This window comes from Bradyrhizobium sp. SZCCHNR1098 (genome assembly GCF_032489375.1).
GTDB lineage: Bacteria > Pseudomonadota > Alphaproteobacteria > Rhizobiales > Xanthobacteraceae > Bradyrhizobium.
Genome location: NZ_JAUEXY010000018.1, coordinates 1 through 57,671, shown reverse-complemented (window position 1 = coordinate 57,671; position 57,671 = coordinate 1). Strand labels below are relative to the sequence as shown.

At 66.1% G+C, this 57,671-nt stretch carries 46 protein-coding genes and 1 pseudogene (1 of these 47 running past the window's edge); 19 read left to right on the top strand and 28 right to left on the bottom strand.

Annotated elements, in window-relative coordinates; all coding sequences use genetic code 11:
• On the bottom strand, positions 1-1,093 hold the 5' portion of the coding sequence (locus QX135_RS29680) for a HAMP domain-containing methyl-accepting chemotaxis protein (protein WP_316162468.1). 944 nt of this gene lie to the left of the window's left edge; only the first 1,093 of its 2,037 coding nucleotides appear in the window; it begins with the start codon at positions 1,091-1,093; the stop codon falls past the left edge of the window.
• Positions 1,094-1,392: 299 nt separating this feature from the next.
• Between QX135_RS29680 and QX135_RS29675 the strand changes: the two genes are divergently transcribed.
• The 4 genes from QX135_RS29675 (at position 1,393) to QX135_RS29660 (ending at position 6,579) form a co-directional block, all read left to right on the top strand.
• On the top strand, positions 1,393-1,878 hold the full coding sequence (locus tag QX135_RS29675) for a (2Fe-2S)-binding protein (RefSeq protein WP_315811979.1): 486 nt from the start codon (positions 1,393-1,395) through the stop codon (positions 1,876-1,878).
• Between the two features lie 99 nt (positions 1,879-1,977).
• On the top strand, positions 1,978-4,317 hold the full coding sequence (locus QX135_RS29670; protein WP_316178969.1) for a xanthine dehydrogenase family protein molybdopterin-binding subunit: 2,340 nt from the start codon (positions 1,978-1,980) through the stop codon (positions 4,315-4,317).
• Between the two features lie 68 nt (positions 4,318-4,385).
• On the top strand, positions 4,386-5,186 hold the full coding sequence (locus QX135_RS29665) for a xanthine dehydrogenase family protein subunit M (RefSeq protein WP_315773906.1): 801 nt from the start codon (positions 4,386-4,388) through the stop codon (positions 5,184-5,186).
• A 280-nt stretch (positions 5,187-5,466) separates the two neighbouring features.
• A complete protein-coding gene (locus QX135_RS29660; RefSeq protein WP_316179067.1) occupies positions 5,467-6,579 on the top strand; it encodes a CaiB/BaiF CoA-transferase family protein in 1,113 nt (370 codons plus the stop codon).
• Between the two features lie 365 nt (positions 6,580-6,944).
• On the opposite strand, the gene hppD is transcribed toward QX135_RS29660, so the two are convergent.
• Positions 6,945-8,063, bottom strand: coding sequence for a 4-hydroxyphenylpyruvate dioxygenase (hppD, locus tag QX135_RS29655; protein ID WP_316178967.1), 1,119 nt, complete (start codon positions 8,061-8,063; stop codon positions 6,945-6,947).
• A 121-nt stretch (positions 8,064-8,184) separates the two neighbouring features.
• On the opposite strand from hppD, the gene QX135_RS29650 reads away from it, so the two are divergent.
• A complete protein-coding gene (locus QX135_RS29650) occupies positions 8,185-8,664 on the top strand; it encodes an Lrp/AsnC family transcriptional regulator (RefSeq protein WP_315777206.1) in 480 nt (159 codons plus the stop codon).
• Positions 8,665-8,754: 90 nt separating this feature from the next.
• The gene (locus QX135_RS29645) at positions 8,755-9,066 is read left to right on the top strand and encodes a DUF1272 domain-containing protein (RefSeq protein ID WP_315740755.1); all 312 of its coding nucleotides are present in this window, start codon (positions 8,755-8,757) and stop codon (positions 9,064-9,066) included.
• Positions 9,067-9,244: 178 nt separating this feature from the next.
• Here QX135_RS29645 and fahA read toward each other — a convergent pair whose 3' ends face one another.
• The 5 genes from fahA to QX135_RS29620 all read right to left on the bottom strand — a co-directional run bounded on the left by fahA (position 9,245) and on the right by QX135_RS29620 (position 14,847).
• The gene (gene fahA, locus QX135_RS29640; RefSeq protein ID WP_316178965.1) at positions 9,245-10,519 is read right to left on the bottom strand and encodes a fumarylacetoacetase; all 1,275 of its coding nucleotides are present in this window, start codon (positions 10,517-10,519) and stop codon (positions 9,245-9,247) included.
• 117 nt (positions 10,520-10,636) lie between these two features.
• On the bottom strand, positions 10,637-11,983 hold the full coding sequence (hmgA, locus tag QX135_RS29635; protein ID WP_315811974.1) for a homogentisate 1,2-dioxygenase: 1,347 nt from the start codon (positions 11,981-11,983) through the stop codon (positions 10,637-10,639).
• Entirely contained in the window at positions 11,983-12,939 is a 957-nt protein-coding gene (locus tag QX135_RS29630) for an MBL fold metallo-hydrolase (protein ID WP_315811973.1), read from the bottom strand. Before QX135_RS29630 ends, hmgA begins: the two co-directional genes overlap by 1 nt.
• A gap of 27 nt (positions 12,940-12,966) precedes the next feature.
• A complete protein-coding gene (locus tag QX135_RS29625) occupies positions 12,967-13,200 on the bottom strand; it encodes a DUF2783 domain-containing protein (RefSeq protein ID WP_315811972.1) in 234 nt (77 codons plus the stop codon).
• Positions 13,201-13,212: 12 nt separating this feature from the next.
• Positions 13,213-14,847, bottom strand: coding sequence for an FAD-dependent oxidoreductase (locus tag QX135_RS29620; protein ID WP_316162480.1), 1,635 nt, complete (start codon positions 14,845-14,847; stop codon positions 13,213-13,215).
• A 150-nt stretch (positions 14,848-14,997) separates the two neighbouring features.
• Here QX135_RS29620 and QX135_RS29615 point away from each other — a divergent pair, with 150 nt between their 5' ends.
• Positions 14,998-15,555 (top strand): MarR family winged helix-turn-helix transcriptional regulator, encoded by a 558-nt coding sequence (locus tag QX135_RS29615; protein ID WP_316178962.1) that lies wholly within the window; start codon positions 14,998-15,000, stop codon positions 15,553-15,555.
• 134 nt (positions 15,556-15,689) lie between these two features.
• On the opposite strand, the gene QX135_RS29610 is transcribed toward QX135_RS29615, so the two are convergent.
• Both QX135_RS29610 and QX135_RS29605 read right to left on the bottom strand, forming a co-directional pair.
• A complete protein-coding gene (locus tag QX135_RS29610; protein WP_316178960.1) occupies positions 15,690-18,143 on the bottom strand; it encodes an adenylate/guanylate cyclase domain-containing protein in 2,454 nt (817 codons plus the stop codon).
• Positions 18,144-18,403: 260 nt separating this feature from the next.
• Entirely contained in the window at positions 18,404-20,482 is a 2,079-nt protein-coding gene (locus QX135_RS29605) for an AsmA family protein (RefSeq protein ID WP_316178958.1), read from the bottom strand.
• A gap of 212 nt (positions 20,483-20,694) precedes the next feature.
• Between QX135_RS29605 and QX135_RS29600 the strand changes: the two genes are divergently transcribed.
• Both QX135_RS29600 and QX135_RS29595 read left to right on the top strand, forming a co-directional pair.
• Positions 20,695-21,369 (top strand): Crp/Fnr family transcriptional regulator, encoded by a 675-nt coding sequence (locus QX135_RS29600; protein WP_315740764.1) that lies wholly within the window; start codon positions 20,695-20,697, stop codon positions 21,367-21,369.
• A 266-nt stretch (positions 21,370-21,635) separates the two neighbouring features.
• Positions 21,636-23,270: a glycosyltransferase family 39 protein gene (locus QX135_RS29595; protein ID WP_315740765.1), complete on the top strand. Its 1,635-nt coding sequence runs from the start codon at positions 21,636-21,638 to the stop codon at positions 23,268-23,270.
• Between the two features lie 24 nt (positions 23,271-23,294).
• On the opposite strand, the gene QX135_RS29590 is transcribed toward QX135_RS29595, so the two are convergent.
• The 4 genes from QX135_RS29590 to QX135_RS29575 form a co-directional block, all read right to left on the bottom strand.
• A complete protein-coding gene (locus QX135_RS29590) occupies positions 23,295-26,447 on the bottom strand; it encodes an efflux RND transporter permease subunit (RefSeq protein WP_315781457.1) in 3,153 nt (1,050 codons plus the stop codon).
• A complete protein-coding gene (locus QX135_RS29585) occupies positions 26,447-27,373 on the bottom strand; it encodes an efflux RND transporter periplasmic adaptor subunit (protein WP_315740767.1) in 927 nt (308 codons plus the stop codon). Before QX135_RS29585 ends, QX135_RS29590 begins: the two co-directional genes overlap by 1 nt.
• Before the next feature lie 160 nt (positions 27,374-27,533).
• Positions 27,534-28,211 carry an OmpA family protein gene (locus tag QX135_RS29580; protein ID WP_316234430.1) on the bottom strand — a complete coding sequence of 226 codons (678 nt, stop codon included), beginning with the start codon at positions 28,209-28,211 and terminating at the stop codon, positions 27,534-27,536.
• Between the two features lie 134 nt (positions 28,212-28,345).
• Positions 28,346-29,872, bottom strand: a complete 1,527-nt coding sequence (locus tag QX135_RS29575) for a caspase family protein (protein WP_410053232.1) — start codon at positions 29,870-29,872, stop codon at positions 28,346-28,348.
• A gap of 336 nt (positions 29,873-30,208) precedes the next feature.
• On the opposite strand from QX135_RS29575, the gene QX135_RS29570 reads away from it, so the two are divergent.
• Both QX135_RS29570 and QX135_RS29565 read left to right on the top strand, forming a co-directional pair.
• Positions 30,209-31,015 carry an N-acyl homoserine lactonase family protein gene (locus QX135_RS29570; protein WP_316234428.1) on the top strand — a complete coding sequence of 269 codons (807 nt, stop codon included), beginning with the start codon at positions 30,209-30,211 and terminating at the stop codon, positions 31,013-31,015.
• A gap of 615 nt (positions 31,016-31,630) precedes the next feature.
• Positions 31,631-32,050: a hypothetical protein gene (locus tag QX135_RS29565; RefSeq protein WP_315740770.1), complete on the top strand. Its 420-nt coding sequence runs from the start codon at positions 31,631-31,633 to the stop codon at positions 32,048-32,050.
• A 30-nt stretch (positions 32,051-32,080) separates the two neighbouring features.
• On the opposite strand, the gene QX135_RS29560 is transcribed toward QX135_RS29565, so the two are convergent.
• The 3 genes from QX135_RS29560 to QX135_RS29550 all read right to left on the bottom strand — a co-directional run bounded on the left by QX135_RS29560 (position 32,081) and on the right by QX135_RS29550 (position 34,235).
• Complete coding sequence (locus QX135_RS29560) at positions 32,081-32,533, bottom strand: hypothetical protein (RefSeq protein ID WP_316234427.1); 453 nt, start codon at positions 32,531-32,533, stop codon at positions 32,081-32,083.
• A 33-nt stretch (positions 32,534-32,566) separates the two neighbouring features.
• The gene (locus QX135_RS29555) at positions 32,567-32,791 is read right to left on the bottom strand and encodes a hypothetical protein (protein ID WP_316234426.1); all 225 of its coding nucleotides are present in this window, start codon (positions 32,789-32,791) and stop codon (positions 32,567-32,569) included.
• 448 nt (positions 32,792-33,239) lie between these two features.
• Positions 33,240-34,235 (bottom strand): L,D-transpeptidase family protein, encoded by a 996-nt coding sequence (locus QX135_RS29550; protein ID WP_315777221.1) that lies wholly within the window; start codon positions 34,233-34,235, stop codon positions 33,240-33,242.
• Between the two features lie 201 nt (positions 34,236-34,436).
• Here QX135_RS29550 and QX135_RS29545 point away from each other — a divergent pair, with 201 nt between their 5' ends.
• Positions 34,437-35,318 carry an efflux RND transporter periplasmic adaptor subunit gene (locus tag QX135_RS29545; RefSeq protein WP_315740774.1) on the top strand — a complete coding sequence of 294 codons (882 nt, stop codon included), beginning with the start codon at positions 34,437-34,439 and terminating at the stop codon, positions 35,316-35,318.
• A 338-nt stretch (positions 35,319-35,656) separates the two neighbouring features.
• On the opposite strand, the gene QX135_RS29540 is transcribed toward QX135_RS29545, so the two are convergent.
• A complete protein-coding gene (locus QX135_RS29540; protein WP_315740775.1) occupies positions 35,657-36,517 on the bottom strand; it encodes a caspase family protein in 861 nt (286 codons plus the stop codon).
• Between the two features lie 429 nt (positions 36,518-36,946).
• Here QX135_RS29540 and QX135_RS29535 point away from each other — a divergent pair, with 429 nt between their 5' ends.
• The 4 genes from QX135_RS29535 (at position 36,947) to QX135_RS29520 (ending at position 43,229) form a co-directional block, all read left to right on the top strand.
• Positions 36,947-38,671, top strand: coding sequence for a hypothetical protein (locus QX135_RS29535; RefSeq protein ID WP_316234425.1), 1,725 nt, complete (start codon positions 36,947-36,949; stop codon positions 38,669-38,671).
• 384 nt (positions 38,672-39,055) lie between these two features.
• A complete protein-coding gene (locus QX135_RS29530) occupies positions 39,056-39,778 on the top strand; it encodes a thermonuclease family protein (protein ID WP_316234424.1) in 723 nt (240 codons plus the stop codon).
• A 155-nt stretch (positions 39,779-39,933) separates the two neighbouring features.
• Positions 39,934-41,121, top strand: a complete 1,188-nt coding sequence (locus QX135_RS29525; RefSeq protein ID WP_315781483.1) for a pyridoxal-phosphate-dependent aminotransferase family protein — start codon at positions 39,934-39,936, stop codon at positions 41,119-41,121.
• A gap of 8 nt (positions 41,122-41,129) precedes the next feature.
• The gene (locus QX135_RS29520; protein ID WP_315781486.1) at positions 41,130-43,229 is read left to right on the top strand and encodes a S9 family peptidase; all 2,100 of its coding nucleotides are present in this window, start codon (positions 41,130-41,132) and stop codon (positions 43,227-43,229) included.
• 196 nt (positions 43,230-43,425) lie between these two features.
• Here QX135_RS29520 and QX135_RS29515 read toward each other — a convergent pair whose 3' ends face one another.
• The 5 genes from QX135_RS29515 to QX135_RS29495 all read right to left on the bottom strand — a co-directional run bounded on the left by QX135_RS29515 (position 43,426) and on the right by QX135_RS29495 (position 48,713).
• A complete protein-coding gene (locus QX135_RS29515) occupies positions 43,426-44,145 on the bottom strand; it encodes a ribonuclease activity regulator RraA (RefSeq protein WP_316178949.1) in 720 nt (239 codons plus the stop codon).
• 167 nt (positions 44,146-44,312) lie between these two features.
• Positions 44,313-46,049: an L-arabinonate dehydratase gene (gene araD, locus QX135_RS29510; RefSeq protein ID WP_316178947.1), complete on the bottom strand. Its 1,737-nt coding sequence runs from the start codon at positions 46,047-46,049 to the stop codon at positions 44,313-44,315.
• Positions 46,046-46,906: an ABC transporter permease gene (locus QX135_RS29505; RefSeq protein WP_316178945.1), complete on the bottom strand. Its 861-nt coding sequence runs from the start codon at positions 46,904-46,906 to the stop codon at positions 46,046-46,048. Before QX135_RS29505 ends, araD begins: the two co-directional genes overlap by 4 nt.
• An 11-nt stretch (positions 46,907-46,917) precedes the next feature.
• The gene (locus QX135_RS29500) at positions 46,918-47,682 is read right to left on the bottom strand and encodes an ABC transporter ATP-binding protein (protein WP_015663656.1); all 765 of its coding nucleotides are present in this window, start codon (positions 47,680-47,682) and stop codon (positions 46,918-46,920) included.
• Positions 47,682-48,713: an ABC transporter substrate-binding protein gene (locus QX135_RS29495; RefSeq protein ID WP_316178944.1), complete on the bottom strand. Its 1,032-nt coding sequence runs from the start codon at positions 48,711-48,713 to the stop codon at positions 47,682-47,684. The genes QX135_RS29500 and QX135_RS29495 overlap by 1 nt, the downstream gene beginning before the upstream one ends.
• 123 nt (positions 48,714-48,836) lie before the next feature.
• Here QX135_RS29495 and QX135_RS29490 point away from each other — a divergent pair, with 123 nt between their 5' ends.
• The 3 genes from QX135_RS29490 to QX135_RS29480 all read left to right on the top strand — a co-directional run bounded on the left by QX135_RS29490 (position 48,837) and on the right by QX135_RS29480 (position 53,976).
• Entirely contained in the window at positions 48,837-49,547 is a 711-nt protein-coding gene (locus tag QX135_RS29490) for a GntR family transcriptional regulator (protein WP_315773920.1), read from the top strand.
• Positions 49,548-49,949: 402 nt separating this feature from the next.
• The gene (locus tag QX135_RS29485; protein WP_315777231.1) at positions 49,950-50,384 is read left to right on the top strand and encodes a response regulator; all 435 of its coding nucleotides are present in this window, start codon (positions 49,950-49,952) and stop codon (positions 50,382-50,384) included.
• Positions 50,365-53,976: a PAS domain S-box protein gene (locus QX135_RS29480; RefSeq protein WP_316178942.1), complete on the top strand. Its 3,612-nt coding sequence runs from the start codon at positions 50,365-50,367 to the stop codon at positions 53,974-53,976. The genes QX135_RS29485 and QX135_RS29480 overlap by 20 nt, the downstream gene beginning before the upstream one ends.
• A 112-nt stretch (positions 53,977-54,088) precedes the next feature.
• On the opposite strand, the gene QX135_RS29475 is transcribed toward QX135_RS29480, so the two are convergent.
• From QX135_RS29475 to QX135_RS29450, 6 genes and pseudogenes are all read right to left on the bottom strand, one after another.
• Positions 54,089-54,724 (bottom strand): response regulator transcription factor, encoded by a 636-nt coding sequence (locus tag QX135_RS29475; protein WP_315717165.1) that lies wholly within the window; start codon positions 54,722-54,724, stop codon positions 54,089-54,091.
• Between the two features lie 459 nt (positions 54,725-55,183).
• Positions 55,184-55,693, bottom strand: a complete 510-nt coding sequence (locus QX135_RS29470; RefSeq protein ID WP_316178940.1) for a response regulator — start codon at positions 55,691-55,693, stop codon at positions 55,184-55,186.
• Between the two features lie 197 nt (positions 55,694-55,890).
• Positions 55,891-56,214, bottom strand: a complete 324-nt coding sequence (locus tag QX135_RS29465) for a PilZ domain-containing protein (protein ID WP_315757215.1) — start codon at positions 56,212-56,214, stop codon at positions 55,891-55,893.
• Positions 56,215-56,248: 34 nt separating this feature from the next.
• Complete coding sequence (locus QX135_RS29460; RefSeq protein ID WP_316162517.1) at positions 56,249-57,118, bottom strand: protein-glutamate O-methyltransferase CheR; 870 nt, start codon at positions 57,116-57,118, stop codon at positions 56,249-56,251.
• Positions 57,119-57,147: 29 nt separating this feature from the next.
• Positions 57,148-57,537, bottom strand: a complete 390-nt coding sequence (locus tag QX135_RS29455; RefSeq protein WP_315716971.1) for a response regulator — start codon at positions 57,535-57,537, stop codon at positions 57,148-57,150.
• Positions 57,538-57,567: 30 nt separating this feature from the next.
• Positions 57,568-57,671: pseudogene (locus QX135_RS29450) on the bottom strand (chemotaxis protein CheW); the annotation flags it as partial.

Below are 57,671 nucleotides of genomic sequence, written 5' to 3'. Positions count from 1 at the left end.
CCATCTCGCCGATCTCATCGGCACGCCCGAGGCCGGGCAGCCGGACGTCGAAATTGCCCGAGGCGAGCTCGCGCATCGCCTTGCACATCGTGATCATCGGCTTGGAGATGCCGTTGCCGAGCATCAGCGCCAGCACGGCGCCGAGCGTCAGCCCACCGATCGCCAGCATTGCGATCAGCCGCTCGATGTCCGCGATGGTGGTGTTGGTGGCGGCCTCGATGCGCTGCTGGTCGGAGGCGACCTCGGATTTCAGCCCGTTCGACAGCGCGATGATCTCGGTGCCGACGACGCTCATCTCCTGTTCGAGCTTGCCGAGCGCTTTCATGTTCTCCGACAGCTTGATGAAGGCGGCGCGGTACTGCTTGATCAGGTCGCCGAGCTCGGCGACGCGCTGGGTGATCTTCTCGTCATTGGCATAGATCGTCACCAGCGAGGTTTCCAGGAAGCGCGTGCGCGCGATGGCGCCGTCTGCCGTCTTGGCATCGGGCTTGGCGATGTAGGTCCCGACCAGCGCGGACACGGTCAGGTACTGGCCGGTGAGGTCCTTGGCCGTGGTCTGCACCGACGGCAGGCCGGCCAGCGCGGCGGTGTCTGCCAGATCATCGAACTTGAAGCGGATCTTGTTGCCGATGAGGCCGATCTGGTCGGTCGCCAGCTTCGCGTTCTCGCGGGTCAGAGCAACGATGCTCGAGAATGTCTTGGCGAAGGCCTGAAACTGCGCCTGCAGCTTGCCGACCTGCGCCCGCCGCTCGGCGCCGGTCGCCGCCATGGATTTGTCGATCGCGGCCTGGAGTGCCTGCTGGGCAGCGGTGGCCGCCGCCTCGTCGTCGGCTTTACCGGTCAGAGCATAATAACGGGCGAGCGCCTGGTACGAGACCAGCTCGCGATCGATGGTGCGGGTGGTGTCGGCTTCGGCGACGCTGCCGCGATAGGCTGCCACCGCTGCGGCGACCCGCTCGAATCCCAGATAGGAGAAGCCGATGCTGGCAGCAGAGATCGCCAGCACAACGGCGAAGCCAAGGACGATCTTGCCGCGAAAACGCAGGGTCAGAAAATTGGCACGCCGCGACTGCGGCGCAAGCTGCGCAGACATTCCCACCCCCGACACGCCATTCTTTATATTGGCCAGAAACCAAACCGCCCGGCGGCAACGCACCAGAGCGTGATCAAAACTACGTCACAATGGCTAAGGGGCGGTAAATGGACGGCATCGGCCTACGGCCTGCGCTTCACCTGCGCCGGTGCCGGCCTCGCGTGGCGCGCCACATGCGACCGGATCGCCGATGCCGCGCGCAAGACGTCGCAATGACATCGGAGACGAAAATTCGAGTTGCAAAGTCCTGAGGGCGCTGTTTCTAATCAGAATAAGAATAATTCATCGGGAGGTTACTCGTGTCGACAGTCAAACTGACGGTGAACGGCAAGGCGGTCTCGGTCGAGGCCGAGGATCGCACCCTGCTCGTTCACCTCCTGCGGGATCATCTGAACCTCACCGGCACCCATGTCGGCTGTGACACCAGCCAATGCGGCGCCTGCGTCGTCCATATCGACGGCCGTGCCGTGAAATCCTGCACCGTGCTGGCCGGCCAGGCCGCCGGCGCCAACGTCACCACCATCGAAGGCATCGCCAAGGGCGACGAGCTGCACCCGATGCAGGCGGCCTTCCGCGACAATCACGGCCTGCAATGCGGCTATTGCACGCCGGGGATGATCATGTCGGCCATCGATATTGTGCACCGCCACGGAGGCGAGCTCGACGAGGGCACGGTGCGTGAGGAGCTGGAAGGCAACATCTGCCGCTGCACCGGCTATCACAACATCGTCAAGGCCGTGCTCGACGCTTCCGGACGGATGAAGGTCGCGCAAGCTGCCGAATGAGGCCGGCGAGAGCCGCCGTTTACCGCAATACCGAGACCACGACCGCTGCGCGCGATGGCCGCGGCGGGACAACAGAACTCCGGTAGGGGAGAGATTCGCATGGGTATGGAAGGCATTGGCGCCAGCGTCGTCCGCAAGGAGGACAAGCGTTTCATCACCGGCAAGGGCCGTTACGTCGACGACGTCAAGCTGTTGGGCATGACCTTTGCCCATTTCATCCGCAGCCCGCACGCGCATGCCAAGGTCAAGAGCATCGACTCCTCGGCCGCCGAGGCGATGCCTGGCGTGGTCGCGGTGCTCACCGGCCGCCAGATCGTCGACGACAAGGTCGGCAACCTGATCTGCGGCTGGGCCATCACCTCCAAGGACGGCTCGCCGATGAAGATGGGCGCATGGCCGGCGATGGCGCCGGAGACCGTGCGCTTCGTCGGCCAAGCCGTGGCCGTGGTGATCGCCGAAAGCAAGAACCTCGCACGTGACGCCGCCGAGGCAGTCGTGGTGGAGTACGAGGAGCTGCAGGCCGTCGCCGACATGCCCTCCGCGCTGAAGCCCGGCGCGCCGCAGCTTCACCCGGAAGCCCCCGGCAACGTCGTCTACGACTGGTCGATCGGCGACGAGGCCGCGGTCAACGCCGCCTTCGCCAAGGCCGCCAACGTCGTCACCCTGGAATTGACCAACAACCGGCTGGCACCGAACGCGATGGAGCCGCGCGCGGCGATCGCCGAGTACGATGCGGCCGAGGAGCATTTCACGCTCTATACGACGTCGCAGAACCCGCACGTCGCTCGCCTGGTGCTGTCGGCGTTCTACAACATCGCACCAGAACACAAGCTCCGCGTCATCGCGCCCGACGTCGGCGGCGGCTTCGGCTCCAAGATCTTCATCTATCCGGAAGAGATGGTGGCGCTGTGGGCCTCCAAGAAGGTCGGCCGTCCGGTGAAATGGACCGGCGACCGCACCGAGGCGTTCCTGACCGACGCGCACGGCCGCGACCACATCTCCAAGGCCGAGATGGCGTTCGATGCCGACAACAAGATCCTTGGCCTGCGGGTCAAGACCCACGCCAATTTCGGCGCCTACATGTCGCTGTTCTCGTCGTCGGTGCCGACCTATCTGTACGCGACCCTGCTGTCGGGCCAGTACAACATTCCGGCGATCTATGCCGAGGTGATGGGCGTCTACACCAACACCACGCCGGTCGACGCCTATCGTGGCGCCGGACGCCCGGAGGCGAGCTATCTGCTGGAGCGGCTGATCGAGACGGCGGCGCGCCAGTTGAAGGTCGATTCGGCCGATCTCCGGCGGAAGAACTTCATCACCCAGTTCCCGCACCAGACCCCGGTGATCATGGCCTACGACACCGGTGACTTCAACGCCTCGCTCGACGCGGCGATGAAGGCGATCGACTATGCCGATTTCCCGGCCCGCAAGGCGGCGGCAAAGGCGGCCGGCAAGCTGCGCGGCCTCGGCCTGTCCTGCTACATCGAAGCCTGCGGCATCGCGCCGTCGAAGGCGGTCGGCAGCTTAGGGGCCGGCGTCGGCCTGTGGGAGTCCGCGGAGATCCGCGTCAACCCGGTCGGCACCATCGAGGTCCTCACGGGATCGCACAGCCACGGCCAGGGCCACGAGACCACCTTCTGCCAGCTGATCGCCGAACGCCTGGGCGTGCCGATCAGCCAGGTCTCGATCGTTCATGGCGACACCGACAAGGTGCAGTTCGGCATGGGCACCTACGGCTCGCGCTCGGCCGCCGTCGGTCTCACGGCGATCCTGAAGGCGATGGAGAAGGTCGAGGCCAAGGCCAAGAAGATCGCAGCCCACGCACTCGAAGCGTCGGAAGGCGACATCGTCATCGAGAACGGCGAGTTCAAGGTGACCGGCACCGACAAGTCGATCGCGCTGCCGATGGTCGCGCTCGCCGCCTACACCGCGCACAACCTGCCGGACGGCATGGAGCCCGGATTGAAGGAGACTGCTTTCTACGATCCGACCAACTTCACCTTCCCGGCCGGCACCTATATCTGCGAGCTCGAGGTCGATGAGGCCACCGGCAAGACGTCGTTCGTCAACTTCGTCGCGGCGGACGATTTCGGCCGGCTGATCAACCCGATGATCGTCGAGGGCCAGGTCCATGGCGGTCTCGTCCAGGGCATTGGCCAGGCGCTGCTCGAGCACGCGATCTATGACAGCAACGGCCAGCCGGTCACCGCGTCCTTCATGGACTACGCGATGCCGCGCGCCGACGACGTGCCGTCGTTCAAGCTGAGCCACACCACGACCCTGTGCCCGGGCAATCCGCTCGGCGTGAAGGGCTGCGGCGAGGCCGGCGCGATCGGCGCATCTGCTGCCGTGATCAACGCGATCACGGATGCGATCGGCAACAACAAACTGGAAATGCCGGCGACGCCCGACCGCGTCTGGCACGCGATCCACGGTTGATCGTCATTCCGGGGCGCGCGCAGGCGCGGCCCCGGAATGATCTCGATGAAAAATTCAGGGAGATTCCCATGTACGAGACGACCTACCATCGCGCCTCCTCGGTCGACGAAGCGGCGGCGCTGTTCGCCAAGGGCAGCGAGGCCAAGTTCCTGGCCGGCGGCCACACCCTGCTTCCGGTCATGAAGCAGCGCCTCGCCAGCCCGTCCGATGTCATCGATATCGGCAAGATCAAGGACCTGATCGGCGTGCAGCTGTCGGGCGACACGCTCGTGATCAAGGCGGCGACGACCTATTACGACATCATGACCAATGCCGACGTGAAGAAGGCGATCCCCGCGATCTCCTACCTCACCTCGGTGCTCGGCGATCCCGCCGTGCGTCACCGCGGCACCATCGGCGGCTCGATCGCCAACAACGATCCGGCCGCGGATTTCCCGGCGGCACTGATCTCGCTCGGCGCGACCGTGAAGACCAACAAGCGCACGATCTCGGCGGATGATTTCTTCAAGGGCCTGTTCACCACGGCGCTCGAGGACGGCGAGATCATCACCGAGGTGTCGTTCCCGGTGCCGGAGAAGGCGGGCTATGCCAAGATGCGCCATCCGGCGTCGCGCTTCGCGCTGACCGGCGTGTTCGTGACCAAGACGAAGGGCGGCGACGTCCGCGTCGCCGCCACCGGCGCCTCGCAGAGCGGCGTGATGCGCGTGCCCGCGATCGAGGCGGCGCTGAAGTCAAACTGGTCGGCCTCGGCGATCGACGGCGTCAGCATCCCGGCGAGCGGCCTGCTCAGCGACATCCACGGCTCGGCTGATTACCGCGCCAATCTGGTGAAGGTGATGGCGCAGCGCGCGGTGCAAGCCGCGGGCTGACCTCACAACGCGGATCATTCCGCGCAACGGCACAACAAATTCCACACGGCGCGCAGCGATGCGCGCCGTTTTGCTTTGCGGCATACGGCGCGCTTGCGTTGGCCGGATACACGCGGGACAATCGCGGATCAGGAAACGCATCGCGCGTGATGATGTCTGGTTGATGCGGACAGCAGCCAAGCACACCCTCCTCCCCTGGAGAGGGAGGGTGAAGGTCGCGGCGACCATCTTTGTCCGATCGACCTCATCACGCGCCGAAGCACCGCAGGGACAAGACAACGTGCTCGACAAGACCGCCCCACAGACCGAGACCCGCGCCACCGGACCGCTCGCGGGCTTTCGCATCGTCGAGTTCGCCGGCATCGGACCGGGACCGTTCGCCTGCATGCTGCTGGCCGACATGGGCGCGGAGGTGGTGACGCTCGATCGCGTCGGCGCGCGCAAGACCATGAAGTCGGTCGCCGGTCGCGGCCGCAAGGTCATCGAGCTCGACCTCAAGGACAAGGCCGTCATTGCCGAGGTGCTCGACCTGCTCGCCGGCGCCGATGCGCTGATCGAAGGCTTTCGTCCCGGCGTGATGGAACGCCTTGGCCTCGGCCCCGACGTCGTGCTCGCGTGCAATCCCAAGCTGGTCTATGGCCGCATGACCGGCTGGGGCCAGCAGGGACCGTTGGCGCAAGCCGCCGGCCACGACATCAACTACATCTCGATCACCGGCGCGCTGGCCGCGATCGGACCGAGGGAGCGGCCGGTGCCGCCGCTCAACCTGGTCGGCGACTTCGGCGGCGGTGCGCTCTATCTCGTCGTCGGCGTGCTCGCCGCTCTGCTCGAAGCGTCGAAGTCCGGCAAGGGCCAGGTGGTGGACACCGCGATGTGCGACGGCGCGGCCTCGCTGCTCGCGATGTTCTTCGACCTCACCGCAATGGGCCGCTGGACGGAGGGACGCGAGCGCAACTTCCTCGACGGCGGCGCGCACTTCTACGGCGTCTACGAATGCGCCTGTGGAAACTTCATCTCCATCGGCTCGATCGAGCCGCAGTTCTACGCGCTGCTGCGGCAGCATGCCGACCTCTCCGATCCCGCCTTCGACGCGCAGATGGACCCGCGCGCCTGGCCGGCGCTGAAGGAGAAGCTGGTCGCGGTGTTCAAGAGCAAGACGCGCGAGGAATGGTGCGCGATCATGGAGGGCACCGATATCTGCTTCGCGCCGGTGCTCACCATGTCCGAGGCGCCAAAGCACGCCCACATGGCCGCCCGCGGCGTCTTCGTCGAGCGCCACGGCATCACCCAGCCCGCCCCCGCCCCACGCTTCTCGCGCACGCCGTCGACGATACGGGAGCCGGAGGTGGTGGAGATTGGGGCTGTCGTGAGTGCGTGGAAGGCTGGCGGGTAAGCGATTGCGGCGCGGTCGCGCCGATCAACGCTGCGCGACAATCCCGATGCCAGTGAGTTGACGACGCCCGCGCCTCACCCTCGGTGTCGTCCCCGCGAACGCGGGGACCCATAACCACCGGCCGCAGTTTGGCGAAAATCGTCTGCGACTATGCCCTATCGATAGATCACGCGGTATGGGTCCCGGGTCGGCGCCCGACGCCGCTGGCGCGTCGTCGGGCTTGCCCGGGACGACAGTTGAGGGTTTGGAGACATCCTGCCTCCAATCACGCCGTCATTGCGAGCGAAGCGAAGCAATCCGGGACGCCGACGGAAGTCTGAATTGCCTCGTCGCTGCGCTCCTCGCAATGACGCCCTCTGCTTCGTTTACTCCGCCGCCTCCACCTTCAGCACGCCGCGGCGGATCTGATCCTCTTCGATCGATTCGAACAGCGCCTTGAAGTTGCCTTCGCCAAAACCGTCGTCGCCCTTGCGCTGGATGAACTCGAAGAAGATCGGGCCGATCGCATTGGCCGAGAAGATCTGCAGCAGCACCTTGGTGTGGCCGCCATCGACCACGCCCTCGCCGTCGATCAGGATGCCGTTGCGCTTGAGGCGGGTGACGTCCTCGCCATGCTCGGGCAGGCGCGCTTCGATGCGCTCGAAATAGGTGTCGGGCGGCGACGGCATGAACGGCAGGCCTGATGCGCGCAGGCCCTCGACGGTGGCGTAGATGTCGCGGGCGCCGCAGGCGACGTGCTGGATGCCTTCGCCGCGATAGATCTTGAGATACTCCTCGATCTGCCCGGACTCGCCGGCATCCTCGTTGATCGGAATCCGAATCTTGCCGTCGGGGCTGGTCAGCGCGCGCGAGAACAATCCGGAGGCGCGGCCTTCGATGTCGAAGAAGCGGATCTGGCGGAAGTTGAACAGCTTCTCGTAGAAGCCGGTCCACACATCCATGCGGCCGCGGTGCACGTTGTGGGTCAGGTGATCGATGTAGTAGAGGCCGGAGCCGATGGGGCGCGGGTCGCGCTCGCCGATCCACCCGAATTCGAGATCGTAGGCCGAGCCCTTGGCACCGTAGCGATCGACGAGATAGAGCAGGCTGCCGCCGATGCCCTTGAGTGCGGGCACGTCCAGCGTCTTCTGGGCCGGCGGCAGGTCGGCCGGCTCGGCGCCGAGCGCGATCGCCCGCGCATAGGCCTTCTTCGCGTCGACCACCCTAAACGCCATCGACGGCGCACACGGCCCGTGCGCGGCGACGAACTCGTGGCCGTGGCTGCCCGGCTCCTCGTTGACGAGGTAGTTGATGTCACCCTGGCGGTACAGCGTGATCGCCTTGGTCTTGTGGCGCGCGACCGCGGCGAAGCCCATCAGCTTGAACAGCGCGTGCAGCTCGCTTGCTTCGGGGTGCGCATATTCGACGAACTCGAAGCCGTCCGTGCCCATCGGGTTGTCGGCGGAGATGGTGGCAGGAGGCGCATCGTGCGGAAATGGACCCATGGGGGAAGCTCCTTCAGCTTGATGGGCGGATCATCTCCCGAATTCCGCGCACGGGGCATGCAAACCATTGTCATTTTCGCCCGAGTATGCACGATCCATGCACATTCAGAGGAAATGACGCATGATTTCGGTCGATAGCTTCGATCTCCGTATCCTGGCCGCGCTGCAGGACGACGGCCGGCTCACCAACCAGGAGCTGGCCGACCTCGCCGGGCTCTCGGCCTCGCAATGCTCGCGACGGCGGATGCGGCTGGAGGAGGACGGCGTCATCGCGGGCTATCGCGCGCAGCTATCCGGCACGTCCCTGGGCTTCGAGCTGATCGCCTTCATCCAGATCACCCTGGCGACGCATTCGCCCGACAACGCGCAGAAATTCCGTGCGCTGGTGAACCGCGTCGACGACATCCAGGAGGCCTACGCGCTGACCGGCGACTCCGATTATCTGCTCAAGGTCGTGCTGCGCGACCTCAAGAGCCTGTCCGACATCGTCAACAATGTGCTGATGCCACACCAGAGCGTGGCGCATGTGCGGTCGTCGATCGTGCTCGACCGGCTGAAGGAGAGCGCGAAGCTGCCGCTGGCGTCGCTGTCTGCTGGCTGACGACGTGGCGCAAATCGAGGGAATTGCGCCATTCACCGTCATCGCTCGCTCTGCGACACTCGCCGGGTTTCAATTACCCGCGAGACGACCATGGCCCTGCAGCTTCGCCCCAACTGCGAGTACTGCGACAAGGACCTGCCACCGCAGGCGCAGGACGCGCGCATCTGCTCCTACGAATGCACCTTCTGCGCCGACTGTGTCGAGACGAAGCTGTTCAACGTCTGCCCGAACTGCGCCGGCGGCTTCGCGCCACGGCCGATCCGGCCCGCGCGAGAATGGCGGCCGGGCGTCTGCACGGTGAAGCAGGTGCCATCGGACAAGCGCGTGCATCTGAAATATGCGGCCGAGGACGTCGCGGCCTTCGTGGCTGGTATCAAGAGCGTGGCGCCGGAAGAGCGCTGATCTCTATCCCTGTCATTCCGGGGCGCGCGCAGCGCGAGCCCGGAATCCATACTCACGATCGAGATTTTGGATGGAAGGCTTAGCCACGGGCGGCTCGCGTCACCACATCCGCCTGTGGTTATGGATTCCGGGCTCGGCCCTGCGGGCCGCCCCGGAATGACGGCGGTGGGTGGAGTGGCTACTCGGCCGCGACGATCGTGCCTTCGACCTCGCCGAAGCCGACCCGATAGCCGTTGCCCTGGCACCAGCCGCGCATGACGAGGGAATCGCCATCTTCCAGGAACGTGCGCTTGATTCCACCAGGGAGCTCGACCGGCTCGGTGCCGTTCCAGCTGATCTCCAGCAGGCTGCCGCGCTGGTGCTTTTCCGGACCGGAGATGGTGCCGCTCCCCAGGAGATCGCCGACACTCATGGCACAGCCGGACGAGGCATGGTGCATCAGCTGCTGCACGCTCGACCAGTACATGTACTTGAAATTGGTCTGCGCGATGGTCTGCGCGGCGTTGCTGCCGGAGGCACGCAAGGCCACGTTGAGGGAGAGATCGTAGTTCTGCGCCTCCTTCTGCTGCAGGTAGGGCAGCGGCGTTGGATCCTGCGTTGGCCCCGACACGCGGAACGGCTCCAGCGCCTCCCGCGTCACCACCCACGGGCTGATCGAGGTCGCGAACGCCTTGGCCTGGAACGGGCCGAGGGGCACATATTCCCATTGCTGGATGTCGCGCGCGCTCCAGTCGTTGAGCAGCACGAAGCCGAAGATCATCGCCTCCGCCTGCGCCTCGGTCAGCATCTCGCCGAGTGGCGACGATTGGCCGATGACGACGCCCATCTCCAGCTCGAAATCGAGCCGCTTGCAAGGGCCGAAGCTCGGGGCATCGGCACTCGGCGGCTTCAACTGCCCACGCGGCCGGCGCACCTTGGTACCGGAGACGACCACGGTCGACGCGCGCCCGTTATAGCCGATCGGCATGTGCAGCCAGTTCGGCTGCAGCGCATTGTCCTTGCCGCGGAACATGACGCCGACATTGGTGGCATGCTCCTTCGACGAATAGAAATCGGTGTAGCCGGCGACGTGGAACGGCAGATGCAGCGTGACGTCCTGGCGCGGCAGCAGCGCGCGGCCGCGCAGCGGCTTGTCGTCGCGCAGCCGCGGATTGTCGTCGCGCAGCAGCGCGCTGATCGCGGCACGCGTCTTCGACCACACGGCGGGGCCGAGCGCCATGAAGGCATTCAGCGAGGATTGCGCGAACACCTCATAGGCCGGCGCCAGATCGAGCAGGCCTTCGTCCTCGAGCACGGCGAGGTCGAGCACGAACTCGCCAATGGCGACACCGACGCGCGGCTTTGGCGAATCGGCGGCGGAGAACACACCGTAGGGCAGGTTCTGGATCGGGAAGTCGGAGGCTGGATCGACCGGGATGAAGGAGCGGAGCGAGGGATCGTTGGGATGAGTCAAAATGCTTCTCCGGACTACGTCGTCATGCCCGGGCTTGACCCGGGCATCCATCTCTCACCGCACAGAGAATGTCGTGGATGGCCGGGTCAAGCCCGGGCATGACGGCATTCTCACAGTTCAAGGCCTGTTCGGATCGAAACGCTTCTCCAGTCCGTTCCAGCAATCGGCGTAGTCGCTCTGCATGGTGCCGGACTCCGCGGCGTGCTTGGTGATCCGCTGCGGGAAGCGCGTCTCGAACATGAAGGCCATCGTGCCCGTGAGCTTGACCGGCTTCAACTCGCCATTGCTGGCGTGATCGAACGCCTCGCGATCCGGACCGTGCGGCAGCATGCAATTGTGCAGGCTCATGCCACCAGGCACGAAGCCCTGCGGCTTGGCGTCGTAGACGCCGTAGATCAGACCCATGAACTCCGACATGATGTTCATGTGATACCACGGCGGACGGAAAGTGTTGTCGGCCACCATCCAGCGCTCGGGGAAGATCACGAAATCGATGTTGGCCGTGCCGGCGGTTTCCGACGGCGAGGTCAGCACGGTAAAGATCGACGGATCGGGATGATCGAAGCCGATGGCGCCGACCGGCGAGAAGGTGCGCAGGTCATATTTATACGGCGCGTAGTTGCCGTGCCAGGCAACGACGTCGATCGGCGAGTGCCTGAGCTCGGTCTTGAACAGCGCGCCGCCCCATTTCACGTAGAGTTCGGTCGGCGTATCCTTGTCCTCATACGAGGCCACCGGGGTCAGGAAGTCGCGCGCATTGGCAAGACAATTCGCGCCGATCGGGCCGCGCTCCGGCAAGGTGAAGGCGCCGCCATAATTCTCGCAGAGATAGCCACGTGCCGGTCCCGCCGGAATCTCCACCCGGAACTTGACGCCGCGCGGGATCACGACGATCTCGCCAGGCTCGGCGTCGATGCGGCCGAACTCGGTGACGAACAGCAAACGGCCCTGCTGCAGCACGAACATCAGCTCGCCGTCGGCATCGTAGAAGTGCTGGTCGACCATCGACTTGGTGATGACGTAGACATGCGCCGCCATGCCGGCCTGGGTCGTGGCATCGCCGGCCGTGGTCATGGTCTGCACACCCTGCAGAAACGTCACATCGCCTGCCGGAAGCGGCGTCGGATCCCAGCGCAGCTGCTGCACCGTGATCTCCTGCTCGTGACACGGCGCGGTGCGCCACAACCCGGCATCGACCTTGGCGAATCGGCCGGAGTGCTTCACCGAGGGCCGGATGCGGTACAGCCAGGAGCGCTCGTTGGAGCCGCGCGGCGCGGTGAACGGCGAGCCAGACAGCTGCTCGGCATAGAGCCCGTAGGCGCAGCGCTGCGGCGAGTTGCGGCCGATCGGAAGCGCGCCCGGCAGCGCCTCGGTCTCGAACGAATTGCCGAAGCCGGACATGTAGCCCGGCGTGACCTGTCCCGATGCGCGGTGCAACCGGTCAGGCGATGTGTTGATGTTCATCATCCTTCTCCTTGCAGGCGGGCCCACATCTCGCGGTCGCGCTCGGCGGTCCAGATCACGGGATCGTCGATGCCGCTGGCTTCGTCATAGGCGCGCGACACGTTGAACGGCAGGCAGTGCTCGTAGATGGCGAAGCTCGAGAATTTCGGATCCATCACTTCGCGCGTGGCGGCCATGGACTCCTTGAGGCTGCGCCCCCTGGCGACCGACATCTCGGCCGCGCCATACAGCGACGAGACGAAGTCGCGCGTCATCGCGATCGCCTCGCGCACCGTGGTCTCGCCCTTCAGCGCGTCGCCGCGGCCGGGCGCGATCGCCTTGGGATTGAAGTCGCGGATCTCGTTCAGGGTCGACGGCCATTCGCGCAAATAGGCGTCGCCGCAATAACAGGCCGAGTGATATTCGATGAGATCGCCGGAGAACATCACCTCGGCGTCCGGCACCCAGGCGACGATGTCACCGGACGTATGGCCCGCACCGAGCTGGATCAGTTGCACCTCGCGCTTGCCGAGATGGATCGTCATCTCGCCTTCGAAGGTGAGCGTCGGCCAGGTCAGGCCAGGAATGCTCTCGGCATCCTGGAACAGGCGCGGGAAGCGGCCGTATTCGGAGTCCCAGTCCTGCTGTCCCCGCTCCACGATCAGCCGGCGTGTCTCCTGCGACGCAACAATGCCCTGCGCGTGATAGGCCGAGGCGCCGAGCACGCGCACCGCGTGGTAGTGCGACAGCACGACATATTTGATCGGCTTGTCGGTCACGGTCCTGACCCGCTCGATCACCTTGTTCGCCATCGCCGGCGTCGCCTGGGCATCGAACACGATGCAGCCGTCGTCGCCGACGATGACCGCCGAATTCGGATCGCCCTCTGCAGTGAATGCATAGAGATCCGGGCCGATCTCGGAGAAAGTGATTTTCTTCTCGGCGAGATCGGTGGTGGATGCGAAACCCTTCGCCATCAGTTCATTCCCTGTCTGCGCAGCAGGCTATTGCTGCTGCTGCTGTTGTTGTTGCTGTTGACCGGTATCAGCCATGCTGCGTTTCGCCAGCGTGACCGCCTCGCGCAGCACACCGATGTCACCGATGTGATTGGCGAGGATCAGGACCAATGCCGCATCGAGGTCGGCGCTTTCGAGGTCCGAGAGGCCCCGATGGGCTTCGACGATGGCGCGAAAGGCATCGTCGGGCTTGGCGAAATTGGAAGCGGTCGAGAGTGTCATCGTTGCGGCTCCTCAGCTCAGGCCGGAGGCGCGTGCGACCGCCGCCGCGATCGCGGCCCGGCGCGGGTGCCGGAAGCGCGCCGCGACATAGCCGTCCGGACGCAGCAGATAGGATGTGCCGGGTTCGGCCCCGTAACGCTTGCCCGCGAAACCCTCGCCATCGGCAAGTCCATTCGGACCGCCGATGCTGACGACACCGACATCGTCGGGCACATCGATCGCCTCGCCATTGGCAAAGGACAGCAGGGTGAAACGCCGGCCCTGAGCATTGAATGCATCGGTGAGATGAAGGTGCCGTCCGTCTGCCGTCTCGAGCGGCGCATCCGGCATCGATGTTCCCGGACAAGGGCCACTGTGCCAAGCCTCGTCGTCTTCGGTCGACAGTGGCGTCTGGTAGACCGAGGGAACCGACAGCCGGCCGCCATTGACCATGCGCTTGCCGAATTCGGTGTCCCTGGCGAGCGCGAGCACCACCTTGCGCAGCCGCGCCTCCTGGTGCGAATTCGGCGCCATGAAATCCGTCGCCCGCGTGGACTCGCGAATGTTTTCGTCAGCCGCTGCGCTTCGCTCCAGATGATAGGTTTCGAGCAGCGCCGCGGGCGAGGTACCGCGCAGCACGCGATCGAGCTTCCAGGCCAGGTTCTCGGCATCCTCCAGCCCCGAATTGGCACCGCGCGCGCCGAACGGCGAGACCTGATGGGCGGAATCGCCGGCGAAAACGACGCGACCATGAATGAAGCGTTCCATGCGCCGGCACTGGAATTTGTAGAGCGAGATCCATTCGAATTCGAACTGATCATGGCCGAGCATGCGCGCGATCCGTGGCCGCACATTCTCCGGCTGCTTCTCGACGTTGGGATCGGCATACCGACTGAGCTGCAGGTCGATGCGCCAGACATTGTCCGGCTGCCGGTGCAACAGCGCCGAGCGCCCGGCATGGAACGGCGGATCGAACCAGAACCAGCGCTCGGTGGGGAATTCAGCCGTCATCCTGACGTCGGCGATCAGGAACTGATCCTCGAACACCTTGCCGGAAAAACCCGCGCCGACCATCTGGCGCAGCGAGGAGCGCGCGCCATCGCAGGCGATCACGTATTGCGCCGAGAGCCGATAGGCGCCATCCGGCGTCTCGATCGTCAGCACGACATGATCGTTGCGCTGCTCCAGCGCCGTCACCTTGTTGCGCCAGCGCAGCGAGATCTCCGGCAGCGCGTTGACGCGATCGACCAGATAGGCCTCGGCGTAGAACTGCTGCAGGTTGATGAAGGCCGGCCGCTTGTGCCCGGGCTCCGGCAGCAGATTGAACTGATAGAGCTCGGACGGACCGTGGAAGATGCGGCCGACGTTCCACACCACGCCCTTGTCGACCATCCGGTCGCCCACGCCGAGGCGATCCCAATATTCCAGCGAGCGCTTGGAGAAGCAGATCGCGCGCGAGCCCTCGCCGATCCGGTCGGCATCATCGAGCACCACGACGGCATGGCCGCGCTGCGCAAGATCGATCGCGAACGACAGCCCGACGGGACCCGCACCCACGACGACGACCGGATGCGCGGCCGGCGTGGCCTGATCCTGGTCTTCGTGCCGATGATAGCCGAACTGAACCTTCGCCTGGCTCGCGCCCTGCCCCGGATTGGCCTGCACCATGGCTTGCTCGCCTTGTGGTTTTCTTGGACTTTCGAAGCGACCGACATTTCCTCGGGCGAGGCATCTGGCCGTCTTGCCAGATAGTCTCACCTGCAACTATTCTAAAGCCGACGGCTTCGGCCGCGTCAACTCAAAAATCGGAGCGCGATCTTGGCGAAGCCATCCACCGCGGCGTCCAGGCGGCAGGCGAAGCCGGTCGAGGATGACCGAAATGCGGCAGTGCCGCTGGAAGACGAGCGGCTCGACCTGTTCAAGTTCGCACCATTCCGGCTCAACCGTCTGGCCGCCGAGGTCAGCGCGGCGCTCGCCATCGAATATCGGGAGCGCTATGGGCTCGACATTCCGGAATGGCGCGTGCTGGCGACGCTCGGCTTCCGCCGCGAGGCCTGCAGCGCGCAATATGTCGCAGCGTGCACCCGCACGCACAAATCGACCATCAGCCGGGCCGTGACGTCGTTGCTGGAGCGGCGGCTGATCGAGCGCGTCGAGAACGCCGAGGATCGCCGCGAGTTCCGTCTGCGCCTGACACGTAAGGGCAAGACGCTTTACGAGGAGCTGATCCCGCGTTTGCAGCAGCGCGAGCGCGAAATCATGGCATGCCTGTCGGCCGACGAGCGCAAGACGTTCGACCGCCTGATCGGCAAGATCGAGGAGAGCCTGGACCTGATCCAGACCAGCGAGGAGGCCGATGCGAAGCAGGCCTATTGAGCCGCGCTTCGTCGGGTGGGCAAAGCGCCGAAGGCGACCGGTGCCCACATCCTTCGTCAAACGACAGCGATGGGCACGGGGGCGCGCGAGACTGCCGTCGACGACGAGCAAGGCGCCGCGCGCCTTTGCCCGCCCTACTTGTTAGTCGCCGACGATCGCCGCCGCTCCTCGACTTCGATCACGTCGGCGCCCTCCCCACGCCAGCGCAGGATCTCCATCGCCAGCACCGGGTGATTGAAGCCCTTGAGATGCAGGTCGTCGATCGGCCTGGCATCGACCGACTGTTCGACCACGCCGAACACCCGGCGCGACACGATCACTTGTCCTGCCTTGGCCTCGTCGCATAGCCGCGAGGCGAGATTGGTGACGCTGCCGATCGCGGCGTATTCGAGCCGGTGCTCGAAGCCGACCTGGCCGAGCGTCGCATATCCCAGTGCGATGCCGACGCCGAACCCCAGGCTGTGGCCGCGATTTTTCCAGCGCTCCGTCAATTGGCCGATCTCGTCGCGCATTTCGAGCGCCATCTTCACCGCGCGCGTGGTGTGGTCCTCGAACGGGATCGGCGCGTTGAACAGGATCATCACGCCGTCGCCGGCATAGCGATCGAGCGTGCCCTCATATTTGAAGATGAGCTTGCCGAGCGCGGCGTGATATTCACGCAGCACGTTCATCGCCTCTTCGGGCTCGGTCGTCTCGGTAAACGCGGTGAAGCCGCGCAGATCGCAGAACACCACCGTGACCTCGCGGCGGTGGCTTTCCAGCAGCGCATCATGGCCGTCCGACGACGCGATGATCTGCGCGACCTGCGGCGCCAGGAAGCGCTCCAGCCGTCTGATCCGCTCGATCTCCGCCAGTTGCTTCTCGACCCGCTCCTCGAGCGACTTGTTCCATTCGCGCAGCTGCTCGGTCTGCTCGGTGAGCTTTTCGGCCTGCTGCTGCACCGTCGCGTGGGTCAGCGCGAGCTCGCGGCCCTTCTGATCGACCTCGGTGAACAGTCGTGCGTTGCGCATCGCCAGCACGGCCTGGTTGGCAAACGTTCGCATCAGTCCGATCAGGTTCGGCGGGAACGTGCCGGCCGACCGCCGGAGCACCACGAGCGCGCCGAGCACGCCCTGCTGATCGACCAGCGGCGTGAACAGCACGGCGTGAAAGCCGGCGGCGACCGCGACGTCGCGCAGCGGGTGATCGGGCGCGTTTTCGAGCTCGGCGATCGCGATCGGCTCGCCGCTGCGCACGGAGTCGGAGAGCAGGCTCGTCCGCTCGTCGAGCACATTGTGCGGGCCGTCCCGGTCGACACCCTTGGCCTCCACCAGCCTGAAGCGGCGTTCGGCGGCCTCATAGGAATAGATCAGCACGGCGTCGGTCTTGGTGATCTCCAGCGCCCGGGCCGCCACCGTCGGCAGCACCGCATTGAGATCGAGCGAAGAGGCCACCGCGCGGCCAACCTCCTCGAGCACCTTCAGCTCATTGATCGACTGGGCCAGATCGCGCGTGCGTTCCTCGACCTTGGCTTCCAGCACGGCATAGGACTGCGCGAGCTGGCCGGCCATGCTGTTGAACTGATCGGCGAGCTCCTCCAGCTCGTCATGCGTCTTCACCTCGATGCGCTGGGCGAAATCGCCGGCGCCGAGCTTGCGCGCGCCGGCGCGCAACGCGGTGATCGGGACGAGCATGCGTCGCGCCAGCAGCGAGCCCGCGAGGATCGCAACGGCAAGACCGAGCGCGATCAACAGCGCACCGCGCAACAGCTGATCGCGGATCGGCGCCAATGCGTGCGCGGTAGACTGTTCGAAGAACACGGACCAGCCGAGCTTGGGGAGCGTCGCGACCGCCGAGAGCACGGCGTGGCCGGCGCTGTCCGTACCGGAGGCCAGCGGCTGGCCATCCGGCGTGAGCACCGCCGCGACCTGCGGCAGCTTGGAGAGGTCCTGACCGACCGCCGGCCCCCTCGCCGAGTTCGCCAACACCTGGCCGCGCGGATCCACCACGTAGGCGGTGCCGACCTTGCCGATCTGCGCCTCGGTCATGAAGTCTTCGAGAAAGTCGAGGTCGATGTCGGCCACGGTCACACCGGCATTGAAGCCGGAATGCGCGACCGAGATCGACATCATCGGCTGCGCACCCTTGAAGGTCACAGCGGAGAAATTGCTGCCGTGCGTGACCGTGTCGGTGAAGCGCAGGTCGCGCGACAGATCGTTGCCCGAGGAGAACGCGATCGAGGTGCGCGACACCCGGAGCTGTTCCCGGCCCTGACCGTCGAGCTGATAGAGCTGCCGCACAGCCGGCGCCTGACTCAGCAGTTGCAGGTAGTCGGCGCGGCGGAGCTCCAGCGTATTGGCGCTCGCCCGCGTCACCCAGCTGATCTGTCGCTGCAGATCCGAGAGCGCCTGATCGATCCGCCGGGCGCTGGCGTCGGCCTTTTCGGCCATGGCGGCGGTCAGGCTCGCCTTGGTGGACTGATAGCTGATCCAGGTTTCGGTCGCGCCATTCACGGCCAGGACGAACACGACGAGCCCGACCAGCGACACGACATATTTGGCGAACAGGCCCTGCCGCAACGACCAGCCTCTATCCTCGACCTCTTTCATCCGGACCCCTCACGCGCGTCATCGCCGAGGTCAGCCTCGGACAAGCGCGTCCGCTGCCGTCCTCCCGGCAGCAACACTCTGGAGGCGGGACCGCTCGGGTGCGAGACGCTCCGTCGCCGGCACCCGTTTAGCACAGAATGGCATGCAGAGCCGCGCGTGCAGTGCGCGCACCCGCACCGGCCGTTGTTTGCGCGGTTGGCCTTGAACCCCTCCACCGCTCGGAGGAGATCCCTGCGGCTTCGGTTATCCGTGGTTCTATATTACCTGCTGAAGATTCGCTTCAGTACATCGTTCATCGGCTGGCTGTCCTGCACACCGTCCTGCAAGGGCTCGGCGGGAGCGGCCTCCGCCGCGCCCTGGCCGGCGTCGCCCGGAGGGCGAGAAACAGCGCCGCCCTGGGGCGCAACCAGCGTACGGCCGCGGCCCTTGGCCTGCGGCTGCGCGCCCTGCTGCAGCCCTTGCTGAATCAGATTGCCGATCGCCGATCCGAGATCGCCGCCGAGCAGGTCGGATTGGCCGGCCGCCGGGGCCTGCGCGTTCGGAGCCGCCGCCGATGGCGCGCCGTTCGAGCCGGCATTGGGCGCGGAATTTCCGATGAGGCCGCCGATGCCGTTGATCAGATTGTTCAGCCCGGCTCCGTCCTTGCCGAACAGGCCCTGGCCCATCTGCTTGAGCCTGGCGTAGGCAGCATCCGGATTGTCGAGGATGCCGGCCATGTCGGGGTAGAAGCGCGGCTGACTCCAGGGGCCGTCGATGACGATGGGAATCCCGAGACCAACCGGCTCCGAGGCGCGGCCCTGCCCCTCGGTCGTCATCACGAGCTTCGGCTCGACGCGCATCGCCAGCGCCCGATTGCCCAGATCGATCGTCCCCGCACCGGTGACCTTGACCAGCGGTCCGACCAGGTTGAGGTCGCTGGTGGCGGCCTGCCCGCGCTCGACCTGGAACGAGGCCGAGAGCTGCGTGAGATCGGTCGTCAGCTCCTTCGAATCCTGCCATCCCGACAGCGGATTGGCCGTCAATGAGCGGATCATCTGCGCGACGTTGATGCCGCGGATGGCGCCGTCCTGGAACAGCAGGAACGCCGAGCCGCTCAGGTTGCTCATGAGAGCCTGCTGGCTGGCACCACTGGAACGGAAGGCCAGCTTGCCCTGCATCCGCGCATCGAGCTTGTCGAATCCGGCGACGCTCGAGAGCAGCGGCAGCGCGCGGATGCCGACGAGATCGCAGTGCATCGCATAGGCCGGATTGCCCGTGGAGGCGTCGATCACGACCTCGCCGCTGGCCTGCCCGTCATAGGCGCCGAGATTGGCGACGGTCGCCTTCAGCAGGCCACCGGCCAGCGAGGCTTCGAGATCGAGCGGACCGAGGCGAGCCCCGGAGAGAACGACATCCGTCGCCGACAGCTTCACGCGCGCATCGACGTAGTTGAGACCGCGCAAGTCGATTGCCGTCGTGCTCCATCCCGACACGCCGGCGGACCCCTGCCCCGCAGGCGCTCCCAAGTCGAGCCGGCGAACGTCGAGATCGACCTTCACCAGCGGCTTGCTCGCGAGATCGACCGAGGCCCAGCCGTTGAAATCGCCATCGCCAAGCGTACCGCTGAGGCCGTTGATCAACACCACCGGGCCATTCAGCCGAACGTCGGCGCGGCCAGCAAGGACTCCGCGTAATGCATTGGCCATGTCGATCTTGAAGTCGACTGGCAGCGTCTGGCGGTCAATTGGCAGCGCAGGCGCCGCCGCTGAGACGTCGAACGTCACCGGGCGGTCGCCGGCACGGGCCACGCCCGTGATCTTGACCTTGCCGTCGGACAGAGACGCCGTCGCGCCGATGCCCTCGAGCCGATTCTCGACGCGGTCGCGCGGGTTGGAGAGGATGACAGCGCCGTCCCTGACGGTGACCCGTTCGATCCGGACCGCAGGCACCGCTTCCGACTTCGCCGAGGCACGGCTGCGCGGCGCGTTGTCCCGCAGCCGTTCGCGCAGCAGCGGCAGATAGAGTGTGGGCTTGTCGATGATGATCTCGCCGATGTCGGGCCGGCCGGACCACAGGCTCGACAGCGCCACGTCGGCCTGCAGCGTGCCGATCGTCAGCCGATTGTTGCCGTCCCGCTCCTTCGGATCCTGCAGGGTGATGTCCGTCAGGGTCGCATGCAGCGACGGCCACAGGCTGACGCTTGCCGAGCCGGCGATGCTCAGGCGATAGCCGGTGTCACGCTCGACGCGGTCCTGGATGGCGACCGTGAGGAAGCTCGCCGGAAGTCCAAAAGCGAGCGCCAGAGCGAGCACGACGATGACGGCGCCAATCAAACCGCCTGCGATCTTCAATGCCTTCATGTCGATGTCCCAAGCGCAAGGCGCGAGCGGTCTCCACGGGTTAGCGTGCGGCAACGCCGACCCGGTTCAATCCGAACTTTTCTCGGAACGAAGACCGCTCCGAGAGCGACCAACATAGTCGTGAGCGCGTGCGCCATTATGTGACTTATGACACACTTCCGCCCGGGCGGATTCTGTAACTCGGGCTCTGAACCACTGCCGAAGGTATAGTGATGAGCAAGCAGGCCGAATTTGCGGTCATTCTGAAGATGAACCCGATGTTCGCCGACCTCGGCGCGGACGAGCTGCAGCGAATCTCGAGCCTCTGTCACACTCAGCACCTGTCGTCGGGCGAGGTGCTGTTCCAGAAGGGCGACCCCGGCAATGCCCTGTTCGGGGTGCGGCGCGGCCAAATTCGCATCGAGACCGGCGCCACCGACGGCAGCCGGCTGACCCTCAACTTCATGGGGCCCGGCGATCTGTTCGGCGAGGTCGCCGTGCTCGACGGGCAGGAGCGCACGGCGGACGCCACGGCCGGTGAAGCGTCCGAGCTGTTCGTGCTTCGCCGCGAGGATTTCCTCAGCTTCCTAGAACGCGAGCCCAAAGTGGCGATCAGGATCATTCAGCTGCTGTGCCAGCGCATCCGCTGGCAGAGCGAGCGAATGGAGGAATCGGTGCTGCAGCCGCTGCCGGTCCGGCTGGCACGCCGGCTGTGCGCGCTGGCGGAGGATTTCGGCTCCGAGGTTCATATCTCGCAGGAACAGCTCGGCGTCTTCGTCGGCGCGGCGCGTGAAAGCGTGAACCGCCAGTTGCAGGCCTGGCGCAAGGACAAGATCCTAGATCTGCAACGCGGCCGCATCCTGCTGCATGACCTGACGAAGCTGAACACGATCGCACGCAACGAGTAGCAAGCCGGGCGCCCAGCTTCGTTCACCGCGAATTTGTCGATTGCGGGTCCGGTCCATGGCGGGAACCGCCCGTCGTGCATCGTTTGGTATCGGCATCGGCCAAACATGATCGCAATTGGGCCACCACGCCTCACAATTTGCGACATGAACTCTTTTTAACAATTCTAACAGGGTTCAATCCGGCGGCGGAGAGTTCCATTTGCTCGCGCGCGGCTGCGCGCGGGTGGAGCTTTGCGCGCCAGGCGAGCGTGGTTGGAAGTAAAGTCATGAGTCTTGCGTTGCCGGCGATCGCGATCGAGGCCAGTGGTTCGGTTGGCCGTTGGCGCAAAGCTCTCGCGGTCTGGATCGACGCCGTGGAGGATGGTTGGGCCGTTCCGGCCTTGATCGTCGGGTTCGTCGCGGTCTGGATGGTGTATTTCTCGATCGCCTATCTGGGAGGCGATCTCCACCAGGACGTGATCGAAACCTGGTCGCTCGGACGCAGCTTCGACTGGGGCTCGACCAAGCATCCGCCGCTGATGGGCTGGGCCGCGCGGGCCTGGACCACCGTGTTTCCGCTGACCAACTGGTCGTTCAACCTGCTGGCGCTGACCAACGCGGCGGTCGGCCTCTGGGCCGTCGACCTCATCACCCGGCGTTTCGCGCGCGGTGACAAACGTCTGGTCGTACTGCTGCTGCTCATGCTGCTGCCGGTCTATCAACTGCATGCGCAGCGCTTCAACGCCAACGCCGTGCTGCTGTCGAGCTGGCCGCTGGCGACGTGGTGCTTCCTGCGCTCGTTCGAGACGCGTCACGTCGGCTGGGCCATCGCGGCCGGCCTGACCGCGGCGCTCGCCATGCTCGGCAAGTACTACGCGGTCTTCCTGATCGCGGGCTTCGCGGTCGCAGCGTTGTGTCACGGCGAGCGTCGCGCCTATTTCACCTCGTCCGCGCCCTGGATCGCGGCGCTGTCCGGCCTGGCCGCGCTCGCACCTCACATCTATTGGCTCGCCACGACCGGCGCCCAGCCGTTCTCGCATGCGATCGAGCATCACGTCGGCAAGACCGCCGCGGCCGCCCTGGTCGAGGGCAGCGGCTTCCTGTTGGCGATGGCCGGCATCGCCGGTATCCCCGGCCTCATATGGCTCGCCATGACGCGGCCTCGCCCCACCCGCCTGCTGAACGATGCGCTCAGCCTCGAACCCGGGCTCCGGCTGCTGGCGACAATCAGCATCGGGACCGTTGTGTTCCCCACACTGGTCTCGGTCGTGTTCGGCACCGACATGCCGCCGCTGTGGGGCCTGCAGGGCGTCTTCCTGTTCGTCATCGTGATCGTGTGCGGCGCGAGCTATCACGCTCCCCGCGACATCACGATCAATCTCGCCGCGGCGACGATCGCGATCGCGGCATTCGCGGCCACCGTCGTGGCGCCCCTCCATGCATTGTACCGGAACTACGTTCCGTTGAACGAGGGCCGCAACTTCTATGAGCCGGCCGTGACCGAGCTCGACCGCCTGTGGCGGACGGCGTCGAACGGCGTCCTTCCCGCTGTCGGCGGCGACGACGGCCTTGCTTTTGCCGCCGCGTTCTACAGTCCCGACCATCCGCGCTATGAAATGGCGCTGGTGCACCCGCACGAGCTGCAGCCTCCGTCCAAAGTGCTGACCGCGCAGGGCTGGGCGGCGCTGTGCTACGACTCCGACATCTCCTGCATCTCGGGCATGCAAGCTGCGGCGGCGCAGGCGCGACGTTCGGTGCGGGCCGACTTCACGCTCCGGACCAAGCTGTTCGGCCTGGAGGGCGCGAGCCAGGGCTTCGTTGCCCTGATCGTTCCGCCTGAGACCGCCGCGCCGCTCGAGAGCACGCCGAGCGAGGCCCACGATCTCAGCGCACGCCGCCGCATGCCCTCGACCGCGAACTGAAACAGCTCGTTCCGGCACGTCATCTCATTCCGCGGCCGGCGACATCGCCGACGGCGGCGGCTTTGGCTGATGCCCCACCTCCGGTTCATGGCCGGACTGCGCCTCGTCGGCGGCCTCGCCGGAGGAGACGATCAGCTTGCGGCCGAGCCGGGCGAACAACGCGCCGACATCGTCCATCACCAGGAACATCGCCGGCACGAACAACAGCGACAGCACGGTCGAGAACACCAGCCCGCCGATCACCGCCAGCGCCATCGGCGAGCGGAACTCGCCGCCGGCACCGACCGCGAGCGCGCTCGGCATCATGCCGGCGACCATCGCGATCGTGGTCATCACGATCGGACGCGCCCGCTTCATGCCGGCATCGATGATCGCCTCGTCGCGCCTGATCCCGGCATGGATCGCCTCGACCGCGAACTCCACCAGCATGATCGCGTTCTTGGTGACGATACCCATCAGCATCATCATGCCGATATAGACCGGGATCGTGAGCTGCTTGCCCGTGAGCATCAGAGCTCCGATCGCCCCGCCGATCGACAGCGGCAGCGAGAACAGGATCGTGATTGGCTGCAGGAAGGTGCCGAACAGCAGCACCAGCACGGCGTAGACGATCATCAGGCCCGCCGTGATCGCCGTGATGAAGCCGGAGGCCAGCTCGTTCAGGCTTTCGGCGTCATCGGACGGGATCAGCTTGACGCTGGCAGGCATGCTCTTTCTGACCGGCAGCTCATCGATCTGCTTGGTTGCGTCACCGAGCGCCGCCAGTCCGACGAGGTCGGCGGCGACGGTCGCCTGCCGCCCGCGATCGTAGCGGCTGATGCTGGTCGGCCCCTGGTCGAGCTTGATGTCGGCGACCACCGCCAGCGGCACGCCGCCCTTTTCGCCGTACTGGCCGAGCGGCACCCGCAACTGTTCCAGGATCTTCACGTCGCTGCGCGCTGCATCCTCGAGCTGCACCCGGATCGGGACCAGCCGGCCGCCGGCGTCATACTTCGCCAGCGCCGGTCCGACATCTCCGATCGTGGCGACGCGGATCGTCTGCGACAGGCTTTCGGTGGACACGCCCAGACGGGCGGCCAGGTCGGCGCGCGGCTGCACCCGCAATTCCGGCCGGTCGAGCGAAGTGTCCGACACCACGTTGGAGATGATCGGAATCCGCTTCATCTGCGAGGCGAGCTCGCTCGCAACGTTGTCGACCAGCTTGGGATCCGAGCCCGTCAGCACCAGCTTGATCGGGCGCAGACCGTTTTCGTCCGTGAACCAGAAGCGGATGTCCGGAATGGTTTCGAGATCCTTGGTGATCTCGAGTTCGAGCTCTTTCTGGGTGATCTTGCGCTCGGTCTTCGGCGTGTAGTTGACGATCATCCCGGCGCGGCGAACCTCCATCGCGCCCTGGAGCCGGCCGCCGTCGACGAACACGCTGCGGACCTCTGGCCGCTTGCGCAGGCGCGCGACGATGTCCTCGGTGACCTTCTCGGTGTAGGCGAGCTGCGCGCCCGGCGGCAGCTCGATCGCGAGCAGCGATCGCGCCGCGTCCTGCGCCGGCAAGAACCCTTGCGACAGCAGCGTCGTACTCCAGATCGAGGCAGCGAAGATCCCGATGCCGAGCAGCACCGTGACAAAGTAGTGCTTTACCGACCAGGTCACGATGCGCTGATAGGCACGCAGGATGAACCCCGGCGGCGGATCGTCATGGTCGTGATGCTTGAGGAAGTAGGCCGCCAGCATCGGTGTGACGAAGCGCGCCGCCAGCAGCGAGAAGAACACCTGCACCGAGACGGTGATGCCGAACTGCTTGAAGAACTGGCCGGCAATGCCGGACATGAAGCTCGCCGGCGCAAAGATCGCGATGATGGTGAGGCTGATCGCGATGACCGCGAGCCCGATCTCGTCGGCGGCATCGAGCGCGGCGCGATAGGGCGACTTCCCCATCCGCATGTGGCGCACGATGTTCTCGATCTCGACGATGGCGTCGTCGACGAGAATGCCGGTCGACAGCGTGATCGCCAGGAACGAGACCATGTTCAGCGAGAAGCCGAGGATGTCCATCGCCCAGAAGGCGGGGAAGATCGACAGCGGCAGCGAGATCGCCGCGATCACCGTGGCCCTGAAGTCGCGCAGGAACAGGAGCACGATGATGACGGCCAGGATCGCGCCCTCGAACAGGGTCGAGATCGCGGCCTCGTAGTTGCCTTTGGTGAACTCGACCGAGGTGTCGATCAGCTTCAGATCGACGTCGGGATGGGCGGCCTTCACCTGGTCGATGCGCTTCTGCACGGCGGCGGCGACGACCACGTCGCTGGCGCCCTTGGAGCGCTTGATGCCGAGCGCGACCACCGGCTCGCCGTTGAAGCGCGCAAAGGTACGGCGATCGGCGATCGTGTCGGTCACGGTGCCGAGATCGGCGAGCCGGACCTCGCCGCCGCCGAACAAGGGAATCATCGTGTTGGACAGCTCGTTCAGCGTTTTCGCGCCGGCAAGCGTGCGGATCGCCTGGTCGTTCTTGCCGATCTCGGCGCGGCCGCCGGCGACGTCGACATTGGTGCCGCGCAGGCTCTGGCTGACATTGACCGCGGTGAGCCCCATGGCCTGCAGCCGGTCGGGATCGAGCGAGACCAGGATCTCGCGCTCGACACCGCCGATGCGCTCGACCTGGCTGACGCCGCGCACGCCCTGCAGCTCGCGCTTGACCACATCGTCCACGAAGAACGACAGCTGCTCCGGCGTCTTGCCCGGCGAGATCGCCGCATAGGTGACGATCGGCAGGCCGATCTTGTCGACGCGCGAGATCAGCGGCTCGGTGACGTTCTGCGGCAGATCGGAGCGCACCCGGGTCACGGCGTCCTTGACGTCGTTGATGGCGCGATCGGTGTTGGTCTCGAGCGCGAACGTAATCGTCGTCACCGACAGGCCGTCGGTGATCAGCGACTGGATGTGGCGCGCGCCCTCGACGCCGGAGACGCCGTCCTCGATGATCTTGGTGACCTGGGATTCAAGCTCCGAGGGCGCCGCGCCGAATTGCGCCACCGCGACCGAGATCACCGGAATGTCGGCGTTCGGCAGCCGCGTGACCGCGAGCTTGGTGAAGCTCATCCAGCCCAGGATCAGCAGGATGATGGAGAAGAGGATCGATGGCAGCGGGTTCCGGATCGACCATGCCGAAATATTCAGTGCCATCAGCGTACCCGCGTGCGATCGATGTCTTCGGCAAACATGGTCTTGATCTGGTCGCCGTCGTGCAGCGAGCTGCCGGCGTCGGCCACCACGATTTCACCCTCTGTCAGACCGTCGAGGATTTCGCTCGATGTATCCGACACCAGGCCGACCCGCACCCGGCGGGTCTCGATCGTGTTGCCCTTCACGACCTGGATGGTGAGATGATCGATCGCCGTGTTGGGCACGGCGACGCCGCAGCTCCGCCGGGCATCGATATTGGCGCGCGCGAACATGCCAGGCTTGAGCGACGGACTGCTGGTCAATGCGATGCGGACATGGCCCAGCTGGGTGGTCCGGTCGACCTGCGGTGCCACCACGCGCAGGCGGCCGACAATGTCGGGAAGGTTGTCACGGGTGATGCGCACCGGCGCGCCCGCGCCGAGCTTCAGGAGATGAATGCTCGGAACTTCGGCGTCGAGCTCCAGCTCGTTGTTGACGGCGATACGGAACATCGGACCGGCCTGCGGCGAGGCCGGCGCACCGGCGATCGTGCGGACCTCGGTGACGAGTCCTGCCGCCGGCGCACGCAGCGACACCGGCCGGTTCGCGGCCGCCGCCGGCGCTCCCGGCTGCGGCGGTGGCGGCGTCAGGCGCGCCAGCTCCTGGTTCTCGGTGACGGTGTCGCCCTCCTTGACCAGGACGTCGATGACCCGCGAGCCTTCCTGGTCGGCGCCGACCACCGCCTCGCGGCGGGCCATGACGAAGCCGGTGACGCGCACGAGATCGGAGAAGCAGGCCTTCACCGCCTTGGTCACCAGCACCTGGGCCTGCATCGGCGGCTCCTCGGCAGCGTGATGGGAACGATGCTCGTACCAGTAATAGCCGGCGAACAGAGCCACGAAGACGACCGCGCTGGCCGCAGTTTTGAGGGATTTTGGCAGCTTCATCGGCAGGTGGATCCGGTCGGCGCGAGATGCTGGTTGTGGATGCTGCGAATTTGGCGCGGGGCGCCCCGACAAGGCGATGCGCCCCACAATCCTGCGGGACGCATCCGTTCACTTCGATCTCCGGCCACGCGACCCCCAACGGCGCTTGATGGACGCGACGCTACTTGGCCGCCGCCGTCTTGCTCTGCATGTTGACGACCTGAACGCGGCGGTTCACCTCGGCGAGCGGCTGGCTCGGATCCTTCAGCTTGCTCTTGCCGTAGCCCACTGTCACCAGGTCGGCGCCGGCGATGCCGAACTTCTCGACCAGATAGCGCTTGATCGAATCGGCGCGGCGCTCGGAGAGGTCCTGATTGTAGGCCTCGCCACCGGCGGCATCGGTATGACCGGCGACGACGAAGGTCGCCCCCTTCAGCTCGGCGTTCGTCAGCGCCCGGCCGAGCGCCTGCACCGACGGCAGCGACTTCTGGCTGATGTTGGCGGAGTTGTAGTCGAAGGTGATCTCGAGATCGATGTTCGGCTTGGTCTTGGCGACCGCCGCGATCTCCTCGCGCTCGGCTGATGACAACGACCGCGTCGAGCGGCCGCGGATGCTCTGCAGGAACTTGTCCTGTTCCGGCGCGACCGCAGGCGCGGCCTCGGACGGCGGCGACATCGACAGTCCGCGGGTCAGCGGCCTCTTCGGCCCGGCCAACGCGCGGACGATCTGATCCTCGCTGACATCATCGGCCGCGAACGCCGGCATCGCGCTCAGCGACGCGGCCGCGCTCAGGACCGTCGCGGCCAGGAGAGCCGTCAGGCCGGCGGTCCTGGTCGAATTCGTTTTCGGTGCGGTCATTGCCATCTCTCTTCACGCGAACTGATCATCCCGGTGTCCGTCGCGAAGGCCCGCTCGCGACACCCGGCTGTTCGCTGTTATGTCGGTCCGGCCTGCCGCATGGTTCGAGCCGGCCGGCCGACGCGCGCAAGAAATCAGCGCACGCCGTAAGCTTCGAACTCGCGGACGATGTTGGGGTCCATCGCCTTGGCGTTGGCGATGTCGAGCGCGCCCTCCTGCGCAGCGCCGTTGCGCTGCTTGGCGAGACCCCGGCCGTACAATGACGACGTCAGGCGCGGATTGATCTTCAGCGCCGCATCGAAATCGGCGATCGCGTTCTTGACCGCGCCGCTCTTGAGGTTGACCAGCCCGCGGCTGTCGAGCGCGTCGACGAAATTCGGCCGCAGCCTCAGCGCTTCGTTGCAATCGCGCAGCGCAGGCTGCAGTTCGCCGACGACGGTGCGGGCCCAGCAGCGGTTGTTGAGCGCCTCGACGTCCTTCGGATTGATCCGGATGGTGTCGTCGAAATCGCGGATCGCCTGCGCGTAGGCGCCCTTGCTCGCATACACCTGGCCGCGCCGGTACAGCGCGCCGGCATCCTCCGGATTGGCCGCGATCTTGGCGCTCAGGCTCTTGATCGTCGGATCGTCGGCGAACGGATCCTGCGCGGGCGCTGCCGGAGCGGCGGGCGCCACGTTCGCGATCACAGGAGATGGCGCCGGCGGCGCTGGAGCAACCGGCGGCGGAGGCGGCGGGGTATCCACCTTCTGCACCGGCGTCGGCTGCGGCGCGGGCGGAGCCGGCGGCAGCGGTGACGGCACCGGCGGCGCCACCACGACCTGTGTCGGGGTCGGCGCAGGTGCAGGTGCAGGTGCAGGTGCGACACTGGCCTCGGCCGGCGGCGTCGGCCTGACGCCATTGCCCGGCACGAAGGAGAAATCCTCCGCCAGCGACGACGAGATCCACGGCACCTGCTCGCTGCGCGACGCGCGGGTGACGCCGACGCGGGTGCGGTTCAGCGTCTCCTCGGCGGTGAGGTCGGGAACGCGGATCTCCTTCAGGAGCTCCTGCACGAACAGGCTGCGATCGCGCCCGCCATCCGTCACGACAGCGGACAGCGCCGCCGAATACATCACCAAAGTACCGCTCGGTGCGATGACCGGCGCGAGGCCGGCCGAGGCGGTGCGGAACCTGCGCTCATAGGGATTGCGCCGGGAGGCATCGAGCAGCGCAATCTTCACGCCGGCGCCGCGGCTGTTGATCTCCTGCAGCACCTGCTCGAGGCCGATGCCGTCGCGCCGCACGTCGGCCTCCTGCCAGATCTGCGCATCGACCGGGATCATGTAGCTCTGCCGGCTCGACTGGATGCCGTAGCCGGAGAAGAACAGCAGCGCCACCGAGCCCGGCTTGATCTTGCCATAGAGCCGATCGAGGCCGCGGCGCATCGCGTCGCCGCCGGCATTTTCCAGCGTCTCGACGCTGAAACCGTCGCGCTTCAACTCGTCGGTGAGATCGCGGGCATCGTTGACCGGTTCCTTGAGCGGCGCCTCGGCATCCGGATATTTTGCATTGCCGATCACCAGCGCGAAGCGGTCGCCGGCCGCGTGCGCGGGCCAGGAGACCACGGCCGAGAACGCGACGGAGAACATCAGGCCGAGCGGCAACAGCAGGCGGAAAGTCATCACGATGGCGGTCCAGCGGTCAGCAATCAGGCGCCGTCCAGCTTGCGCCGCGGCGACCATATCCCACGCGTCAGGCATTATCAAATCGCCGTGACGGCACGTCAACCGCTTGCAGAGGTTGAAGAATCGTCTGAGGCGGCGACCGCCCGCAGGAGCCTCTTGCGAGCTGCGGGTCATGACACGAGCGGACCATGCAACGATCCCAATGGCTTGAAATGTGAGATGCCTCACGCTGTGTCGCGGCAGCGCGCCGTCCGGTTCGACGAGCACCGCGATTGACCTCGATCCCTGCCGATGGCTCGATGGCGGCCGTGCCCAACCAACGAGAAGGCCATCATGGGGAACGCTGCCGAGATCTACGCACTGCGCTATGCGACGATGTCGCCGCGCACGCCGCACATGAACTTCCTGCAGCCCGATCCGCACGACAGCATGGCGCAAGACCTCGACTATTTCGTGTGGCTGATCCGCCGTGACGGGCGCGACATCCTGGTCGATACCGGCTTCAACGCCGCGGAGGCCGAGATCCGCCACCGCACCCTGACGCGCGATCCGATCGACGCGCTCGCTTCCTTCGGCGTCGACGCGGGCGGCATCCGCGACATCATCGTGACCCATCTGCACTACGATCACGCCGGCAATCTCGACCGCTTCCCGAACGCGCGCTTTCATCTGCAGGAGCGCGAGATGGCCTATGCCACCGGCCGCTGCATGTGCAACGGCATGCTGCGCTACCCGTTCACGGTCGAGCACGTCACCACCATGGTGCGCCACGTCTATGGCGAGCGCGTCACCTTCCACAACGGCGACGGCGAGGTCGCGCCGGGCGTCACCGTGCACCGGGTCGGCGGCCATTCCGACGGGCTCCAGGTGGTGCGCGTCGACACCGCGCGCGGCCCGGTCGTGCTCGCCTCCGACGCCGCGCACTACTACGCCAACCTGCAGCGCCGCAGCCCGTTTCCGATCGTGCTCAATATCGGCGACATGATCCAGGGCTGGGAGATCATCGAGCGCCTCGCCGGGCATCCGGATCGATTCATTCCGGGCCACGATCCGCTGGTGACCGAACTCTATCCGCGCGTGAGCGAGGCGGCCGATGCCTATGCGCTGCATGTGGCGCCGTCGCGGTCGTTTGCGAGATAGTGGCGCCGAGCCTGTAGTTCTGATGTGATTGTCAAACAGCCCACGCGGCTGAGCACCAGCGTTCTCGCGGCGCGTTTCGCGTCCGAGCTGTGATCATCGGGACACCCTCTTGAAGCAGAGGGCGCAGGGAGAGCCAGGCCTCGGCTGAGGCCTGCGGTCCGCCTGCGAGAAAAAATGCAGGCGGCAGAACCACAGGTACAGCCGGAATGACCCGGCCCTCCCTGCGCGATGGCTTTACGATTTATACGCAGTCTCCTCGGTGACCGGCTTGTTTGCCACCGTGGCGACAACGCGCGCATGACGCGCATTGCGCGGACCTCAGCGTCGGGAGGCCAGGACCCTGCGACTTCACCGTCCGCGGCGTGGCGTACGTCGGCATGCTCTCAGCACGCTGCACCACATCGCGGCCATCGCATCCCACCCCAACGCGTCGTGACGTTCGCGAAAGCGCCCCTCTTCAACGAGGCGGGACGGGCGTAAATCTCCACCCGATTTGCCCGACGGCGCAAGCGATTTCTTTTTTACCGAACATCTGGACAGGGCAAATCAGCTTGAAACGGCTAGACAAATTCGTCTTTTGCGACCAAGGATTGAGCGGTATTTCGATGAGACGATTTGGCCGCGATGGGGGCATTCTGTGGTTTCTCAGATCGCCGGCAGGACGACATCAAATCGAGAGCCTTGCCACCGGAAATCTGCTCGATGCGCAACATCAGTCAGGATGCATTCCGTCGCATCCGCCTTCCCTTTCCCCCAGGCGAGGTTCGGCGGGAATTGATCGGACGGCTGGAAGCAAGCTTTACCCAAGCCGACCGCCTCGAAGCCGAGGCGGCGCGCGCACGGGCGCTGCTCGACCGGCTGGAGGCGGCGATCCTGACCAAGGCATTCAAGGGCGAGCTGGTGCCGCAGGACCCGAACGACGAGCCGGCCAGCGTCCTGCTCGAGCGCATCCGCGCGCAGCGCGCGGCGGCCGCGCCCCCGAACGGGAAGCGAGGTCGGCGGGCCCCCCTGTCAAATGATCGGCTTTCGTTTTGAACGGGGGCGACCGCCCCCTCGAAGCGGCCGTCAGCGACTGACGAGCACTTGAGGAACTGGGTTTCGCATCAGCATGTACGTCTCCGAATAGAGCGAGCCGCTGACGTTGCTCATCGGTGCGGCGCCGATCAAGACCTCCTTCTGCTGTGACTCGCTGTCGGGCAGGATCACGTGGAAACGCAGGCAGGCCAGCATGAGATCGCCGTTCTTCGGCGCGGGTGTGAGATCGAAAGCAGTTAACCTGCCGTCCCGGACCTCGTAGCTGATCGCACGCGTGGGCCCCGAAAAGCCCGACGCGGCGGCGCCAGCTCCACCGTCCTCCAACGTGTCGAGCGCGAGGAGACTCATTTCACCTGGCTTGATCACCAGAGGCGTGAAGACATAGTTCAAAAGCGCCTTCATTCCATGCTCATCGCACGACGGCTCTGGCCTCTCGTTGCCGGGACGAAACCAGACGGTGAGGTTGATCTTGGTGACCGCCACAGGCCGGTTGCCAGCGTTGACGAAGACGAGATTTTAGCTCAGCCCGCTCAGCTCCTGCGCTTTCGACGACACCGACATGAATGGGATATTGTTGATGACCACGCAGAGGTCGTCCCTGGTCCTCACCACGGTCGCATACAGGCTCGCCGCCGATAGCAACAGCGCCAGCCACGCCACCGGCGAGCCGATCCACTTCGACCAATCGACACCTGGCTTGGGCGGCGGCCACAGGCGGTCGCGCAAATGCTCCGGGGTCATGTTCGGGCCAGCTTTCCGGTTGCGGTGGACGCGATTATGCGCGCTGGATGGGCGTTGGCAATGTCCGGGCGGCGGCGTAGCGCGTGCTTGTTTGGCTTTGCTACCGTCTCCTCATGAGTTGCGTCGTCATTGCGAGGCGCAGTTGCGCCGAAGCATTCCAGAATGGCCCCGCGGACATCGTCTGGATCGCTTCGCTGCGCTCGCAATGACGTAGGGTTGGCATGGTGCGCTCAGCCGTCGTCCCGGGCAGGCAGCATCGCGCGATGGCGCGGCGTGGCACTGACTAGGGCCCCCACGCGCCGCAGCGGTTGTCGGGGCGCGGTGTCAGCGCCCCGTCTGCCTCAAACGACTTCCTGGGGTTATGGGTCCCGGCTCAAGGCCGGGACGACGGCGGAGGTTGCCGATGCGGCTTGGGTCCATTGAAGGCCGGTGGAAATCGCAGCCACGTTCAATGCAGCTCCACCTTCGCCTTCTTCGCCAGGTGGTCGCCAAGGAATCGCACGTCCCAATTGGTCAGCCGCACGCAGCCATGCGACTCCGACTTGCCGACCTTGGACGGCTCGGCGGTGCCGTGGATGCCGTAGCCGATGCCGACCGACAGGCCGATCCAATAGGCGCCGACCGGGTTGTTGGGGCCGGGCTTGATGGTGAACGGCTTGCGCGCCTTCACACCCTTGAACTTGTAGTCGGGGTTATAGCGGTAGTTCGGGTTGGCATCGATCGAGATCACCTTGAAGCTGCCGACCGGCGTCGGCTTCTCTTCGCTGCCGACCGTGGCGGGAAATACCGCCACCAGCTTGCCGTCCCGGTCGAACGCCTGCACGGTGCCGGCGTCCTTGCTGATGTCGAGCCGCATGATTTTCGGCGCGGCGTCGTCCGGCTTCATCACATTGGCGACGGAGATCTGCTCGCCCTCCTTGTCGAAGCCGGCCTTCGGATTGAGCGCCGACAGCAGCGCTTCGCTCATGTGGAATTTCTCGGCCAGCGCCTCGCGCGGCGAGGTGTAGCCGAGCGCCGGCAGGTCCTTCATGTCCTCCATGTGCTGCGGCAACTTCTTCAGGAACGGCCCTTTCACATCGTCGCGGGTGATCGTGTAGGAGACGATGGCAGGCGCCTGGTCGCCGCGCAGCAACGCATCCCACAGCTCGGGCGTCAGCTTCGCATCACCGGCAAGGCCCTGATCGCCCACAAGCCCCTTGGCGCGCGCGAATGCGGCGAGCGCCTTGCGCGCATTGTCGCCGAAGCGGCCGTCGATCTCGCCCGGCGAGACGCGCGCGCGATCGAGCAGCACCTGGGCGCGGATCGCCACTGGGTCCATCTTCTCCTCGGCCGGCGGCCGCTTGCGCAGCTCGGCGCCGTTGACGGCGTCGGCGGTGAGCTCGGCGGAGACCGCAGGCGTGACGACGACGGCGCAGAGCAGAAGCGGTATCCAGGGCCGAAGCATGAGCGTGAGTCCCAAGTGGAGATGGCTGACATTCGGCAGCGTCAACGTGGACGCTGCCGAGAAGTTCGGGGGGCGTCGGCTGAACGTCGCGGCGTCCTGGCGCGACTACCAGGGACGCGGGTCGGCTGGCCCGGCGGCGGCGCGTCTGCTATCTCGACCACGGCCGTTGAATGAATGGGTTTTCGCGAGGATCGGTTTCGCATGGGACATGCCGCAATTGCCGCCACGATGCGCCGGATGCCGATGCTCGCCGCCGCCGGCCTGCTGGCGATGATCCAGGCTGCGGCGGCGGCCGAGGACACCGCGCCGAGGGGCGCCGCGGTCAGCGTGCTCAAGGCGACCAAGGCCTGCTTCGACAACACCGTCGAGGTGTCCGGCATGGTGCTGGCGCGCGACGAGACCGCGGTCAGGCCCGACCGTCCCGGACTGAAGGTCGCGGAGGTGCTGGTCGATGCCGGCGACACCGTCACGGCCGGACAGAACCTGGCGCGGCTGACGCCGCCGGAGGGCGGCACGATCATGATCCAGGCGCCGGTGGCGGGCACCATCCTGTCGTCGAGCGCCACCATTGGCGCGTTCGCCTCCGGCCGCGGCGAGGCGCTGTTCTCCATTCTCGCCCGCAACGAATATGATCTCGTCGGCCTGGTGCCGAGCGCGCAGCTCGCCAAGCTCGCGGTCAACCAGACGGCGCGGATCCGCATCGTCGGGGCCGGCGAGGTCGAAGGCAAGATTCGAAGGGTCGCGCCGACCGTCGAGCCGAACAGCCAGCTCGGCCAGGCCTTCATCGGCATCAACGGCACGGCGCGGCTGCTGGTGAATTCGTTCGGGCGCGCCGTGATCAAGATCGGCCAGAGCTGCGGCGTCGCGGTGCCGCTGACCGCCGTGCTGTACGACCCGGACGGCACGGTGGTGCAGGTGGTCCGCGCCCAGCGCATCGAGACCAAGCGGGTCGAGATCGGCCTGATGGCCGGCGGCCAGGTCGAGATCCGCGACGGCCTCGCCGAGGGCGACGTCGTGGTCACCCGCGCCGGCGCGCTGCTGCGCGAAGGCGACCCGGTGCGGCCGGTGATGGCGAGCAATTGACGGACACGGCCGAGTCCTACGGGACATAGCGGGGAGACCGCGCCAGACGCGGTCCGCTCCCCTCCCCCTTGCGGGGAGGGGTCGGGGGTGGGGGTTCTCCGAGTCGCACTCGACGTGATGAGCGCGCGAGCTCCAGGGAAATCTTCAGCGATCTAGGATCGCTATCCCTGCCAAAGCGGCTTGTAGGGAAGGCTCAAGCCAACGACGCGCGGCGCCTGCGAACCCCCACCCCCAACCCCTCCCCGCAAGGGGGAGGGGAGCTGACCGTCAGCTTGGTGAGAGCGGGGCAGACGCTCCGAGCGTCAGATGTGTTGGACGAGAGATGGAAAACCGCCGCCTCAGCTGCCGGCGTTGGCGACGTCGGCGCTGAAGCGGATGTCCTCGACCAGCGAGGACGACACGGTCGGCACCTGCTCGCCGTCGGAGCTGCGCGCGATGGCGTTGCGGGTCTTGTTGAACACGGCCTCGGCGCTCGGGCTCTTGCCGAGCTGATTGAGCAGCTCGCCGACCAGCACGCTGTTCTGGCCCTTCGGATCGTCCAGCACCTTGCCGGGCGTCGCCGACGACAGGATCAGCGCATTGGCAGGCGCATTGATCGGCGCCAGGCCGTGCGAATAGGCGCGGAAGCGGCGCTCATAGGGATTGCGGCGCGCGGCGTCGATCACGACCAGTTTGGCGCGCGCCCCCTGCTCGCGGACCGTATCGAGCAGGCCCTCGATGCTGGTGCCGTCGCGGCGCACGTCGGCCTCCTTCCAGATCTTGGCATCGACCGGGATCATGTAGCTCTCGCGTCCCGCCTGGATGGCGTAGCCGCCGAAGAACAGCATCACGACCGAGTCGGGCTTGATCCTGGCCTTGAGGCGCTCGACCGCGCGGATCATGTCGTCCTTGTTGGCATCCTCGACGACATCGACGTCGAAGCCGTCGCGGCGCAGCGCGCCGGTCAGCGCCCGGGCATCGTTGATCGGCTGGACGAGCGGCGCATTCGCATCGGGGTAATGACCATTGCCGATGACCAGCGCGAGGCGCGCGCCGTTGCCGGTCGCCACGCTGCTCTGCTCGGAGGCTGCCGCTTTGGGCGCCTCGAGCGAACGCTTGTTGAGGGCAGCATGCGCACCGATCGCGAGCGACACCGTGCAGAGAAGCGCGGCGGCGATCACGGCCGATCGGCGGGAGAGAGAAGGCTGCCTTGCGGTCATCACGTCAATCCTGGTCCGAGCCTGCCCAAGCGTGACCAAAGGGGCGCACCCTTTGGTCGCGCTGGCGCCTCTGAGGTTTGAGGGGTTGCGAGACGATGTGTCGTCGAATTGCGCGCAATTTGCGGCACCGCAACGAGGAAAGGCTTAACCCGAACCCGCATCCCAAGCAACATCGGAACAGCCTTGACTTTTCAAGCACTTGAAGAGAAACGCAAATTTAACCATGGCGCCGATCTCCAAAGGGCCCTGGGCGGACCGCCGGGAGGCCATATTGCCGCCCAATCCGCCTCGCGCCGTGACCGCCGTCACGTTGTCTTTGGCCGTCCAGCGTGTCAGTTTGCCCCATGCATGCGCGTGACGCGCCGTTTGCCGGGCGTTTCGAGCAGCGCATGCCGTTCGTCCCGCCTCCGACAACCCGCGAGTCCTCGCTTGAGTTTCCAGTATTTCGCCGGCGCGGCCTGCCGCGCACTGACGGCCCGGAAGGATGGGCCCTCGCTGTACGAGGTCTGCGATCCCATCCTGCGCCGGCCCGGCAGCGGCGACCCGCATCTGTCGAAATTCTACCGGACCGCGCTGGGGAACCCCGCGCTGCGCGCATTGCTGCGCCGTGCCGGCCTGCCCGAGTTGAACGATCCCGCTGTTCTCAATGCGCTGCGCGACGCGCTGGTTCTCGCCCGCGACAATCCGACGCCGGACTGGGAGCAGGTCGGCCGCCCGATCGCCGATCTGGTCGACAGCGTCGCCTTGCATCACCCTGCCCCGCCGCGCCGGACCGCGGCGGCGGCCATGCCGCCGGAAGGCGAGATCGACCGCGTGATCCGGGCCTGTGGCGCCGACCTACTCGGCTCGTTCAGCCGCAATGGCTTCATCCCGACCTATGCCGCCTTCAACCTGATCGGCGATCCCGACATGAAGGGCCGCGAGGTGCTGATGGCGCTGCAGGGGCTGGACGCGCGCGGCTACAAGAACTCGACATTGCTGTTCAACCTCGCCCGCGTCTTCATCGCGCGATCGCCGGCGGCGGCCGTCATCAATCCGCCGTGGCGCGGCATCGCCGAGCCGATGTGGGAGCCGGTGCAGATCCGCCACCGCTCGGCCTATTACGACGCGTTCTTCACCGAGGCGCTGCTGAGCTATCTGGAGACCGGCCTCGCCTCGTCGGAGCAGACGACCGCGGCGCGCACGGCGATTTCGGCCATGGTCGAGTTCTGCCTGACCGTCAGCCGCGAGGAGGTGCGCGGCGCCAACGGCAAGAGCTACGACGTCGTCACCGCGCTGGCGCCGCCGCCGCATCCGCGCTTCTCGCGCTTCTTCACCCAGATCAAGCAGGACCTCGGCTTCGGCGTCTACGTGCCGGATTGCGACACCACGGCGTGCTCGTTCTCGGCGGCGACGCAGGCCGGCTCGGACGACCCGATGCTGAGCCAGCCGCTGCTGGATTTCTATGCCGGCTACCAGGTGCGCGCCGGCGGCAACGAGCCGCGCGTGACGGTGCCGATCAACGACAACATCGACTATGAGGGCGGCGTCGCGACCTGGATCGACAGTCTGGCCGGCGAGCGGCCCTACGGCAATGATCTCGATCCGACGCTGAATCTCGACGTGCTCGAAGTGTCGTTCCGCAATCTCGGGCGCTGGCAGGTCCTGGAGACGCAAGCCCGGCTCGACGTCGTCAGGCGAATCGTCGGCTTCCAGCAGCGGCTGGTTCTGAGCGGCGCGTTCGCCGACCCGCGCGCGCACATCTATTATCTGCCGGAGCTGTATTGCGCCTATTTCGGCCGCTGCTACCACGCCTTCATGGCGCTGCCGCCCGCCGCGCGGCGGGCGATCGATCCCGACGGCGCGTTCGAGCTCATTCGTCTGCGCGTGCTCGGCTATGTCGAGGACGAGCTGATCGGCCGCGAGATGAACCCGTTCGACGCCGCGCTGGCGCTGATTGCGCTCGGACATCTCGGCGGCGCTGCGGCGAGCTTCGCGCCCGCGGTGCATTGCATCGTGACGTCGTTCGGCGAAGGTGGCCGGCGGCATCCGTACCGCGCCTATGAATGGAACAAGATGAAGACCCCGACCCGCATCCTGGTCGGCGGCCCCGAGGTGACATCCGCCTTCGTGCTGATGGGCCTGGCGCTGGCGCGGCGGGTCGTGGTGCGGTGAGGACGAAGCTGTGTCGCCGATGTCGGTCCACTCCCCTCCCCCTTGCGGGGAGGGGTCGGGGGTGGGGGTCCACGAGTCGCGCTCTGAGTGATGACAGCGTGTGCCGCTGAGGATCTGTGTGTTTCACTCCCCTTCGCAAGGACCGTAGCCGAAAGCCTTGGCACGATCTCGCACAACAGCTGAGTTCAGCGCCCGCGGACCCCCACTCCCGACCCCTCCCCGCAAGGGGGAGGGGAGCGCACCACCGTTGTTGTGATAGCTCGAGTCGAAACGTCCCCACCATCGCGTGAAGTTGAGCAGGTCAGGCAATCACGGCGCTGGAACAACCGGGCGATCCGCCGCACAATTGCCCCAGCCCTCCCCAAGGACGATCCGCGCCCGTTCATGTCGATGAAACCAGCCCTGCTCGCGCTCCTGCTGCTGCCGTCCGTCGCGTCCGCGGCCGACATCGCCGGGATTCCCAAGATCCGTGAGGCCGATGGGATCACGATCGGGACCACCCGCATCCGGCTCGGCGGCATCGACGCGCCCGCCGTCGATCAGCTCTGCCTGAACAAGAACGGCGAGCGCTGGACCTGCGGCGTGGCCGCGCGTGACGAACTGATCAAGCACGCCGACGGCAAGAGCTGGACCTGTCATCCGCGTTCGATCGATCGCCGCGGTCGCCAGGTGGCGCGCTGCGACGTCGACGGCGAGGACATCCAGAAATGGCTGGTGCGCAGCGGCTGGGCGCTGGCCTATCGCGCCATCTCGCACGACTACGAGCCCGACGAGGCGGAGGCGCGGGCCGCCAAGGCCGGCATGTGGCAGGGCGCATTCATCGCGCCGTGGGACTGGCGCGTGCGCAACAAGAAGACCACGATCCTCGGCGCCACCAAGCCGCCGGAGAGCGCCCGCAACATCCTGCTCGCCTCGGCTTCGGGCCCGGTGGCGCCGTCGCCGGACTGCACCATCAAGGGCAACGTCAACGGCGCCGGCGAGTGCATCTATCATACGCCGAAAAGCCGTTGGTACGCTCAGATCAAGATGCACGTCGCCAAGGGCACGCGCTGGTTCTGCTCGGTCGAGGAGGCCGAGGCCGCCGGCTGCCGCGAGACGAGGCGCTGACGACCTGACGCGCCGGCCTGCCGGGGCATGCCAGCCCCCCGGCTTCTCCGGCTTTTCTTAATGCGCCGCGCCACGTAAAACGACCATGGGCCAGCCGTGTGCGAGAGCCCGCCACCACCCTCAACCGCCAAACCACATCGCCGAGGACACTGACAATGACCGTTCGCGCGGGCCGGGAGTTTCTGGCCATCCCGGGACCCACCACGATGCCCGACGAGGTGCTGCAGGCGATGCACCGCCCGGCGCTCGACATCTACTCCAAGCAGATGGTCGAGCTGACCGACGGCATCATGTCCGATCTCGGCCGCCTGTTCGCGACCAAGGGCAAGACCTACATCTACATCGCCAACGGCCATGGCGCCTGGGAGGCCGTGCTCTCCAACGTGCTGTCGCGCGGCGACAAGCTGCTGGTGCTGGAGAGCGGCCGCTTCGCGATCGGCTGGGGCCATGCGGCGCGCGCGATGGGCGCCGAGGTCGAGGTTCTCAGGGGCGACTGGCGCCGCGCGGTGCGCCCGGCCGAGGTCGAGGCGCGGCTGCGCGCCGACAAGGAGCACACCATCAAGGCCATCGTGGTGGCGCAGATCGACACCGCCTCGGGCGTCGTCAACGATGTCGAGGCGATCGGCCGCGCCATCAAGGCCGCGGGCCATCCGGCGCTCTATATGGTCGACACCGTCGCCTCGCTCGGCTGCATGCCGTTCGAGATGGATGTCTGGGGCATCGACGTCGCGATGTCCGGCTCGCAGAAGGGCCTGATGACGCCGCCCGGCCTCGGCTTCGTCGCGGCCAACGACCGCGCGCTCGAGGCGCATAAGCGCGCCAACATGCGCACGCCCTATTGGGACTGGAGTGAGCGCGAGGGCGCCGAGCACTATCGCAAATATGGCGGCACCGCGCCGGTGCATCTGCTGTTCGCGCTGCGCCAGGCCATGGACATGCTGTTCGCGGAAGGGCTGCCGCATGCGTTCCGCCGCCATGCCCTGCTCGGCGAGGCCGTGCGCCGCGCGGTGGCGAAGTGGAGCGAGGGCCAGGTGATCGGCTTCAATATCGCAGACGCCGCGGAGCGTTCCAACACCGTGACCACGGTGCTGGTCGGCGGCGGCTATGATCCGGCCGTACTGCAGACCTACTGCAAGGAGCAGTGCGGCGTCGTGCTCGGCACCGGGATCGGCGACCTCCAGGGCCAGGCGTTCCGCATCGCCCATATGGGCCATGTCAACGCGCCGATGGTGCTGGGCACGCTCGGTGTGATCGAAATGGCGCTGGTGGCGTTGAAGATTCCGCATGGCCGCGGCGGCCTCGACGCCGCGATCCAATGGCTCGGCGAGAGCGTGACCCCGTAAAGGACGACATGACCGACAGCAGCACAAGTGCGCCGGTGGCGCCGCGCCGCCCTTATTCCTTCACCCGCCACGGCATCACCGTGAGCGACGATTATGCCTGGCTGAAGGATGCGCGATGGCAGGAGGTGCTGCACGATCCGTCGCTGCTCGACGCCGACATCCGCGCCTATCTCGAGGCCGAGAACGCCTATGCGGAATCCGTGCTCGGCCATACCGCACCGCTGCAGAAGAAGCTCGTCGCGGAGATGCGCGGCCGCATCAAGGAGGACGATTCCTCGGTGCCATCGCCGGACGGGCCCTACGCCTACTTCCGAAAGTACCGCGAGGGCGGCCAGCACGAGCTGTTCTGCCGCACGCCGCGCAACGGCGGGGCGGAGACCATCGGGCTCGACGGCGATGCTCTGGCGCGCGGGCATGAGTATTTCAAGTTCGGCGGCAGCCGGCATTCGCACGACCACAAGCTGGCCGCCTGGAGCGCCGACACCAAGGGCTCGGAATATTTCACGATCCGCGTCCGCGACTGGGACGGTGGAAACGATCTCGTCGATCTCGTCGAGGAGACCGACGGCGGCGTGGTGTGGTCGCGTGACTGCAAGAGCTTCTTCTACGTCAAGCTCGACGACAATCACCGCCCGATGCAGGTGTGGCGGCACAAGCTCGGCACCAACCAATCAGACGATTTGCTGGTCTATGAGGAGAAGGACACCGGCTGGTTCACCCATGTGCACGAGTCGACCTCCGGCCGGTTCTGCGTGATTGCCGGGGGCGACCATGAGACCTCGGAGCAGCGGCTGATCGATCTCGATGATCCCGATGCGCCGCCGCGTCTGGTCGCCGCGCGCGAGAACGGCGTGCAATATTCGATCGCCGATCGCGGCGACGAGCTGTTCATTCTCACCAATGCCGACGGCGCGATCGACTTCAAGATCGCGACCGCGCCGCTGGCCGCGCCCGAGCGCACCAACTGGCGCGACCTCATTCCGCATCGCGCCGGCATCTATGTGCTCGACCACGATCTCTATGCCGGCCATCTGGTGCGGCTGGAGCGCGCCAATGCGCTGCCGTCGATCGTGATCAGAGACCTGAAATCCGGCGAGGAACACGCGATCGCCTTCGACGAGGGCGCCTATTCGCTCGATGCGATGGGCTCCTACGAGTTCGACACCACCAACCTGCGCTTTGCCTATTCGTCGATGACGACGCCGTCGGAAGTGTGGGACTACGACATGGTGACGCGCGCGAAAACCTTGCGCAAGCGCCAGGAGATTCCGTCAGGGCACAATCCGGCCGACTACGTCACCACGCGCATCATGGCCAAGGCCCAGGATGGCGCCGAGGTGCCGGTGTCGCTGCTGCACCGGCGCGACTTCAAGGCCGACGGGTCAGCGCCGCTGCTGCTCTACGGCTACGGCTCCTACGGCCATGCGATGCCGGCGTCGTTCTCGGCCAACCGGCTGTCGCTGGTCGACCGCGGCTTCGTCTATGCCATCGCCCATATCCGCGGCGGCACCGACAAGGGCTGGGGCTGGTACCTCGACGGCAAGCGCGAGAAGAAGACCAACAGCTTTGACGATTTCTCAGCCTGTGCGCGGGCGCTGATCGCGGCCAACTACACCAGCGCGAAACGCATCGTCGGCCATGGCGGCAGCGCCGGCGGCATGCTGATGGGCGCGGTCGCCAACCGCGCGGGCGAGCTGTTCGCCGGCATCGTCGCCGAGGTGCCGTTCGTCGACGTGCTCAATACCATGCTCGACGACAGCCTGCCGCTGACGCCGCCGGAATGGCCCGAATGGGGCAACCCGATCGAGAGCGAGACGGACTTCCGCACCATCCTGTCCTACTCGCCCTACGACAACGTCGCCGCCAAGGAGTATCCCGCGATCCTCGCGATGGCCGGTCTCACCGACCCGCGCGTCACCTATTGGGAGCCGGCGAAGTGGATCGCCCGGCTGCGCGCGACGATGACCGGTGGCGGCCCTGTCGTGCTGCGCACCAACATGGGCGCCGGCCACGGCGGTGCGTCGGGCCGCTTCAACCGGCTCGACGAGGTCGCGATCGTCTATGCGTTCGCGCTGTGGGCGGTGGGCTTGGCGGATAGAAGCGCGTGAGCGCGGCGACTGACAGCAACAGCGAGATGTGTAGCGGGATCTCGCCCGACCAACAGTGTCGTCCCTGCGAACGCAGGGACCCATAGCCACCGTCCCCGGTTGTTCGGCAGGCTGGAGCTGCTTTCTTCGTAGTCACATCCGCCTGTGTTTATGGGTCCCGGCTCGAGGCCGGGACGACAGCGGAGTGTGTGGCCGGCTACCTGCCGTTCTTCGCGCGCCACGCCGCGAAATCGGCGGGGGTCTGCGGATCAGTGGCCGGATAGAGGCCGAGGATCGAGCGTCCCTGGGCGACCTGCTCGGCGACGAAATCCTCGAACGCGGTCATCTCGAACGTCTCCTCGGCGATCTCGTCGGCGAGATGGGCGGGGATGACGATGACGCCGTCGGAATCGCCGAGGATGACGTCACCGGGAAACACCGGCGCGTCGCCGCAGGCGATCGGGCCGTTGATCTCGATCGCATGATGCAGGGTGAGATTGGTCGGCGCGCTCGGGCGCTGATGAAACGCGGGGATGCCGAGCTTGGCGATCTCGGCCGCATCGCGAAACCCGCCATCGGTGACGACACCGGCGACGCCGCGCTGCTGCAGGCGGCTCACCAGGATCGCGCCGGCCGAGGCGGCGCGCGGATCCTTGCGGCTGTCCATCACCAGCACGGCGCCGGGCGGGCATTCCTCCACGGCCTTGCGCTGCGGATGGGCACGGTCGCGAAACACCTCGATGGTGTTGAGGTCCTCGCGCGCCGGGATATAGCGCAGGGTGAAGGCCTCGCCGACCATGGTCGGCTGCCCCGGATTGAGCGGGTGGACGTTCTGGATGCACTGGATGCGCAGGCCGCGCTTGAACAGCGCGGTGGCGACGGTCGCGGTCGAAACGGTCTTGAGCTTGTTGCGGGTGGCGGTGCTGAGTCTGGTCATGCGGTCGGTGCTCGCAGTTCTCCCCTCCCCCTTGCGGGGAGGGGTTGGGGGTGGGGGTCCACATCAACGGTGTCGCTTGGGGTACCCCCCTCCCCGACCCTCCCCCGCAAGGGGGGAGGGAGCGCACCGGGTGCGCGGAACAGCGCGGGCTAACGCGGCGCTATGAACTAATAAATCGCGGGCTCCCCGACCGCGGCGCCGAAGCCGGTCTCGAGGAAGTCGAAATCGCAGCCGTCATTGGCCTGCTTGATGTGGCGGGCGAACATCCAGCCATAGCCACGCTCGAAGCGCGGCGTTGGCGGTGTCCAGGCGGCGCGACGGCGCGCCAATTCGTCCTCAGGCACATCAAGATTGACTGTGCGCGCGGCGACGTCGAGCGTGATGCGGTCGCCGTTCTTCACCAGCGCCAGGGGACCGCCGACATAGGCCTCCGGCGCGACGTGCAGGATGCAGGCGCCATAGCTGGTGCCGCTCATGCGCGCGTCGGACAGCCGGACCATGTCGCGCACGCCCTCGCGCACGAGCTTGGTCGGGATCGGCAGCATGCCCCATTCCGGCATGCCCGGCCCGCCCTGCGGGCCGGCATTGCGCAGGATCAGCACGTGGTCGGCAGTGACGTCGAGCTCGGGATCGTCGATCGCCTTCTTCATCGAGGGATAGTCGTCGAACACCAGCGCCGGGCCGGTGTGCCTGAGGAAGCGCGGCTCGCAGGCGGAGGGCTTGATGACGCAGCCGTCCGGCGCAAGGTTGCCCTTCAGCACGGCGAGCGCGCCCTCGCGGTAGATCGGGTTGGATTGCGGGCGGATGACGTCGTCATTGTAGACGCCGGCGCCTGTGATGTTGTCGCCCAGCGTGCGGCCGTTGACGGTGAGGCAGTCGAGATGGAGATGCTCTTTCATCCGGCTCATCAGGCCGGGCAGCCCGCCAGCGTAATAGAAGTCCTCCATCAGATAGGTGTCGCCGCTCGGCCGGACATTGGCGAGCACCGGCACCTTGCGGCTCGCGGCCTCGAAATCGTCGAGGCCGATATCGGCGCCGGCGCGGCGTGCCTGCGCGATCACGTGGATGATCGCGTTGGTGGAGCAGCCCATCGCCATCGCGACCGCGATCGCATTCTCGAACGCTGGCCGCGTCTGAATCTTCGACGGCGTCAGGTCCTCCCACACCATCTCGACGACGCGGCGGCCGCATTCCGAGCTCATGCGGATGTGCTCGGCATCGGCGGCGGGAATCGACGAGGCGCCGGGCAAGGTCATGCCGATGGCTTCGGCGATCGCGGTCATGGTCGAGGCCGTGCCCATGGTCATGCAGGTGCCATGGCTGCGCGCGATGCCGGCCTCCATCGCATTCCAGTCGGCGTCCGACAGTTTTCCGGCGCGGCGCTCGTCCCAGTACTTCCAGGCATCGGAGCCGGAGCCGAGCGTCTTGCCCTTCCAATTGCCGCGCAGCATCGGTCCTGCGGGGAGATAGATCGCCGGCAGGTTCATGCTGGTGGCGCCGAGCAGCAGCGCCGGCGTGGTCTTGTCGCAGCCGCCCATCAGCACGACGCCATCGACGGGATGGCTGCGCAACAGTTCCTCGACGTCCATCGCCAGCATGTTGCGATAGAGCATCGTGGTCGGCTTCAACAGCGACTCCGACAGCGACAGCGCCGGCAGCTCGATCGGGAAGCCGCCGGCCATCAGCACGCCGCGCTTGACGTCGTCGACCCGCTGCTTGAAGTGCATGTGGCAGGGCTGCGCGTCGGACCAGGTGTTGATGATGGCGATGACCGGCCGGCCCTTCCACTCCTCCTGGGCGTAGCCCATCTGCATCACGCGCGAGCGATGGCCGAAGGAGCGGAGATCGTCGGGGGCGAACCAGCGCGCGCTGCGCAATTGATCGGGTTGCCTGCGCTCGCTCATGATTGCGTCCCCCAGGTCAGCACGGTCGTGCGCTCGATGGTGCGGAAGATCAGGTTCTCGACCACGAGGCCGATCACGATCACGGTCAAGAGGCCGGCGAAAACGGCCGGAATCTCCAGCAAATTGCGGTTCTCGAAGATGAACCAGCCAAGGCCGCCCTGCCCCGAGGAGACGCCGAACACCAGCTCGGCCGCGATCAGGGTGCGCCACGCAAACGCCCAGCCGATCTTGAGGCCGGTGAGGATGGCACCGAAGGCCGCGGGAATCAGGATGCGAATGACGTAGGAAAGGCCGCTCAGCTCGTAGTTCCGGCCGACCATGCGCAGCGTGTTGGACACGCTCTTGAAGCCGGAATGGGTGTTGAGCGCGACCGGCCACAGCACCGAATGGATCAGCACGAAGACGAGGCTGCCGCTGCCGAGCCCGAACCAGATCAGCGCCAGCGGCAGCAGCGCGATCGCCGGCAGCGGGTTGAACATCGCCGTGACGGTCTCGAGGAAATCGGTGCCGATGCGGGTCGATATCGCGAGCACGGTCAGGATGGCCGCCAGCGTAATGCCGGCGGCATAGCCCATGAACAGCACCTTCAGCGAGGTCCAGGCGCGCATCGGAATGGTGCCGTCGCGGACCTTCTCCCAGAGCGCGACGATGGTGTCGGAGAAGGTCGGGAACAGCAGCGGATTGTCGAGATAGCTGCCGTAGGCCTGCCAGATCGCGGCCAGCACGACGATGATCAGGGTCTTGCGCACGAAGCCGTCGTTCCAGAGCAGCTCGAGCATGCTGAGCTTGCGCTCGACCTCGGCCGGGGACGCGCTCGCCGCAGCCGTGTCGCGCAGGATGATCTTTGCGTCAGCCATGGGAGCGGCCCTCAATGTGCCGTTGCGGGTTCAGAAAACAGGAGATCATGGATCTGCTTCTCCAGGCGTGCGGCACTGCCATCCTCGGCCGAGACCTTGTCAACGTCGATGACCTCGGCCTTGACCCGCCCCGGATGCGGCGACAGCAACAGGATGCGGTTGCCGATCTTGATGGCTTCCGCGATCGAATGCGTGACGAACAGCACCGTGAACTTGGTCTCGTTCCAGAGCTGCAACAGCTCGTCCTGGCAGGTCCGCCGCGTCAGCGCGTCGAGCGCCGCGAACGGCTCGTCCATCAAGAGAATGTCCGGCTCCATCGCCATGCCCCTGGCGATCGCGACGCGCTGCTTCATACCGCCCGACAGCGTATGCGGATAGGCATCGACGACGCGCGTCAGCCCGACCTTCTCGATATAGGCGCGGGCTCGGCTCTCGGCCTCCTTGCGCGGCATGCGCCGCGCCGTCAGCAGCGGGAACATCACGTTGGCGAGCACGGTCTTCCACGGCAGCAGCTGGTCGAACTCCTGGAAGATCATCATGCGGTCGGCGCCGGGACCGGTGATCTCGCGGCCGTTGATGCGCATCCGACCCTCGCTCGGCTTGATGTAGCCACCGACCGCCTTCAGCAGGGTCGACTTGCCGCAGCCGGACGGTCCGAGCAGCACGAAGCGATCGGAGCGGTCGACGGAGAAGCCGACGCGTTCGGTCGCCGTGATCACGGCGCTGGAGGTCTTGTAGCGCAAAGTGACGCCATCGACATCGAGCAGCGCAGACATCAGTTGCCCTTCAGATCATGCGCGACCGGCAGATAGTAGTCGGTCCAGGCCTTGGGCTGGGTCTTGATGGTGCCGATCTTGGCGAGATGCGCGGCGAACTTCATCGTGCCCTGCGGCTCCAGATTCCACTCCATCATGCCGGGCTCCTTGAGCCAAGCGAGCAGATCCTCGACCGAGGTCTTGTCGCCGGTGATCTCCTTGTAGATCTCCACCGCCGTCCGGGTATCGCTGCGGATCAGGTCTTGCGCCTCCTTGGTGGCGTCGCGGACCGCCTGGATGATCTTGGGGTTAGCGTCCGCGAACTTCGTCGTGGTGAAGAACTGCGCCTGGCTGAGCGGTCCACCCATCACGTCGGGCGAATTCATCACGACGTGCGCGCCGGGGACGTTCTTCAATTCGAGGAACGTATAGGGCGGGATCGAGAAATGGTTGTGCACCTCGTGCTGCGGGTTCGACAGCGCCGTATAGGCGTCGGGGTGACCGAGCTGCACGGTGTTGGCGTCGAGCTTGTTCCACTGATCGGCGCCGAACGCCTCGGCGGCCGCGATCTGCAGCACGATGGCCTGGGTCGAGACCTTGACGGTCGGCACCGCGATCTTGTCGGTGGGACCGAAGTCCTTGATCGACTTGATGTTGGGATCGCGGCTGATCAGGGTCATCGGCTGTGCCGAGGTCGCGACGATACCCTTCACGCCGCCGCGGGTACGGTCCCACAACAACAGCAGATTGCCGGTGCCGGTGTTGAGAATGTCGACGCTGCCCGATAGCAGCGCATCGGTCTGCGCGCCGCCGCCGGAGAAGGTCAGCCATTTGGTGGTGACGCCGGGCGCGCCAAGCGCGGCAGCATGCTTCTCGATCAGCTTGTTCTTCTCGATGATGTGGCTCGGCATGTAGAAGATGCCGGGCTGGCGCGACAGCGAGACCTCGGTCTTCTGCTGGGCCTGTGCGGCGTCATTCCAGGCCGCCGCGACCAGCAGCGCGACCAGCAGGCCGGCGGCTCGTGCGGCCGAGCGCCCGAACTTCTCGAACATGGGACATCCCTCCTTGCGTGCCGGCTCCTTCTTGACGGCCGACGGAGAGATGCACTAATGCATTAGTGCATCTCTGACAAGGGCTGTTCTGCCCTGCGACATTCGAGCCGGACGTCCGACCAAATGGCATTGCCCGCGACGCCTGCTGCGGTTCTCCCGCCCGAACGGCTCGATCCGAGCCGGCGCGCGGCACCGCAGGTCTTCGAGCGGTTGCGCGACCAGATCATCGCGCTGGCGCTGCCGCCGGGAGCGCCATTGTCGCGGCCGGCGCTGCAAGCCGAGTTCGGCCTCAGCTCGACACCGATCCGGGACGCGCTGATGCGGCTGGCCGAAGAGGGCCTGGTCGACGTCTTCCCGCAGCATGCGACCCTGGTCAGCCGCATCGACGTGGCTCGCGCGCAGCAGGCGCAGTTCCTGCGCCAGGCGCTGGAGCTCGAGATCGTGCGGCTGCTCGCGCTGACACCGGCGGCGGCCCCGATCGACGAGCTGCATGCCCTGATCGCCCAGCAGAGACGGTTCGCCAAGGACGGCAACTTCACCTCGTTCACGATCGTCGACAACGCATTCCACGAGCGGCTCTACACCGCCGCGGACAAGCACGAGCTGTGGAGTCTGGTCCGCAGCCGCAGCGGTCACATCGACCGGCTGCGCCGGCTGCATCTGCCTTCGCCCGGCAAGGCGCAGACCATCCTGCGCCACCACAAGCAGATCGTCGACGCGATCGCCGCGGGCCGGCCGGACGAGGCGCAGACGCATCTGCGCGAGCACCTGACCGGCACGCTGAGCGACCTCGCGACCATTCGCGGCCGCTGGCCGGACTATCTCAGCGGCTAGCGGCCCGCCCAATCGGAGGACGTAAGCGGTGTCACGCCGCACCCCGGCATGTCGCTCCTGTGGCCACTCCGTCCCGTGCAGGTCCGCATCGTCTCCCACCCGTCGCGCCGCCCAGGATCGTAGACCTTAGACATGTGCTCAAATATTGTGCACTCAGTGCGACTGCCCTCGCCGGGACGAGGCGATTGTGAAGCGCTCCGCGCTATGCAACTACGGCGCGAGCGCCTCGAATGCAGGCACGGCGCCCGGATGGTCTACCCTTCGCCCGCACGGGACATCGATCACCGCGTCCCATCCTGCATGTGACTTGCGCGGCGAAGCGCTTGCGGCGCGCCGCGAATTGGGCAAAACCTTTACAACTGACCGTTGGTCTTGCTGCCAGCCAATCGGGAGATGCGGAGCGTGGCGAAGATTCTGGTCGTGGACGACGATCCGCTCATGCAGCTGACAATTCAGCGCGTGCTCGAACGGGCCGGTCACGTCGTCGGCATCGCCGGTGACGGCCAGAAGGCGCTCGTCCGCTTCAAAAGCGAGAGCTTCGACCTGGTGATCCTGGACATCTTCATGCCGGGCATGGACGGGCTGGAGGCGATGCGCATGATCCTCAAGCAAACGCCGGGTGTTCCGATCATCATGACCTCGGGACGTCCCCACACCCCGACCTCGATGTCAGAGCCCGACTATCTTGCCATGGCCACCAAGCTGGGAGCGGTTTCCGCATTGCCCAAGCCGTTCAAGCCGGCAGCCCTCCTGACGATGGTTTCCGATTGCCTGGCATCGGCAGGCGATCAGGCTACTCGACCCAGGCCAGGCCACGATGCTGTTCCGAACTCCTGACAGCCGAAGCGAAGAGCCCCTGCTGAGCGGCGCGCAGCCCGCGAGCGAGGGTCCGCGGCTCGGCGGCCGCATCACGCTGACGACGCGACTGGCTGTCGCGATGATCCTGCTGGTCGCGATCGCGGTGTTCGCCGTCGGCTGGCTCGGCTACCGCAGCCTCGAGCGGGCGCTGCTGCCGCGCGCGCTCGATCGAATCGAGTCGCATTCGCGCTTGATGGCGACCGAGCTCGAAAACTATGTCGGCGGCGCCCGCAACGACATCAACGGCTATCGCGCCTCGCCAAATCTGGCAACGTTGATACGCACGCTGAAGACGGGGGCTCCCGATCCCCGCGAAGGGCTGCCGGCGCAGTCGTGGCGCGAGCGGGTCGCAATGCGCTACTTCGCCGAGCTGCAGGCCAAGCAGACCTACGCGATGATCCGCCTTGTCGGGATCGAGAACAATTATCGCGAGCTGCTCCGGGTCGACCGGCTCGGGCCGGGCAACACGGTGCGGATCGTTCCGGAGAACGAGCTGATCACGCGCGGCGAACGCAACTACATCAAGGAGACGCTGAGCCTGCCGCCCGGCGGCATCCGACTCTCGCCGATCATTCTCGACGGCAACACGACGGATCCCAAGACAGGCGTGCCGATGCTGTGCGTCGGCACGCCGGTGTTCGCGCCGGACGGCAAGCCGTACGCGATCCTGATGATCGATCTCGACATGCGCCCGATCTTCGCGCATCTGCGCGCCGCGGCCCGGCCGGGCGCCCAGCTCTACCTGGTGAACGCCCGCGGCGACTATCTCTTCCATCCCGAATCCGACCGGGAATTCGCCTCCAAGCGCGGCCGATCGACGCGATGGCAGGACGATTTTCCGACGCTCGCCGGCGCGACGGGCAGCGCCGAAGGTTTCGCGCAGATCCTGCACGACGAGGCCGATCGTCCCGGCGGCGTCGCCTTCGCTCCGGCGCTGCTCGCGGGACAGGAATGGGTGGCGGTGATCGAGACGATCCCGAACACCGCCTTCATGGCGCCCGCCCTCGCCATCCGCAAGACGGCGATCGAGGTCGGCCTGATCGCGATGCTGTGCGCAGCCGCGCTCGCCTTCGTGGTCGCGCGCTCGCTGACGCGGCCGATCAACCAGCTGACCCAGGCCGTCGAGGGCGTGGGCCGCGGCGAGGCGGTGAACATTCCGCTCGAGGCGGTCGGCGAGACCGGCGTGCTGGCGCGCGCCTTTGCCCGCGTGCTGGACGAGGTTCGCACCAAGACCGCCGAGCTCGAGCGCGAAGTCCAGGAGCATTACCTGACCGAAGCGGCGCGCGACCATTTCGCCGCCCGCGAACGGCTCTACAGTGCAGCGGTGGAATCGTCGAACGACGCGATCGTGACGCTGTCGCTGGACGGCACCATCACTGCGTGGAATCCGGCAGCCGAGGCCATGCTGGGCTACTCCGCCGAGGAGGCCGTGGGCCACCGTGCGGATTTCCTCGTGCCGCCAGAGCGCATGGCCGAGGCCCAGGACATTCTGGCGCGCATGGCCCGCGGCGAGCGGATCCAGCACTTCGAGACGGTGCGGATCCGCAAGGACGGTGAGCTGGTCCAGGTCTCGCTCAGCGTCTCGCCGATCAAATCACCGACGGGCCAGATCATCGGCGCCTCCAAGATCGCACGCGACGTCACCGAGAGCCGCCGGACCGAGCTGGCGCTGCGCCAGCAGACCGAGGAGCGGCGGCGCATCTTCGAGACGTCGCGGGACCTGATCCTCATCACCGACCGCAATGGCATCCTGGTCCAGGTCTCACCGAGCGTGGAGACGATTCTCGGCTATACGCCGGCCGAGATGATCGGCCGCAGCGGCGCGGATTTCATCCACTCCGGCGATCTGCTCAAAGCACGCGAGGAGCTTCGCGCCTCGCGCCTCGGCCTGCGCGCACGCACCTCCGACTGCCGTTACGTCCACAAGGACGGCCGCGTGGTGACGCTGTCTTGGACCTCGAACTGGTCGGAGCCGGTGCAGCGCCACTTCTTCATCGGGCGCGACATGACCGAGAGCCGGCTGGCGCAGGAGACGCTGCGGGAGAGCGAGCAGCTCGCCCGCAACATCATCGAGACCGCGCTCGATGCCTTCGTCCAGGTCGACGACAACGGCGCCATTCTCAACTGGAACTCCCAGGCCGAGAAGATCTTCGGCTGGTCGCGCGCCGAGATCATCGGCAAGGACGTGTTCGACGTGATCACGGTCGGGGACGTCGGCGAGGAGCTGCGCGAGGCGCTCGGCCGCATCCTGATGACCGGACAAGCGAGCGCGCTCGGGGTCGGCCGTCGGCGCGAGGTCATGGTGAAGCGGCGCGACGGCCGCGAGTTCAAGGCCGAGCTCAGCGTGACCGCGCTGAAGACCCGCAACGGCTTCGTGCTGAACGGCTTCTTCCGCGACCTCACCGACAAGATCGCGACCGAGGAGCGGATCCGCCAGTCCGAGAAGATGGAGGCGATCGGCCAGCTCACCGGCGGCATCGCGCACGACTTCAACAACATCCTCACCGTGATCACCGGCACAATCGAGATTCTCGCCGCGGCCGTGGCCAAGGAGCCGCAGCTCGCCGCGATCACCAGGATGATCGACGAGGCCGCCGCGCGCGGTGCCGATCTCACCCAGCATCTGCTCGCCTTTGCGCGCCGGCAGCCGCTGCAGCCGCGCGAGGTCGACGTCAACACGCTCATGATCGACACGGCCAAGCTGCTGCGGCCGACGCTCGGAGAGCAGATCGAGATCGAGTCCGTCTTCCAGGACGAGACCTGCGTGGCGCATGTCGATCCGAACCAGCTCGCCACGGCGGTCATCAACCTCGCGCTCAATGCCCGCGACGCGATGCTGAATGGCGGCAAGCTCATCCTGGAGACCGGCTGGGCCGACCTCGACGAGAACTACGCAAGTCTCTACGACGACGTGCGGCCCGGTCGCTACGCGATGATCGCGGTGAGCGATAGTGGCAGCGGCATTCCGGCCGCCATCATCGACAAGGTGTTCAATCCGTTCTTCACCTCGAAGGGGCCGGGCAAGGGGACGGGCCTCGGATTGTCGATGGTGTACGGCTTCGTGAAGCAATCGGCCGGACACATCAGGATCTACAGCGAAGAAGGCCACGGCACCACGATCCGGATGTACCTGCCGCCGGGCAGCGAAGAGGCGGTCACGGAGCCATCGGGCGCCGCGCCGGCGATCCAGGGCGGCCAGGAGACGATCCTGGTGGTGGAGGACGATCGGCTGGTGCGCGGCTACGTTCTCGCCCAGCTCCATGCGCTGGGCTATGCGACGCTGGAGGCGGCCAATGCCGCCGAAGCGCTGGCGATCACCAATGCTGGAGAGCCGTTCGATCTGCTCTTCACCGACATCATCATGCCGGGGACGATGAACGGCCGTCAGCTCGCATCCGAGATCCAGCGGATTCGCCCGGCGCAGCGGGTCCTATTCACCTCCGGCTACACCGAAAATGCCGTGGTGCATCACGGCCGGCTCGACGAGGGAATTCTTCTGCTGCCGAAACCGTACCGCAAATCCGAGCTCGCCAAGATGATCCGCAAGGCGCTCGCCGCCACCGAGGCTTGAGCAATGCGGCTTGAGCAATGCGGCTTGACCATGCGGCCTGACCAACGTGGCCTGGCGCTTGCCATTGCCGCTGCTCCAGAGCGAGGCCACCTGCGGCGGCCCGGCCATCGGCTCAATTGGCGCGCGACGCCGTCATCACGATACGGATCAGATCGGCCGCGTTGCGCGCGCCGAGCTTCTTCATGATGTTGGCGCGGTGATCCTCGATCGTGCGCGGGCTGATGCCCAGCGTGCGCCCCGCCTCCTTGTTCGAGGCCCCCGCCGTGAACTGTTCCAGGACCTCGCGCTCGCGCCGCGTCAGCGGCTCGCGGCCGGGGAAATGCAGCGAGCCGATCTTCGGCGAGGCGTTCTCCTTCTGCCGCCGCGCGAACGCGCCGATCGCCTCGTTCAGACGGGCCACGATCTCACTGCCGCGGAACGGCTTCTCGATGAAGTCGAGCGCCCCGTTCTTGATCGCGTTCACGGCCATCGGGATGTCGCCCTGGCCCGAGATCATGAAGATCGGAGCCGGATAGTCCTCGCCGTGCAGTTCCCTGAGAATGTCGAGACCCGACTTTCCGGGGATGTGCACGTCGAGCAGGATACAGGCCGGTGTCCTGCTCCGCGCCACCGCCAGGAGCGCGGCGCCGTCCGCAAAACAGATCACTTCATACCCACCCGCCGACAAGACCATCGAGAGGGTGTCACGCACGGCTGGATCGTCATCGACGACAAAGATCTCACCGCGGGAAGTTGTTTGTTCGGCCATGGGCGATTGCTCTTGCAAAGGAGAAGAAACAATGAAAGCGCGTCTTATGATACCATACTCGTCGGGTGCTTTGGGCACCCGTATTTGTACGGTTTATGATCCTAACCCACAAGTAGTAGCTGCAGATCGGTGACCGCCTTCACGAGACCACGATCTGGACACGATCTCAAGGCAGCCGTCGTGAGCGGCATGCTGCTTTGCAAAACACATCAACGTCGACAGCGTCATGATCGACATCAAGCTCTGATCGCATCGGCGTTGCCCGCTTGCACCACGCCGAACGGGCATGCTCGGTGCCAGACCAGTGCACGGCTCTTGCCACGAAAATCTGCACGGCATTTGACACAAGACGTGCAGCCGTCAGTCGGCCCTTGCCCTCGTCTTGATCAGAAATCGGCGGTATTTGGACGTTGCACAGGATGTGCACTCTGGACCGCGGCTTGTGCCGATGTAGGTCTCTCAGGACCGATGCTTCGCGGCAACACTTTCGGCTGCGACGCCGCCCCAGGTGTGAACCACGGGCAGGCCGAGCGCAGTCTTGCCGAGATTGGCAAGGCAGATGCGCAGCGCCGCCAGATCGACCGGCTTCGGCAGACTCTGCAGGTCGATCCCGAGCGAGCGCGCGAACAGCCGGGCCTCAATTCGCTTCGCCGCATCCATGCCGCTGATCACGATCACGGAACCGGCGAAGCGGGTATCTGCGATGACCTTGAGGACCTCGGTCCCGTCGCCATCCTCGAGCATGAGATCGAGCGTCACGCAGTCGAAGCGCTTGTTGCGCACCTCGCGGATCGCGTCGCTGCAGGTGGCCGCGACCGTCACGGCATGGCCGGCCTGCTTGGCCGCCAGCGCGATCAGCGTCCGCTGCGCGGCGTCGTCGTCGACGACCAAGAGCTGCAACGCGCGCCGTTCGCCATCGTCCGCGCGCTCCGGCCGGCTGGGTGCAACTTCCGAACTCATGACCGTCATTGGTCGTTCCTGGAAAATTTGACCGAGGTCATTGTCATACACGTCCGACCCTGCGGCGGCGTAAAGCGGTTCTCCGAAAAACGGCTCCCGGCCTTAGGACTTGCGCGGGATCCGGGGCGGCGCGTCTCCTCGTCGCTTCGCGCGCGGAAGCTTCCCGAGCGGTGGTCGAGCAATGCGCCGCGCTGCCGGAAGGCGAATTAGTTGACGGTCGTTTCCTGGCCGCCGGAAGCGTTGCCACGCTTCTTCTTGTTCTTTCCCTTGATGAACTGGATGTCCATCTCGGAGCCGTTGACCCGAACCAACTCGCAGCGGCGGTAGGCGAGCCCCGTCGAGGACAGCAGCAGAAAGAACTCCTTCAGGTTCAATCCCTGGATCGATCCTTCGACCGTCAGCACCGCGTCGTTGTCCGAGATGGCGTTGAGCTGGCAGTCCCTGCGCCAGGTCCCGTCGATGCCCATGATGCAGACATCGTAGCCGCGGCTGAAGGTGACGCGCTCCGTACCTTTGTTCTCGTCAGACATCTTCGCGTCCTGCTCTGTTGGGCTGCGGGAACATCTAGTTGCCCGCGGCCGCGATCCTGGGCATTCCCGGAGCGGGCGCCTTCGCCGCGGAAGCGATCCCGCTCGGGCGATACAGGCCACGCCGGTCCGTGAGCGGCTTGAACACGTCGGTGAGGCCGACGACGGTCTCCGCAGCACCGAGTACGAGGAAGCCGTCCGGCTCCATCTGCTTGGCGAGCCGGCCGAAAATGTTGATCTTGGTGTCCTGATCGAAATAGATCAGCACGTTGCGGCAGAACACGACGTCGAACGTGCCGAGCTGGGAGAAGTCGTGCAGCAGATTGAGCTGCCGATGCTGGACCATGCCGCGCACGTCGGAATTGATCTGCCAGAGCTCGCCTGCCTGCTTGAAATATTTGACCAGAAGCTGGATCGGCAGCCCGCGCTGCACCTCGAACTGGCTGTAGAGACCCGCTTTCGACTTCTCGAGCACTTCCTGGGAGAGATCGGTGGCGATGATCTCGATGCGCCATCCACTGAGCGCAGATCCCATCTCCTTGAGCGACATCGCCAGCGAATACGGCTCCTGGCCGGTCGAGCACGCGGCGCACCAGATCCGGATCGACTTGCGATTGGCGCGGGCCTTGAGGAGCTCCGGCATGATCACGTCACGGAAGTGATCGAACGGGACCTTGTCGCGGAAGAAGAACGTCTCGTTGGTCGTCATCGCTTCGACGACCTGGCTGATCAGGGCGCTCGACCCGTCCTTCAGCTTCTGGACGAGATCGCTGATGCTGGCGAGACCGGCCTTGCGCGCGAGCGGAAGCAGGCGGCTCTCGATCAGATATTGCTTGTCGGCAGACAGATCGAGACCCGATTTGTCTCGAAGCAGCTTGCGCAGGAACTCATAATCAGGCTGGTTCACGGACGGCCTCTTCTGGGCAGACGAAGGGATCAGGCGGATTCGGCTGACAGCGCCTGGATGAGACCGACTTCCTGGAATTTGGCGGCGACAATCTCTTTGTCGAACGGCTTCATGATGTATTCGTTGGCGCCAGCGTTCAGCGCGCGCGAAATATGATCGATGTCGTTCTCCGTGGTGCAGAACACCACCTTCGGGCCTTCGCCGCCCGGCAGCCGGCGCAGGCGCCCGAGGAAATCATAGCCGTCCATGACGGGCATGTTCCAGTCGAGCAGAATGGCGTCCGGCAGGCTCTTGGTGCAGATCTCGAGCGCCCGCTCGCCATCCTCCGCCTCGACGACGGAGAAGCCCAGCTCCTCCAGGATACGGCGTGCGATCTTGCGCACGACGCTGGAGTCATCCACGACCAGACAGCTCTTCATTGTTGTCTCCCCTATGGGACGGTTGACGGACTAGGCGGCGATTGCTGCCTTCGGCAGGAGCTCGAGCACGCGATCGACATCGAGGATGACCATCAGCTGACCGTCGAGGCGGTGCACGCCGCCGGCGAGCTTCG

Coding starts and splice junctions, on each gene's coding strand:
- QX135_RS29505 (WP_316178945.1), bottom strand. CDS start 46,906: ATGGCTGACGCAAAGATCATCCTGCGCGACACGGCTGCGGCGAGCGCG.
- QX135_RS29605 (WP_316178958.1), bottom strand. CDS start 20,482: ATGAAGGCATTGAAGATCGCAGGCGGTTTGATTGGCGCCGTCATCGTC.
- QX135_RS29590 (WP_315781457.1), bottom strand. CDS start 26,447: ATGGCACTGAATATTTCGGCATGGTCGATCCGGAACCCGCTGCCATCG.
- QX135_RS29540 (WP_315740775.1), bottom strand. CDS start 36,517: ATGACCGCAAGGCAGCCTTCTCTCTCCCGCCGATCGGCCGTGATCGCC.
- QX135_RS29555 (WP_316234426.1), bottom strand. CDS start 32,791: ATGACCCCGGAGCATTTGCGCGACCGCCTGTGGCCGCCGCCCAAGCCA.
- QX135_RS29610 (WP_316178960.1), bottom strand. CDS start 18,143: ATGAAAGAGGTCGAGGATAGAGGCTGGTCGTTGCGGCAGGGCCTGTTC.
- hmgA (WP_315811974.1), bottom strand. CDS start 11,983: ATGAACATCAACACATCGCCTGACCGGTTGCACCGCGCATCGGGACAG.
- QX135_RS29550 (WP_315777221.1), bottom strand. CDS start 34,235: ATGCTTCGGCCCTGGATACCGCTTCTGCTCTGCGCCGTCGTCGTCACG.
- QX135_RS29665 (WP_315773906.1), top strand. CDS start 4,386: ATGTACGAGACGACCTACCATCGCGCCTCCTCGGTCGACGAAGCGGCG.
- QX135_RS29520 (WP_315781486.1), top strand. CDS start 41,130: ATGACCGACAGCAGCACAAGTGCGCCGGTGGCGCCGCGCCGCCCTTAT.
- QX135_RS29465 (WP_315757215.1), bottom strand. CDS start 56,214: ATGTCTGACGAGAACAAAGGTACGGAGCGCGTCACCTTCAGCCGCGGC.
- QX135_RS29650 (WP_315777206.1), top strand. CDS start 8,185: ATGATTTCGGTCGATAGCTTCGATCTCCGTATCCTGGCCGCGCTGCAG.
- QX135_RS29580 (WP_316234430.1), bottom strand. CDS start 28,211: ATGACCGCACCGAAAACGAATTCGACCAGGACCGCCGGCCTGACGGCT.
- QX135_RS29545 (WP_315740774.1), top strand. CDS start 34,437: ATGGGACATGCCGCAATTGCCGCCACGATGCGCCGGATGCCGATGCTC.
- QX135_RS29570 (WP_316234428.1), top strand. CDS start 30,209: ATGGGGAACGCTGCCGAGATCTACGCACTGCGCTATGCGACGATGTCG.
- QX135_RS29525 (WP_315781483.1), top strand. CDS start 39,934: ATGACCGTTCGCGCGGGCCGGGAGTTTCTGGCCATCCCGGGACCCACC.
- QX135_RS29645 (WP_315740755.1), top strand. CDS start 8,755: ATGGCCCTGCAGCTTCGCCCCAACTGCGAGTACTGCGACAAGGACCTG.
- QX135_RS29490 (WP_315773920.1), top strand. CDS start 48,837: ATGGCATTGCCCGCGACGCCTGCTGCGGTTCTCCCGCCCGAACGGCTC.
- QX135_RS29470 (WP_316178940.1), bottom strand. CDS start 55,693: ATGACGGTCATGAGTTCGGAAGTTGCACCCAGCCGGCCGGAGCGCGCG.
- hppD (WP_316178967.1), bottom strand. CDS start 8,063: ATGGGTCCATTTCCGCACGATGCGCCTCCTGCCACCATCTCCGCCGAC.
- QX135_RS29475 (WP_315717165.1), bottom strand. CDS start 54,724: ATGGCCGAACAAACAACTTCCCGCGGTGAGATCTTTGTCGTCGATGAC.
- QX135_RS29575 (WP_410053232.1), bottom strand. CDS start 29,872: ATGACTTTCCGCCTGCTGTTGCCGCTCGGCCTGATGTTCTCCGTCGCG.
- QX135_RS29585 (WP_315740767.1), bottom strand. CDS start 27,373: ATGAAGCTGCCAAAATCCCTCAAAACTGCGGCCAGCGCGGTCGTCTTC.
- QX135_RS29495 (WP_316178944.1), bottom strand. CDS start 48,713: ATGTTCGAGAAGTTCGGGCGCTCGGCCGCACGAGCCGCCGGCCTGCTG.
- QX135_RS29530 (WP_316234424.1), top strand. CDS start 39,056: ATGTCGATGAAACCAGCCCTGCTCGCGCTCCTGCTGCTGCCGTCCGTC.
- QX135_RS29595 (WP_315740765.1), top strand. CDS start 21,636: ATGAGTCTTGCGTTGCCGGCGATCGCGATCGAGGCCAGTGGTTCGGTT.
- QX135_RS29600 (WP_315740764.1), top strand. CDS start 20,695: ATGAGCAAGCAGGCCGAATTTGCGGTCATTCTGAAGATGAACCCGATG.
- QX135_RS29625 (WP_315811972.1), bottom strand. CDS start 13,200: ATGACACTCTCGACCGCTTCCAATTTCGCCAAGCCCGACGATGCCTTT.
- QX135_RS29620 (WP_316162480.1), bottom strand. CDS start 14,847: ATGGTGCAGGCCAATCCGGGGCAGGGCGCGAGCCAGGCGAAGGTTCAG.
- QX135_RS29670 (WP_316178969.1), top strand. CDS start 1,978: ATGGGTATGGAAGGCATTGGCGCCAGCGTCGTCCGCAAGGAGGACAAG.
- QX135_RS29500 (WP_015663656.1), bottom strand. CDS start 47,682: ATGTCTGCGCTGCTCGATGTCGATGGCGTCACTTTGCGCTACAAGACC.
- QX135_RS29515 (WP_316178949.1), bottom strand. CDS start 44,145: ATGACCAGACTCAGCACCGCCACCCGCAACAAGCTCAAGACCGTTTCG.
- QX135_RS29455 (WP_315716971.1), bottom strand. CDS start 57,537: ATGAAGAGCTGTCTGGTCGTGGATGACTCCAGCGTCGTGCGCAAGATC.
- QX135_RS29480 (WP_316178942.1), top strand. CDS start 50,365: ATGCTGTTCCGAACTCCTGACAGCCGAAGCGAAGAGCCCCTGCTGAGC.
- QX135_RS29630 (WP_315811973.1), bottom strand. CDS start 12,939: ATGGCGAAGGGTTTCGCATCCACCACCGATCTCGCCGAGAAGAAAATC.
- araD (WP_316178947.1), bottom strand. CDS start 46,049: ATGAGCGAGCGCAGGCAACCCGATCAATTGCGCAGCGCGCGCTGGTTC.